We start from the raw sequence: 57,263 nt of genomic DNA, 5'->3' as shown, positions 1-57,263 counted from the left end.
GGGCTGTGTGGCAACGGGCTCGGCCGGTTGCTGCTTGCATCCGGCAAGCGTCAGCGCGGCCAGGAAAACAAACACAAAGTGCAGGGACGTGGACATGAAAGCTCCGCTCGACGGGACAGGGCCGGTTGTCACCGGCGGTGCGCCTAGTCTGCGCGATCAACGCGCGCGGGTGTAGCGTAGAAAAGCCCGGCACGTGCGGTGCCGGGCCAGGCTTGGATCAATCAACAAGACTCAACGGAAGCCGGCAATCGTGGCCTTGGTGTTAACCAGCACGCGTTGGTTGTCGGCGGTGCTGGCATTACCCATGGGCACACCGTTGTAGCTGATGTTGGGGTTGGACCAGTAGTTCAGACGCGGGCAGCCTCCGGAGCAGTCGTAGGCCATGATGGTGCGCCAACTGTTGCCGTAGCGGTAGCCGTGACCATAGGCATACGGCGATGTGCTTGGGTCGTTGGTGGCGTCGTGGCGTGCGCTCTGCAGATGCCCGATTTCATGCGCGAAGCTGTAGTAGCCGGTGGCGCAATCCCAGTACACCGATGCGAACGCGCTTGCGGCGTTAGAGCCGATTCCCGATGCCAGACCGCAGTAGCTGCTGTTGTCCAGGACAATCACACCCACATCGGCGGTGTAGGTGTTGCGACTGGTATGGATGCTGTCCATGTAGCCGTCGTTGGTCACGCGGAAGCGCTGCAGGTCGGTGGTGAAGTTGCCGGTTTCGGTGTAGCTGGTGGTCTCGTAGCGCGCCAGCTGCATAGTGATGCCGACATTGCTATTGATGTAGCCCTGGTTGGCTTCGGCCACCGCCAGCTGCACCAGCGATTGCATGTTGCCGCCGTAAGCGGTCACGGCCTTGTTGGTGGCCACCACCAGCACGCGAATGGTCGCCGGGCTGCCTGATGAGGCAGCTGCGGCAGTGACGCGTCCATCGCCGGGCATGTCGAACTTCGGCAGCAGGCTGTATTCGGCCGGATGCTCCTGCGGCATGCGTTGCTCATCCACTTGCACCAGCACGTGGCGACCATCGGCGAGCGGACGCAGGCGATACAGCTTGCCGGCGTAGCGAATGGTGCCGGTGACGGTCTCGCCGCTGCGCACCAGGATGGCCGAGTTCAGCGGATCGACGCCCGAGAGCGTGCGTGCGCGGCTGCCGGCACGCGGGCCCAGGTTGCCGTACCACACGCTGTCGCCGCCCTCCAGCGCATCGACCTTGGCCTGAGTGGCGGTGATGGTCTGGCCATCCAGCTGCAGTTCCAGCAATTTTTCCGAGGCGGTCACCGCGCCGGCATCAAGCTGGACCACCTGCGCGTTGGCAGTGGAGGGGGCGCTCAACAGGCGTTGCAGCGACGGTTCGGCTGCTACGGTGGCGGTGGCGCTGCGGCTCAGCGCAGGGCCGGTTTGATACAGCGGTTTACCAGCAGCGGCGGCGGAACCGGCCAGGCACATGGCGATCAGACCCACCGTGGCGCACATCGACTTCGACTTCATGGTCTTTCTCTCCTAAGACATGAAAGTTACGGATGTGAAACACCGGGCCCCTGCCCCCGGGACGCCATTAGGGCGCGTTGCATTGAACAGAATGCAAGTTGTTACAAAGGTAAATTACATTTATGTGATGTTTGCCGATACCTGGATGCGATTCCAGCAGCTATTACGCAGGAACCAGCGCACAGTCTGCGGAAGAGTGCGCTCCACTTTAGTGGCTTATCGAACAAGCGCTTGCCGCAGTCAGACGTAACAGGTGCGCGATCGCGTCGCAAAGAAGATCGATCTGCATACACATGCTTGCCTCGGCCACGCGATTGATTGCGTCAATCTTCATCTGCAGACACCGCGGCGCCATGTCATATCACTGCAGATGACATGTGTTGCCTCGTCATCAATGCGTAACGATGCGTGCATTGGTGTACGCCCAGTTGGCTGTAAACGTGCAAGAAAGCATCGCTGGACGTGCGTGGGCACGGAGGCAGCGCACGTATGCGTCATGCAGATTCAGGCCACCAGCCACGACTGGCTATCCACGACGCACAGACCTTAGCAACGCTCAGCCAGCCTGCTCCACCAGATCGGCCAACTCGTCTTCGTCGAAACCGGCAAGCATGCGCGCCTGCAGATTGAACGGCCCATGCAGATAGCCACCGGCGTATTCGCGTAGCAGGGCCTTGAAACGTGCACGCGGCTCGACGCCGGCCTGCTCGCAATACCAGCGGTACCAGCGCGAGCCGGCGGCCACGTGTGCCACTTCTTCGCGCAGGATGATCTCGAGTACCTCGGCAGTCGCCACATCGCCGAGTGAACGTAGTTTGACGATCATCGCTGGCGTCACATCCAGCCCACGTGCTTCGAGCACGCGCGGTACCAGGGCCATGCGTGCCAGCCCGTCGTGCGCGGTCTTCTCGCACATTTCCCACAGCCCGTTATGCGCGGCGAAGTCGCCGTAATCGTGGTCGTGCGCCTGCAAGCGCGCGCGCAATAGCATGAAATGGCGCGATTCGTCATCGGCCACCGCCACCCAATCGGCATAGAACGCCTGCGGCAAACCACGGAAGCGATACACCGCATCCCAGGCTAGATCAATCGCGTTGAGTTCGATATGCGCAATCGCGTGGATAAACGCAGCGCGCCCTTCTGGCGTGCCTAATCCACGACGCGGCAAATCGCGCGGATGTACCAGCAGCAGCGTGGGCGGACGGCCCGGCATGCGGATCGGCTCCGGCGCAGGCGCTGCCGGATCGATCGCAAGATCGCCTGCGCGAAAGGCCGCTGCGTAGTGTTGGGTCAACGCAACTTTCTGCAGCGGGTCGGCCTGAGCAAGGCACAAGCGCGCAGCGTCGAACAACTCGGTATTTTCAAACGAGCCGATGCTCATGCTGCCGACCACAACAGGTGAGGGCTCGCTGCAGAAACCCAGTGCGCACGCATGCGCTCCCAGGCATTTCGTCCTGCACAGCCTGCCGACAGCGCCAGCCCGGCAAACGCGGCCAATCGGCCGTGTCGCCGCGGTAACTCAGGCGCGGCGACGCTTCTTGGCATCGTCCGAGCGCAGCTGCTGGATGCGTTCGAAATACCCCGGTTCGATGCCGGTGATGTACTCGCCGTTGAAGCACGAAGAATCGAACTGCTTGATGTCCGGGTTACCTTCGCGCACCGCCACTTCCAGGTCTTCCAGATCCTGGTAGATCAGCCAGTCGCACCCCAGAAACTCCTGGATTTCCAGCTCGCTGCGGCCATGCGCGATGAGCTCTTCGGCGGCCGGCATGTCGATGCCGTAGATGTTGGGATAACGCACCGGCGGCGCGGCCGAGGCCAGATACACCTTGCGTGCGCCGGCGTCGCGCGCCATCTGCACGATCTGCCGGCTGGTGGTGCCGCGCACGATCGAATCGTCGACCAGCAACACCACACGGTTGCGGAATTCCAGGTGGATCGGATTGAGCTTGCGACGCACCGATTTCTGCCGTTCGCCCTGCCCCGGCATGATGAAGGTACGGCCCACGTAGCGGTTCTTGACGAAGCCCTCGCGGTACTTCACGCCCAGCACGTTGGACATTTCCAGCGCCACGTCGCGCGAGGTGTCCGGGATCGGAATGATGGTGTCGATGTCGTGATCCGGGCGCAGGCGCAGGATCTTTTCACCCAGCTTCAGGCCCATGCGCATGCGCGCCTTGTGCACCGAGATGTTGTCGATCATCGAATCGGGACGCGCGAAATACACGTACTCGAAAATGCACGGCACGTTGTTGGTCGGCGAAGCGCACACTTCCGAAAACAGCTCGCCGCGCGCAGTGATCACCAACGCTTCGCCCGGGCGCACGTCGCGCACGCGCTGATAGCCCAGGATGTCCAGTGCTGACGATTCGGAGGCCACAATGTATTCAGTGCCTTCGGCGTGATCGCGCTTGCCCAGCACCAGCGGGCGGATGCCATGCGGGTCGCGGAAGGCCACCAGGCCCAGGCCCAGCACCACGCTGACCACCGCATAGCCGCCCTTGCAGCGGCGGTGCACGCCAGCCACCGCGCGGATCGCCGCTTCGGGGGTAAGCATGCGCTGCGCGTCCAGCTCGTAGGCGAACACGTTCAACAGCACTTCGCTGTCCGAATCGGTATTGATGTTGCGGCGGTCGGCTTCAAACACCTGCTGGCGCAAGGCCTCGGTGTTGATCAGGTTGCCGTTGTGCGCCAGCGCGATGCCGTAAGGCGAATTGACGTAGAACGGCTGCGCCTCGTCCATGCCTTCCGACCCTGCGGTTGGGTAGCGGCAATGCGCGATGCCGACGCGGCCTTCCAGCACCGCCATCTTCTTTTCGTCGAAGACGTCGCGGACCAGGCCATTGGCCTTCTGCACCCGCAGGCGCGTGCCATCTGCAGTGGCGATGCCTGCGGCGTCCTGCCCACGATGCTGCAGGACGGTCAGGCCGTCATAAAGCTGCCCGGCGACGTTTTGGTTGCCGACAATACCGACGATGCCACACATGGTGCGCGTTCTCCGCTTCGGCTTGCGCCGTTACTGTGAAGGTGGCCGTGCCTGGCCTTGGGACTCGACCCGAGCCGGGTCGCTTTCTCCGCCGCGAACCTGCGCCGGATCGATGTTGGCCGGCATCGCCCGCGTCGGATCGCGCCCGTCGCCAGCCGTCTTGCCGGGTTTGCCAAGCGCACGCGTGATGGTGTCGCTCAGCCCGGAACCGCCAAGTGCCTTGCCCAGGTCCGTATTATCGCCTGCCGAAGGCAACTTCCCCAACTCCGTTGGCAAGTTGCCAAGTTCCATCGATGGCATGTCCATCGACGGCATTCGCCAGGCCGGCAGTTGCGCCCGCATCCAGCCTGCGCCCGGCTGCAGCATGGGCAGCAGCACCGACTGGCGCCACGCCGGCTCGCGCGGCAGTGGGGTGAAGCCCATCAGCAGCACCAGCACGCTGGCCAGAAACGCCCCGCGCACCACGCCCAGGCCGAAGCCGAGCATGCGATCGATGCCGCCGAGCTTGATCGCGTCCACACCCGCGCGGATCACCATGCCAATCACCGCTACGCAGATCAGCACCCCGACGAACACCATGGCGTAACCGCCGAAAGATTCGGTGGCAGAGGGATGCTTGCCATTGGCTAGCCAGTGCGCGGCCGCGCCGCCGAACATGAAGGTGGCCCAGCCGGCAAGCAACCAGGACAAGGTGCCGACCACGATGGCGACAAAACCACGCAACAAGCCCAACAACGCCGACACCAGAATGATGACGCCCAGCACCATGTCGATCATCGGCAAGCTCTCCGCGCGACGCGTGCGCCGTTGGTGCAATCTGGCTCGGTACTCATTGCCCTCCCCTCCATGGGTGCGAGGCGTTCGGAAATCCCGTGGCTGCGGGTTGCGCAGTGCAGGCAGTTAGCGACCACATAACGGTACGACAGCAGTTGCAGTGTACGAGCGGCCGCGTTTGCTTGCGGCCGGTACAGACGTTACGGATGTGGCCGCACCATGCCGGAAATACCGACCTTGGCTGCCACCTGGGCACGCAACTGTTCGGCATCACCACGATTGGCGACCGGGCCAACACGCACGCGGCTGAGCGCGCCCTTGTCGGTCCGCACCTGTTCGACGAAGGCGCTGAAGCCGGCAGCGCGCACGCGGTCGCGTAAGGCATCGGCATCTTCGGCGCGCGCGAACGCACCCAGCTGCACCGCGAAACCGACCGCACTGGCCGCAGGCGCTGCCGGCGCGGTGACCACCGGCTTGGCAGGCTCAGGCGTGGCGGCTGCAGGCGTGGCGGTGGCAGGCTTGGTGACTTCGGGCTTGGCCGGCACGGGCTTGGGCACGGCGGCCGGCTTGGGCGCGGCGGCCACCGGCTTGGCGGGCTCCGGCGGCAGGCTTTCGGTCTTGGTGGGTGCGGTGGTGCTGGCGGCGGCTACGCTGCTGCCAGGCTTCGCGGTGGTTGCGGGCACTGGCGTGCTGGCGACCGGCGCCGGCGCGGCGGCGTTGGCATCCAATGTCACTACCTGCGCGTTGACGTCGCTGCGCACCTTCACTGCCTGCAGGCGGGCCGATTCGGCCTGGGCCTGGTCGGCATACGGTCCAACGCGCACGCGCCAGGCCGGGCGGCCGTTGATCTGGGTCTTTTCGCTGAAGCCGGGCAACTGCGCCTGCTTGAGCCGCGCAATCACCGCATCGGCATCGGCGCTGGTGGCGTAGGCACCGAAATTGACCGCGTAATTGCCAGCGGCCACTTCCGGTGCGGAGGGCGTGCTGGACGGAGCGGCCAGATCGGCCGCATCGGGATTGTTCTGCACCGGCGCTGGCGCACCGGCCATGCCCAGCGCGCCACCGGCCGGCGCATTGCCCGGGGTGACCAGCGGCAATTCGCGGGTTTCGAACTCGCCATTGGCGGGTGCTGCAGGTGCCTCGAGCGGCACATCGGCCACACCGCTCGACGGCGCAGGGCCCTTGACCAGCATCGGCAGGAAGATCACGGCAAGCGCCACCAGAACGATGGCGCCAATCAGTCGCTGTTTCAGAGCAGTATCCACGGAAGAGACGAGAGGCGGCGTGGCGGGGTGCCGCGGCGATTATAAGGCCGGCGCCACCCCGACGACCTCAGCGGGCTGAATGAAGTGCGCTAAATGCGTCGGCCACGGTGTGAAACGAGCCGAACACCAGTACGCGGTCGCCGGGGCTGGCCGCGTCCAGGACCGCACGCACCGCACTGGCAACATCCCGATGACACGGCGCCTGCGCGGCGACACTGCCCTGCAGACGGGCCTGCAATGCCTGCGCCGATTGGCCGCGCGCACCTTCCAGCCCCGCCAGTGCCCACTGGTCGATCTGCCCAGCAACTGCCTCCACCACGCCCAGCACGTCCTTGTCGACCAATGCAGCGTAGATCGCGTAGGTGCTGCCGGCATGCGCCTGCGCACCGAGCGCGGCGGCCAGCGCGCGCGCGGCCTGTGGGTTGTGGCCGACATCCAACAGCACTTGCACGCCATCGACCTCGAGCCGCTGCAAACGCCCGGCCACTTGCGCGTTGCCGATGCCCTGCGCCCAGGCTGCATCGGGCACCTCCACCGGCAAGGTCTGCAATGCGGCGATCGCCGCGGCCGCGTTGGCTAGCTGTACCGGCGCGTGCAATGCAGGCATCGGTAATTCCAGCGTCACTGCCACATCGCGCCAACGCCATTGCGGCGCACCGGATTGCGGGGTCTCAACCTGCCCTGCGTCGATCGGCTCGAAGAAATAATCGCTGCCGGCACGGATCGCATTGGCACCCAACTGGTAGGCGCGCCGTAACACGCTGGACGGCGGGTCGATCTCACCCAGCACCACCGGCTTCCAGGCGCGGATGATGCCGGCCTTCTCGGTGCCGATGGCCTCGCGGTCTTCGCCCAGCCAATCGGTATGGTCGATATCCACCGTGGTGATCACCGCCACATCCGAATCGACGATGTTGACCGCATCCAGGCGCCCGCCGAGGCCGATTTCCAGCACCGCCAACTCCAACGCGGACTGCTGAAACAGCCATAGCGCCGCCAGCGTGCCGAACTCGAAATAGGTCAGCGCGGTGTCGCCGCGTGCCGCCTCGACTGCAGCAAACGCGTCCACCAGTTGCGCGTCGCTAGCCTCCTCGCCATCGATGCGCACGCGCTCGTTGTAGCGCAGCAGATGCGGCGAGGTGTAGGCACCGACCTTCCAACCGGCGGCACGCCCGATCGCCTCAATGAAGGCCACCGTGGAGCCCTTGCCATTGGTCCCACCCACGACGATGACGTGCGTTGCTGGCGCGGTGATCTGCAACCGCGCGGCGATCTCGCGAACACGCTCCAAGCCCATCGCAATGGCGCTGGGATGCTGCTGCTCGATGTAGGCGAGCCAGTCGGAGAGAGAGTTCGTTGCGTTCATGGGGAGCGCCGCGCAGAGAGGGGCACATTATCGCCATTTACGCTTGCGAAACGCATGCCACAGCGGTGCTCGATCCATTGCGATTTCTTGCTTTGTGAGGCCGAAGCAGCGCTTGTGCAGGGCGCAGGCATGGAACGCAGTCAAACGCGCTTCAAGGGTCTTCAGCACTCGCCGCAATCCGCATGCCCAGTACCGACAGTTGACCACGCAACCGCATCGGCACCTGCTGCTCCGGATGACGTCGATACAGGTGTTCGTCGATGCATAGATGGTTTGGAAACCGATGCTCCAGCGGCCCGCCACTCAAGCGGTATTTACAGGTCCGCGCAGTGCGCACGTATGCGGTCTGCATGACATGCACTTCTTCAAAATCGGTGCCTGCAGTGCGCGTGTAAACCCATGGCCCGCCTCTGGCCAACGCCAGCCGGCACAAAAATCCCAGTAACGGTGGCGCGAGACAGAGCGCCAGAACGGTATTGACCGGGTGCTTGCCGAAGACCGCCTTCCATCCATCGGCGCGATAACAAGCGCCGTCAGTCCGGCGCCCAGCAGCCACATCGGCAAGAGCCAGCGTTGCCCGGACAGAAAAGGCGCGGGAATAAAATCGGAGAACGCCCCTAGTACCAACAAGCCAACCACACTTGCCAAAGCGTGTATCCGACGACTTTGGGCCACTTAGAAACTGCGACGGCATGGCGCGTCAATTGCGTGATCCAGCGCCCCTGCTCTGCCTCGCCTTACAACGCCCGATGCTTTGCCTCACCAAAGAACGGTGTGTGGTGGGCGCAGTCGTTGAGGCGCACCACTTCCAGATGCTCCACGTCATCGCCTTCGAGCAGGTTCAGCGTGGTCGGGGCCTGGCGGAAGCTCCACAGCTTGGACAGCGGCAGGCCCAGGATCTTGCACAGGATCACGCGATTGACCGCATCGTGCGCGACCACCAGCAAGGTGTCGTCGGCGCCCAGTCCCTCGGCGACGCGCACCAGGCCACGCCAGCTGCGGTCCAGCACCTGACGCAACGATTCGCCGCCTGGCATCAGTACGGTGTCGGGCTCTTGGCGCCAGGCGCGCAGACGTGCGGGATCCTTGTCGTTGATCTCGCTGGCCAGCAGGCCCTCCCATTCGCCGTGCGCAATTTCCTGCAGGTCGGCATCGGTCTGCAGCAGTGCCTCGCGCGAAGCGCCCAAGGCGGCCTTGGCAGTGGCCTGCGCGCGCGACAACGGCGACGCCACCGCGCGGTCGATCTGCAGCGTGTGCAGCCGTTCGCCCAGCGCGCGCGCCTGGCCTTCGCCCACCGGCGACAGCGGAATATCGATCTGGCCCTGGTAACGGCCTTCGGCGTTCCACGGCGTCTCGCCGTGACGAGCAAGCAGGATGCGCATGCGCTGGGGGTTCCTAGGGGGGAGGGACCGGCTCGCCGCAGCGAAACCGGACCGCATCATAACCCCTGCCACCGCCCACCGGCCGCCCGCGTCAGCGCACGCCGAGTTCTTTCAAGAGGTGTGGCGCCGGGGCGACTTCGGTCATGATCCAGCGCAGATAGCGACTATCTACGGCGATCATGCGGGTCATTGCCGGGTCGAAGACCCAGCTGCTGCTCACCGACTCCCAATTGCCGTCGAACGCCAGCCCGACCAGCTTGCCTTTCGCGTCCATCACCGGCGAACCGGAGTTGCCGCCGGTGATGTCCAGATCCGACAGGAAGTTGACCGGCACCGTGCCCAGGCGCTTGTCTTCCAGGCCGGCATAGCGCTTGGCCTTGACCGCCTCCAGCAGGGCCTTGGGCGAATCGAACGGATCGGCGCCGGTGTCCTTGGCGGCCACTCCCTCCAAGGTGGTGAACGGTGTGTAGGCCACGCCATCCTTGGGGGTGTAGCCCTTGACGTTACCGAAGGTGATGCGCAGCGAGGAATTGGCGTCCGGATAGACGAACGCGCCCTGGCTCTTCTTGTAGTCCGCCAGCGCCTGCAAATAGCGCGGGCGCGCCAGCAATTCTTCGCCTTTGCGACGCTTTTCTTCGCGTTCGATCTGCAGCAGCGACGGCATCAGCGCCACCGCATAACGCAGCGCCGGATCCTCGCTAGCCTCGAACGCAGCACGGTCGGCATGCAGCCACTTCAAACGCTCGTCAGTGCTGCCCAGTTTGGTGCCGGCCAGTCGCGCGGAAGCGGCCTGCGCGTCGGCGCCGGCCAGCCACTGGTCCAGCGCCGGCAAGCGCTGCGCAGCGGGCAGCTTCAGGTACTGATCGAACCAGTAGCGTTGCAACTGCCCGTCCATCGCGGCGACGTAACGACGCTCCATCTGCTTCTGCGCGCCCTCGATCTCCGGCAGGTCGCGCTCTTGGTAGTCTGGTTCGCGCTCGGCATCAGGCTTGGCGCGCTCGATTGCCAGGCGGTACAGCGACAGCGCGCTGCCAAGCACGCCGGTGCGGCGCATCTGGCGCAGGATCAAGTCGCGGTCGCGGGTGGCCTTGGCCTGCTCATCCAGCGCCAGCAGTTGCGTATGTGCCTGCAGCGCTGCGCGGCCGTCGCGGCCCTGGCGCTTGAGCCAGGCCAGCACCGCGCGCTCCTCGGTCTGTTTCTGCGTGGCGGCGTCGATGCGCTTGAAACCCTGCAGTTGGCCTTCGTAGTTCTTGGCTGCGTTGTTCCAGCTGGCCATGGTCGCGGCGTACTTCACCTGGATGTCCGGGTCCTGCTTGCCGGCCTGCTCGACCAGCGCGATCAGGTCGCGGTACTGACGTCCGGCAGTGGGATACGCCCAGTTGGCGGTGTTGTCGAATTCGGCGGCCAGTGCGTAGCGATTGGTGCGCCCCGGGTAGCCGGCCACCATCACGAAATCGCCAGCGCCCAGCGGCTGGTCGGCAAATTTCAGGAAGTGCTTGGGCCGATACGGCACATTGTCCTTGGCATAGGCAGCGGGCTTGCCGTCCTTGCCGACATAGGCGCGGTAGAAGGAGAAATCGCCCGTGTGGCGCGGCCACATCCAATTGTCGACGTCGCCGCCGAATTTGCCGATCCCCGACGGCGGCGCGTAGGCCAGGCGCACGTCGCGGATCTCCAGGGTGCGGAACAGCCGATAGGTGTTGCCGCCGGAAAAACTGTACAGCTCGCAGCGGTAGCCGGCCTCGGATTCGCAGGCCGCAACCTGGGCCTTGTCGAACGTTTCCAGCGCCTGGGTGCGCTTGAGCGCATCGCTACCGGCGCCGGCGATCGCCACGTTCGCCTGCTCGGTGACGTCGGTGATGCGGTCCAGCACGTAGATGCGCGCGTTTGGCCCGGCACTCAGTTCCGCCCCGGCGCTGGCGGCGCTGAAGCCGTCGCGGATCAGATTCTTCTGCGCAGTGGAGTTGAGCTGGATCGCGCCGTACGCGCAATGGTGATTGGTCACGACCAGCCCTTGCGGCGACACGAAGCTGGCGGTGCAGCCGCCCAACGACACCACCGCGCCCATCGGATCGCCGGTCAGGTCGGCCAGTTGCTGCGGCGAAAGACGCAAGCCGGCTTGTTGCAGTGGTCCGGCAATCTCCGGCAGTTGTTGTGGAACCCACATCCCCTCGCCGGCTTGCGCAGATGAAGCCACTGCCAGCGTGGCCAGCATGGAAACAGCGAACAGGTTCGGACGCATCGACAGCCCCAGAGTCATTTTCGTTACAGTCTAACTCTCGTATCTGCGGCGCACTTCATGACTGATGGCAGGGTTTGCGCGCCCCTGTCGACCTGCAGGTATTCGGGCCGCGCAGTACGCGCCAGCTGACCGGCCTGCAGCGTACCGGGCGAGCGTCGGCTTAGACGCGGCCGAACGCGGGGTCGCTACGGCTGGGCCTGCCGGTTTCCAGATGCCCGGCCAGCCGGCGACGGAAAGCGCTACCCGGTTGCTCGACCACAAGGTCGTACCAGTGATCGCTGGCCGCGAGCGCCAGGCGAATGGTCGCGCGCTGACCTGCAGCCAGTTGCAACGTGCGCGAGGTTGGATCTGCATAGTCCAGCGCACGCAGCTGCAGGGTGCATGCGCGCTGCCCCGCATTGCCGATTTCCAGCACCAACGCGTCGCCATCCTGCCGCGCGTCCACCCACGGTGCTGCCGATGGCGTGGAGGTCGGTGAAACCTCGCCAGCGAATTCGCGCAGGAAACCATTTGGTCCATGCACGCGCAAGGCGTACGCACCGTTATAAGTTGCCCCGACCGGCACATCATCCAGCTGCGTGCCGGGTAGCACCGTGTAGTACCACGGGCCGCCGCTGGCAGCGCTGCTGTAAACGTTAAACGCCGCTGCAGCCGCGCCGCCATTGACGAACTGCAGCTGCACGCCTGTTGCGTCGTGCACGCGTGCGTGCACTTGCAATGCGTAGGGCAATGCACGCGCCGGTCGTTGTCCTGGCTCCTGTTTCGGCATCGTTGCGGCGGTCGGTGGAACAGGCAGCGGTTTATCGCGCACAGCTGCCGTGCGTGCGCGATAGTCGTCGACCGACGGCAACGCACTCAACGCCGAATCGTCCGGTTTGCGGAAGTCGAACACGCTGGTGAGATCGCCGCTGACCGCACGCCGCCATGGGCTGATGTTCGGCTCGGCCACGCCGAAGCGGCGTTCAAGCAGACGCAGCACCGAGGTGTGATCGAACACCTGCGAGTCGACCCAGCCACCACGCGTCCACGGCGAGATCACCAGCATCGGCACGCGAATGCCCAGGCCGATCGGCACGCCGTCGTAGACCTCGCCACGCGTGTCGACATTGCTGCGCCCCATGCGTGCGTCCACTGCCGGCAACGGCGCGGGCACGTGATCGAAGAAGCCGTCGTTCTCGTCGTAATTGATGATCAGCGCCGTCTTGGCCCACACCTCGGGATTGGCGGTGAGCGCATCGATCAGACGCGCCACCAGCGACTCGCCATAGGCAGGCGGCGCTTCGGGATGTTCGCAGTACGCGGTGGGCGGGATGACCCACGACACCTGCGGCAGGCGATTGGCCTGCACATCGGCAGCGATCGCGGCGACCAGATGCTCGGCCTGGGTGGTGGCGGCATTGTCCGCGGTGGACCCGGGCACGCATGCACGTGCACGCCGGTACCGTTCGTCGTCGGTGCGTAGATCGCGGTAGTGCGAGAAGTACGCCAGCGAGTTGCAGCCGAAGTTGTCGTATTCCTGATACACGCGCCAGTCCACGCCGGCAGCCTGCAAACGCTGCGCGTACGTGGTCCACTGCAGTGCTGCGTAGCCGAGCTTGTCGCGCGCCATGTCGGCGGTCCAGTTGCCATCGTCAGCATTGGTCACCGCCTGCGCGCCGACGTTGCCCACGCTTGGGCCGCTGGTACCGGTGAACAGATACATGCGGTTGGGATTGGTCGGCCCGTGCAGCGAGCAGTAATAGCCGTCGCAGATGGTGAACGCGTCGGCCAGCGCGTGGTAGTACGGGATGTCGTGACGCTGGAAGTATCCCATCGTCAATTCCCCCTTGTACGGCACCCACGCATCGTATTCGGCCCAGCGTGCCGGGTCCTGCCCGTGACCGGCCTTCCAGGAATGATCCAGGCTCTTGATCAACGGCGCGCAGGTATGTTGCGAATCGAACGCGAACGGCAGCAAGCGTCGTCCATCGGACGTGGGTTGACTCCATACCGGATGGCCATCGCGCAGTTGCAGCGCGCGCGGATCGCCAAAGCCACGCACGCCACGTAGCGCGCCGAAATAATGATCGAACGAGCGGTTTTCCTGCATCAGGATCACCACATGTTCGAGATCGCGCAACGTGCCGGTCCGCGCGTTGGCCGGCAGCGCGAGCGCACGACCGATCGAAGACGGCAAGGCGCCGGCAGCAGTGAGCGCAGCGACGCGCTTGAGAAAATCGCGACGCGAAGAGGAAGAGGTCATGGCGGCAGAACCTGCAAAAAGTGACGCTTTTTTCACCGCGCAGCGCGGCTGGACACGACACGTATAGCGGGCGAGCGCGACAGTTTTGCGACAGCGACCGTCATCAATGTTTCATGAGCCGTTGACACCCTGCGTCGCGAAACGCCGGCTTTGCACCGTGCGTCCGCCCTCAGCCGTGGCCGAACAGGACTCCCCCATGACTTCCGCTCGTCGCTTTCATGTCACACCGCTGGCGCTTGCCCTGGCAACGCTGCTTCCCGTCATTTCGCAGGCCGCGTCGCCGGCTGAGCCGGTTGCCGTTGCTCCGGCAGCGGAGGCAGCGACACCTGTGGCCGACGCCGCCAATGCAACGCAACTGGATGCAATCAATGTGGTGTCGCAAGGCAGCACGCGCCAGGTGCAACGCATCAGCCAGCAGGACATCGAGCAGCTGACGCCCGGCAGCAGCGCATTCAAGGCAGTGGAAAAACTGCCCGGCGTGCAGTTCCAGTCCGCCGATCCATTCGGCACCTACGAATGGTCCACGCAGGTGACCCTGCATGGCTTCGACCAAAGCCGCCTGGGTTACACGCTCGATGGCATTCCACTGGGCAACATGAGCTATGGCGTGACCAATGGCCTGCACATCACGCGCGCCATCATTTCGGAAAACCTCGGTTCGGTGGAAATTGCGCAGGGCGCCGGTGCACTAGGCACTGCGTCCAACACCAATCTCGGCGGCACCATGCAGTTCTACTCGGCCGACCCGCAGACCACGCCTGGCGCACGGTTGGTGCAGACGGTGGGCAGCGATGCAACGCGCCGCACCTTCGTGCGCGCCGACACCGGTGATCGCGATGGGTTGTCGGCGTATCTGTCGTATGCCAATGCCAGCACCGACAAATGGAAGGGCTATGGCGATCAGACATCCGAACAGGCCAATCTCAAGACGGTGTACCAGTGGGGCGACGGCAACCGCCTGAGCCTGTTCGTCGATACCTCGCGGCGCAAGGAATACGACTACATGGATCTGTCGTTGACCAGCCAGCGCGCGCTCGGCTGGGACTACGATTACCTGCAGCCGGATTGGGCCACCGCCGTGCAGATGGCACGCGCGTATCAGAACACCGGGGCCACCAGCGGCGTGGCCAACGGCTACCCGCAATCGCTGGCCGGCCTGCCCAGCGACTACAGCTGGCTCGATGCCAGCTATTACGCCGGCGGCGGCCTGCGTCGCGACAACCTGGCAGGCCTGTCGGGCACGTTCGTGTTCGGCGGTGCCACGCTCGATGCCAGCGGCTATTACCACGGCAATCGTGGCGAAGGCCAATGGGTGACACCGTATGTGCCCACCTCCGCGCAGATGCCGCTGTCGATGCGCACCACCGACTACGGCCTGGATCGCTTCGGCGGTACCAGCGCATTGAAATGGTCGTGGGGCAATCACGATCTGGAAGTGGGCGCATGGGCAGAAAACGCGCGTACCTCGCAGGGCCGCAATTACTTCGCGCTCGGCAACGAGGGCTACACCTCGCTGTACAACGTGTACGAAGCACAGACCCCGTTCCGCCGCGACTTCCTGCAGCGCTACACCACGCAGACACGCATGCTGTACCTGCAGGACACCGTGCACCTGCTCGACGACCGCCTGACGCTGAATTACGGTGCAAAGGCGCTCAGCACCACCACGCGCGCGCAATCGCTGGTACCGACCACCGCACTGGCACAAGGCCGCATCCGCGCCGAAGATAATTTCCTGCCGCAGGTGGGCGTGAATTACAAACTCGACGAGCGCCAGGACCTCTACGCGTCCTACAGCAAGAACATCGCCGCCTTCGGTTTCACCCCATTCGCCACCTCGCAGGCCGCCTTCGACCGCAGCCGCGCCACGCTGGAGCCGGAAGAATCGCAGACCGTGCAGGTGGGCTATCGCGTGCAGGACGCGCAGTTCCAGCTGTCGGCCGATGCCTACTTCACCAAGTTCTCCAACCGTCTGTTGACCACCTCGCCGTGCACCGCGGTGCAGACCTGCGCCTCGATCCTCAGCAACGTCGGCGCGGTGCATAGCGCCGGTGCGGATCTGGCACTGATGTGGCGGCCGACCGAAGGCGTGAGCTGGTTGAATTCGCTCTCGTGGAACCGCTCGCGTTACCAGGACGATTACCTCAACAACGGTGTGGTTGCGACGTCCGGCAAGGATGTGGTCGGCATCCCGGCGTTGATGTTCTCTTCCAGCGCCAGCTACCAGATCGGCAACCTGCTTCTGGATCTGGACGGCAAGTACGTGGACAAGCGCTACATCACCTTCCTCAACGACTCGCAGGTGCCGTCGTACTGGCTGTTCAATGCCGGCGCGCGTTACGACTTCGGCCGTGTTGGCGGTGTGGCGGATGTGGCGCTGGCGCTCAACGTCACCAACCTTACCGACAAACGCTACTTCGCCAGCACCGGCACCAACGGCTATGTCGCCTCCGATCCGGACGGCTACAACCAGACCATGGTGGTGGGCGCGCCGCGGCAGTATTTCTTGAGTCTGGATGTGAAGTTCTAAGCAGCGCCTGACTGCTCCGCAATTGCCCCTTCTCACGTGGGGGCGAAAAGGCACAGCAAGCGCGCCACTGGCGTGCTTGCCCAGAAGCGTCTGTGCCGCAACGCACCCCGGACCGGATAGGACCGCGGCACGAAGCTGAGGTCGATTGGGTGAGGCCGATGATTCACCTTGGCAATGCGTGGCGACGCGCTTGCCATCTTAGGCGGCAACATACCGCGTAGCGCCGACCTCTCCCGGCGCTACGCGGCACCGTGTCCGGAATGGAGAAGGAACTCCCCTAGCCCACCCTCCCGGCGGACCTCAGCCGCTCGATAAAGCTCCTTCCCGCACCGCCGCATGGCATACAGGCCCCGACGCCTATAATCGCCGCCTTACTTTCACTCAGCAGGTTCCGCCAGATGGCGCAGACGATGAAGGCGCTGGTCAAGCGCGAAGCGAACAAAGGCATCTGGCTGGAACAGGTGCCCGTGCCGACGCCCGGCCCCAACGATGTGCTGATCAAGCTGGAAAAGACCGCCATTTGCGGCACCGATCTGCACATCTACCTGTGGGATGAGTGGAGCCAGCGCACCATCAAGCCCGGTCTGACCATTGGCCATGAGTTCGTCGGTCGCGTGGCCGAGCTCGGTTCGGCGGTGACCGGTTACCAGGTTGGCCAGCGCGTGTCGGCCGAAGGCCATATCGTGTGCGGCCACTGCCGCAACTGCCGCGGCGGCCGCCCGCACCTGTGCCCCAACACGGTGGGCATCGGCGTCAACGTCAATGGTGCCTTCGCCGAATACATGCTGATGCCGGCCAGCAACCTGTGGCCGATCCCGGACCAGATTCCCTCCGAGCTGGCCGCGTTCTTCGACCCCTACGGCAATGCCGCGCACTGCGCGCTGGAATTTGACGTCATCGGCGAAGATGTGCTGATCACCGGTGCCGGCCCGATCGGGATCATTGCCGCCGGCATCTGCAAGCACATCGGTGCGCGCAATGTGGTGGTCACCGACGTCAACGATTTCCGTCTCAAGCTGGCGGCCGACATGGGCGCCACGCGCGTGGTCAATGTCTCCAAGACCTCGCTCAAGGACGTCATGGCCGACCTGCACATGGAAGGCTTCGACGTAGGCCTGGAAATGAGCGGCAACCCGCGCGCGTTCAACGACATGCTCGATTGCATGTACCACGGCGGCAAGATTGCGATGCTCGGCATCATACCGCGCGGTGCCGGTTGCGACTGGGACAAGATCATCTTCAAGGGCCTGACCGTGCAAGGTATCTACGGCCGCAAGATGTATGAGACCTGGTACAAGATGACGCAGCTGGTGCTGTCGGGTTTTCCGCTGCACAAGGTGCTAACCCATCAGCTGCCGATCGACGATTTCCAGAAAGGTTTCGACCTGATGGAACAGGGCAAGGCCGGCAAGGTCGTGCTCAGCTGGAACTGATCCAAGCGCAGATCGAAACGCAAACGCAAAAGGCGCCGCCAGGCGCCTTTTGCCGGTCCGCTCAGCGTGGTCGTGTCATGGCCACGTCACCGTGGCGGTGGCGACGGTCCGGCCTTCGGTATTGGGACGACCGAACCCGAATTCGGCAGGCTCGCTGGTGTCGTAGTAGCCGACGCTCAACGCAAGCGGGCCGAAACTCTTGCCGACGGTGATCGCATAATCGTTGTAATCGTGATCTACCTGCCTCAATGCCGAGGTGTAGATGGTGTGCCCGACGTGTGCTCCGACGCTGAACTTGTGCGGCAGCGGCCACACTGCGTCCAGCGCGTAGTAATAGCCGTCGGTCTTGCTGCCGTACAGATCGTTGGTGTACCCGACGGTCAGGCTGTAGGTTTTCAGGAATGTCGTCTTGGTGACCAGTTCGTTGTAGTTCGTCTCGCCCGCCCCCGGATAGTTGTAGCGGGTGAGGGCGACATCGAGGTCCCACTGCTTGCCCAGTTCGACGCCATAGCCAACCGTTCCATCCACTTCCCAGTCCGGATCTCCCGCGCCGGGATCAACGTTGGATGTCCAAGCAGCCACGTAGAAGCCAGAGGGGTGCTTATAGGTCAGCCCGGCCTGAAATGCGGGATCGCCATTGGTCTGGGAAATGCCGCGGAACACGTAGTCGCTGGTGACAGCGAAGGTACCGGACAACGGCGAGGCGGTGCTTGCTTCCTCTGCGTACGCGAGCGGGGCGACGCTGCTCAACAAAAGGGCACAGCACATAGGCGAAAACAGCTTCATAGGGCATCTCCAAAAACGAAGGGCGGTCGGATTGCGCGAAGCGAGGCCTGCCATGACTTCTTAATTCAGTCGTCCCTGCAGTGCAACATCGCTATTTCGCTCGCTTGACACAGCGCACATCCGCGCAGCTCTCCACGGATCCGCTTGGTGTGTCACTGGCCACGTAATCGACTCAGGCGGGCTCTTCTTGAGACAGGGCGCACACAAAGATGCCCGTTCCCCCACACGGTGTCGGGAGAAAACGAAGCAAACCCAAGGCTGAGCTCCACGTCATGCGGTCTGCAAACCGTACGATGCCTGGCCGCGCTGCTGGGCCCGGGCGGTGGTCGTCAGTTGGCGGGGAACACGCCGTAGTGGCGCGCAGCCAGGCGCAGCGGCTCGCCCGGCTGGTAGCCGCCTGCCGAAGCCGGCAGTTCGACCTCGACCTCGTTGCCGGCCGGCTGCAACGTGGCGCGCAAGCGCAATCGCCCACCGCTGCGCTGGGCCCACTCCACTGTCGCCGGCCACCCTGCCGGATCCGGCACCAGGTCCTCCGGCCGTACGTAGACATCGACCGGACCGGCAACCAGACCGCTGTCGTTGGCAGGCAGCGCGTGCCCGGCCACGTCGATCTGGCCCTGCGCCAGCACGCCGGGAATGCGGTTCACCGCGCCCACAAAAGAGTAAACGAAGGGCGACGCAGGGCGATCGTAGATCACCGCCGGCGTATCCAACTGTTCGATGCGGCCATGATTGAGGATGGCGACCCGATCGGCCAGCTCCAAGGCCTCCTCCTGATCATGCGTGACGAACACCGTGGTCAGCCCGGTGCGCTCGTGCAACGCGCGCAACCAGCGCCGCAGATCGCGCCGGACCTGGGCGTCGAGCGCACCGAACGGCTCGTCCAACAGCAGCACGCGCGGCTCGATTGCCAGCGCACGCGCCAACGCCACGCGCTGCCGTTGGCCGCCGGAGAGCTGAGTGGGATAACGCTGTTCCAGACCCTGCAGTTGCACCAGCGCCAGCAGTTCTTCCACGCGTGCGCGAATGCGCGCCTCGGCCCAACGCTCATTGCCACGGCGTACGCGCAAACCGAACGCGATGTTCTCGAAAACGTCCATATGCTTGAACAACGCGTAGTGCTGGAACACGAAGCCAACCCGGCGCGATTGCACACTCATGCGGGTGGCATCTTCATCGCCGAACAGCACCTGCCCGCCATCGGCATGCTCCAGCCCGGCCATGATCCGCAACAGCGTGGTCTTGCCCGAGCCGGAGGGCCCAAGCAGCGCCAGCAACTCGCCCTGCCGCACTTCCAGACTGATGTCGTCCAGTGCGGTGAAGCTTTCGAACTGCTTGCGCAGGTGGTGAATGCGGATGCCCATGGTCACCTCAGTGGCGGTGGTTGGCGGCCAGCGAATCGCCGTGCCGCCATTCCAGATACGTCTTCAGCGCCAACGTCAGCAGCGCAGTCAATGCCAGCAGCGAGGCGCAGGCAAACGCGGCGCTGTAGGCATATTCGTTGTAGAGAATTTCCACATGCAGCGGCAGCGTGTTGGTGCGTCCACGGATATGCCCGGACACCACCGACACCGCACCGAATTCACCCATCGCACGCGCGGCGCACAACAGCACGCCGTACAACAGGCCCCAGCGGATATTGGGCAGGGTCACCCGCCAGAACATCTGCCAGCCGCTCGCACCCAGGCTCAATGCCGCCAGTTCTTCGTCACTGCCCTGCTGCTCCATCAGCGGCATCAACTCGCGCGCGATGAAGGGGAAGGTCACGAACGTCGTCGCCAGCACGATGCCCGGCAACGCAAACACGATCCGCGGCAGCTGAATCACACATTCGCCCAGCGCCGGCAACTGCACATGCCAGCCTTCGTCGATCAACGGCCAGGCCCAGCCGCTGCGGCCGAAGATCAGCACGAAAATCAAGCCCGCCACCACCGGCGACACCGAGAACGGCAGGTCGATCAGGCTGACCAGCAGACGTTTGCCCCAGAACTGATGCTTGCTGATGGCCCACGCAGCAGCCACGCCGAATATCAGATTCAACGGCAGTACGATCGCCGTCACCAACAAGGTCAGTTTGACCGCCGACAACGCATCGGGGTCGACCACCGCGCGCAGGAAGGTCTCCCAACCGCCACGCAACGCCTCGGCGAACACCAGCACCAGCGGCAGCAGCAGAAACGCCAGCAAAAAGAGCAAAGCACCCAGGATCATCAGCCATTGCACCCAACGCGACTCATTGGTGGCCGAATCGGTGATGCGACGCGCCTGCTTGGTCATGGCATGGGTGGGCAACATGGAGGGCAGCGAGGAAACAGCATCGCTCATACGGGCCTCCGTTGATAGCGCAGCAGGCATGCCTGCAACGTATTGACCACCAGCAAAATCACGAACGACAGCAACAACATGGCCGCGGCAATGGCGGTGGCGCCGGCGTAGTCGAACTCCTCCAGCCGGATGGTGATCAGCAGCGGCGCGATCTCAGTGGAATTGGGCAGGTTGCCGGCGATAAAGATCACCGAGCCGTACTCACCCACGCCCCGCGCAAATGCCAGCGCAAATCCGGTCAGCACCGCCGGCCACACGCCGGGCAGCACCACTCGCCATACCGTCTGCCAGCGCGAGGCACCCAATGTGGCAGCGGCAGCCTCTATTTCACGATCGCTTTCGGCCAGCACCGGCTGCACCACGCGCACCACGAACGGCAAGCCGACGAACACCAGCGCCAGCACGATACCCAGCTGCGTGTAGGCGACTTTGATACCGATTGCCTCCAGCCAACGCCCCACCCAGCCATTGCCTCCATACAGCGCGGTCAGCGCAATGCCGGCCACCGCAGTCGGCAACGCGAACGGCAGATCGATCACCGCGTCGAAGAAGCGCTTGCCCGGAAACTGGTAGCGCACGAACACCCACGCCACCCAGGTGCCCATCACCGCATTAAAGGCGCCAGCCGCAAACGCGGTGCCGAAACTCACCCGCAGCGCAGACAGTACGCGCGGCTCGCTCCATACCCGCCACAGACCTTCCCAGCCCAGGCCACTGGTCTTGATGAAGATGCCCAACAGCGGGATAAGCACGATCAAACCAAGCCAGGTCAACGTGATCCCCAAACTCAGGCCCAGTCCCGGCATCACGCGGCGGCGCGATGAGGGCGCTGGGTGCGGTGCAACCGACATCGACATCGCCTACTTGTTGGCCTGGATTTGGTCGAACACGCCACCGTCGGCGAAGTGCTCCTGCTGCGCCTTGTCCCACGAGCCGAATGCCTGCTGGATAGTCACCAGCTTGATATCCGGAAAACGCGCCATGTCTGCCGGGTCGGCAAATTCCGGATGCCGCGGGCGATAGAAATGCTTGGCTGCCAGCTTCTGCCCTTCCGGCGCGTACAAATAGCTTAGGTAGGCTTCGGCCACATCGCGGGTGCCATGCTTGTCGACATTCTTGTCGACCAATGCCACCGACGGCTCGGCCAGGATCGACAACTTCGGCACCACGATCTCGAACTTGTCCTTGCCCAGTTCCTCGCGCGCCAGCAGCGCCTCGTTTTCCCAGGCCAGCAGCACATCGCCGATGCCACGCTGCACGAACGTGGTTGTGGCGCCGCGCGCGCCGGTATCCAGCACCGGAACGTTGCGGAACAATGCCTGCATATAGCGCACGATGCGCTCGCGGTCGCCCTTGAAGATATGGTCGGCGTACGCCCAGGCGGCCAGATAGTTCCAGCGCGCGCCACCGGAGGTCTTCGGGTTCGGTGTCACCACCGCCACGCCCGAGCGCAATAGGTCTGGCCAGTCGTGGATGTTCTTCGGGTTGCCCTTGCGCACCAGAAACACAATGGTCGAGGTGTACGGCGCACTGTTATCGGGGAGGCGCTTTTCCCAATCGGTATCGATCAGCTTGGACTTCTGCGCGATGGCATCCACGTCGTAGGCCAGCGCCAGCGTCACCACGTCGGCCTCGATGCCGTCGATCACAGCGCGCGCCTGCTTGCCCGAGCCACCATGCGAGGTTTCCACGGTGACGGTGTCCTGCGGATGCTGCTGTTTCCAGTGCGCGGCAAAGGCAGTGTTGTAGTCGCGATAGAACTCGCGGGTAGGGTCGTAGCTCACGTTGAGCAGCCCGATCTCGCGTGCGCCAGCCGGGCCGGCCAGGACCAGCAAGGCGCAAAGAAGGGAGGCAAAACGGAAACGGGGGTATGTCACGACGATCTCCTGGCCGGTTGAGCACAGCTGAACAGCAAGCATGCCATGCTGCGCAGCGGCACGCAGGCGGTGAAATGACATCAGCGCCGCTGCTTATGCCGATTTTGCATGACGTAGTGGTATGCCACGGTGATCGTTAACATTGCGCTTCTTTCTGCCACTGCGACCGCCATGACCACCGCTCCCGCCGCGCTGACCGCCCATTACGCCGCCGAACTGGACGCCATCCAGGCCCAGGGCCTGTTCAAGTCCGAGCGCATCATCACCGGCTCGCAGTCGGCCGAAATCACCCTGGCCGATGGCCGCCGCGTGCTGAACTTCTGCGCCAACAACTATCTCGGTCTGGCCGACCACCCGGGCATCATCCAGGCCGCCAAGGACGCGCTGGATAGCCACGGTTTCGGCATGGCCTCGGTGCGCTTCATCTGCGGCACCCAGGATCTGCATAAGCAGCTCGAACGCACCATCGCCGAGTTCTTCGGCACCGAAGACACCATCCTCTACGCCGCCTGCTTCGATGCCAATGGCGGTCTGTTCGAACCGCTGCTCGGCGAGCACGACGCGATCATTTCCGACGCGCTCAACCACGCCTCCATCATCGATGGCGTGCGCCTGTGCAAGGCCAAACGCTTCCGCTACGCCAACTGCGACATGGCCGACCTGGAAGCGCAGCTGCAGGCCGCCGACGCCGCCGGGTGCAAGACCAAGCTGATCACCAGCGACGGCGTGTTCTCGATGGACGGCTTCATCGCCCCGCTGGACGAAATCACCGCCCTGGCGCGCAAATACAACGCGCTGGTGCATATCGACGAATGCCACGCCACCGGCTTTCTTGGCGCCACCGGCCGCGGCTCGGCCGAGGTCAAGGGCGTGCTCGACCAGATCGATATCTTCACCGGCACGCTGGGCAAAGCCATGGGCGGCGCACTCGGCGGCTTCACCACCGCAAAGCGCGAAGTGATCGAACTGCTGCGCCAACGTTCGCGTCCGTACTTGTTCTCCAACTCGTTGCCGCCGCACGTGGTGGCTGCCGGCATCAAGGCTTTCGAGATGCTGGATGCCGCCGGCGAGCTGCGCACGCAGCTGGTCGAAAACACCCGATATTTCCGCGAGCGCATGACCGCCGCCGGTTTCGATGTCAAACCGGGCGTGCATCCGATCAGCCCGGTGATGTTGTACGACGCACCGCTGGCACAAAAATTCGCCGAGCGCTTGCTGGAAGAAGGCATCTACGCCATCGGCTTTTTCTTCCCGGTGGTGCCCAAGGGGCAAGCGCGTATCCGAACTCAGATCAGCGCGGCGCATACGCGCGACCACCTGGATCAAGCGATCGAGGCCTTCATCAAGATCGGGCGCGAACTCAAGGTCATCGACGCCTGAGCATGCGCACGGTCCTGCGCCAACGGCTGCTGCTGGCGGCGCAGACCGATGCGCAGGCGCAACTGCTCGACGGTCATTGGGATACGCGCTGCCTGCATTGCCGTCGGCATCTGCAGATACGCGCCGATGGCGAGCCGCTTGGCCACACCACGCTGGAACACGTGGTGCCGCAAGCCTGGTTCGGGCGGCACGCGGCGGCGGCGCTGTGTGCATTGGTCGGCGACGATGCCAACGATGCGCGCAATCTCGCCCTGGCCTGTGCCGGCTGTAATCACGCCAAAGGCCGCCGTCACGATGCCAACGGTGCCGGCGATGCGCGCGCTTACGAAGTGGTGAGCGCCCTGCTCAGCGCGCGTCTGGCGCGCTGGCGGGCGCCGGCAGCAGCGCCCTGAATTCTTCGGCGCTGAGCATTCGCCACGCACCTTTGCCTAGTTCACCCATCGCCAGCGGGCCGATCGCCACGCGTATCAGCCGCAGCACACCGATGTCCACCGCAGCCAACAACCGGCGGATCTGCCGATTACGCCCTTCGTCCAACACGATTTCCAGCCAGGCATTGCGTTCGCCTTCGCGCAGCACGCTGACCCGCTTGGCGCACAACAGCATGCCCTCGCCCTCAAGATCCGGATCGACCACACCGGCCTGCAACTGCGCCAGTTGCGCGGCACTGGGCCGGCAATCGATCTGCACGTGGTAGGTCTTGTCCGGCCCGGTCGTCGGGTCGGTCACCGTCGCCGCCCACTTCGGGTCGTTGCTGAAAAGCAGCAGGCCTTCGCTCGCCTTGTCCAAGCGACCGACCGGGGCGATCCACGGCAGCCCGGCACCATCGAAGCAGCGATACACCGTGTCCCTGCCCTGCTCGTCGCGCACGGTGGTGACCACGCCGCGCGGCTTGTTGAGCATCAGATAGCAGCGCGCTGGCCCCGCCAGTGGCGAGCCGTCGACAGTGATGGAGGAGTGCTGATCGGCGCGGATCGGAAATTCGGGGTCGCGCACCACGCGTGCCGACACGCTCATGCGGCCATCGGCAATCCGACGCGCGGCTTCGGTGCGCGAACAAACCCCAAGCTTGGACAACACGCGCGCCAGCCCATGGCGTGGCGCGGCATTGCCGGGTGCCGCATCGGGCGCACGCGTTGCGCCTGCCGCACCCAGACCACGCTGACGTTGCCGGGACGTTGCCGGCGCAGGCCGCCGGGGCATGCCGTCCCGACCGCGCGGCTTACTTGTTCTCGACCGGCTTAGCGTCGGCCGCAGGTGCGGCGGGCGCTGCCGGTGCCGCGCCAGCGGCCGGACGTGCCTTGACCACGCGCACACCGCGCGACTTCATCCAGGCATCGAATTCTTCTGCCGTCATGCGCTTGCCGTTCTGGCTCATGTCGAAGCGCCACGGGGTGTTATCGAACGCCGTCTTGGCCTTGTAGGCCGCCGGATCATTCGGGTTGACGGCGCCGCCGGGCGGAATGACCTTGGCCAAGTCCTGGCAGCCTTCCACGCGCAAACGCAGCAGCACGCGGTCCACCGACTGATCGCTGCTATAGGGCTGTGCCAGCACGCCAGTGGGCATACCCAGCTGCACGCTGCGCGTGTAGAACTCGGCAGCCGCCGGTGCGACGACGGTAGCGGGCAACGGCAGCGGCTGGGACACCGTGCTGCCAGCGCAGTTCGGAGCGGCGTAGGCGGCGGGAATCAGAGCGAGACAGAGCAGTCCTGCCGTAGCGGTACGCAGCATCGGGGTTTTTCCAAGTATGAGTATGGTGTTGACGCGGCGAGTGTAGGCAGCGATGAACGCTGTTTCAACAGGAACCGTGCCTGGGTGACAACACAGACAGCATCAGCGGCGCTCGAGCGCGCTTTTCCAGGGCCTGCACAGACAAAACCCGGCGCAAGGCCGGGTTTTGTCTGCAGCAAAGCTAGCGGTCCAATTAGTTCTGGACGTTCAGCTCGGTACGACGGTTCTTCGCACGACCTTCCGGATTGTCAGAACCATCCGGGTTGGTGTTCGGAGCAATCGGACGGCTCTCGCCGTAGCCGATCGGGCCGACCAGACGCGACGCATCGACGCCGTTCTTGGTCAGGTAGTCGTACACGGTGGTCGCACGACGCTCGGACAGCTTCTGGTTGTACGCGTCGGTACCCTTCGAGTCGGTGTGACCGGCAACCTCGACCTTCAGGTCGGGGTAACGCTTCAGGATTTCGGTCGCTTCGCTCAAGATCGAGATCGCATCCGGACGCAGGGTCGACTTGTTGAAGTCGAAGTTCACGCCCTTCAGGTCGATCGAGACAGGAACCGGGCAACCGTCCGGACCAATGGTCTGGCCAGGCTGCGAGTTCGGGCACTTGTCGTCGCAATTGTTGACGCCGTCACCGTCGTCATCCAGATCGGCGCAGCTCGGAGCAACCGGAGCCGGAGCCGGCGGCGGAGCGGTCGACGGAGCAGGTCCCAACGGGATCACGACGCCGACCGAAGCCAGCACGTCGCCGAACCAGTCTTCGCGCGGGGCAGCAACGCTCTGGTCGTTGAAGTCAGCGCGGTAGGCCAACTCGGCACGCACGGCGACGCGCTTGTCGAAGGTGGTCTGCAGACCGACACCAGCCTTGGCGGCAAAGTTGCCGTCCTTCTGCTGGCCCGGGGACACCGGGTTCGGGGTCGCGTCGAATTCTTCTTCCGAACGCTGATAGCCCAGACCGAACAGCAGGTAGGGGTTCCAGCCGCGGCCTTCCTGGATGAAGTGGCGACGCAGATCGAACGAGATGCCGTACTGGCTCCAGTTCAGATCCTGGTTGGCATCGAAGTTCGGGTTCTGATAGTTCAGTTCGCCATCGATCGACCAGTTCGGGCTGACGAACTTGCCCAGACCCAGGGTGACGAACGGGGCATCATTGGTCAGGCGATCGCTGTCCTGGAAGTTGAAGCCAGCGCTACCGGTCAGGTACCAACGGTCATCGAACTCCTGCGCGGAAGCAGCCTGGGCAACTGCCAGACCGCCGAGCAACGCGGCAGTGAGAATTTTCTTGTTCATTTATACAGCTCCTTCTTTGGGAGATAAAACCGATAGAGGCGTTGTGCTTGTTAAAGATGCTCGTCACATCCAGAGCCATCGGGGCGCAGATTAAGCCGGCCTCGGTGAAGATCGCGTTAACGGTCATATAACATGTGAAAGCAATCACCACGTCCCGCAATCCCACGCAATACTACGTATACAGCTTCATGAAGGAAAGGAACGGGTGCTCAATTCGAGTAGCGCACCTGCATGAACCGCAGCCCACTTAAGTCACTTGAATACGGTTCCTAACTAACTGGTTTTCAGCGTTTCAAGCTCAACCCAAAAGTACGTTAGTGAACGCCAAGCCTCGTCCGAGCTGAATTGTGGGGTTGGTAGTTGCAGTGGACTTACTCCACAACGCACCCTGAACTTCCCACCAGGAGCGTCCCGATGAAAGCTGTCGCCCTCACTCGCCACCTTCCGATCGACGACCCGGAGTCGTTGCTTGACATGGAACTTCCGATGCCCGAAGCGCCATCGGGGTATGACTTATTGGTGCGAGTGGAAGCGATCTCGGTGAATCCGGTCGATACAAAGGTGCGCGCGCCCAAGCCGCAGCCGCTGCAGGCCCCGAAGATCCTGGGCTACGACGCTGCCGGGGTGATCGAGGCGGTCGGCCCGGAGGTCACGGCCTTTGCCGTGGGCGACGAGGTCTACTACGCCGGCGATATCGGGCGGCAAGGCAGTAACGCGCAGTACCAACTGGTGGATGCACGCATCGCCGGATGCAAGCCGACCTCGCTGAGCTTCGCGCAGGCAGCCGCGCTACCGCTGACCACCCTGACCGCGTGGGAGCTGCTGTTCCAGCGCATGCCATTTGCCTTCGACGGTGCGCGCAATCGCGGCAGGCATCTGTTGATCATCGGCGGCGCCGGTGGTGTGGGCTCCATCGCGATCCAGTTGGCGCGGCATGCCGGCTTCACGGTGATTGCCACCGCCTCGCGCCCGGAGAGCATCGAGTGGGTACGCCAGATGGGCGCGCACCACTTCGTTGATCATCACCAACCGCTGCAACCGCAACTGCAGGCGCTGGGGATGGACACAGTGGATGCAGCGCTCAATCTGGCCGACACCGACCGCTACTGGCAGCAACTGGGCGAGGTGCTGGCGCCGCAGGGGCACGTGGGCTTGATCGTGGAGCCGCGCGGGCCGCTGATGATAGGCGAGCCGTACAAATCCAAGTGCATCGGCGTCCATTGGGAACTGATGTTCACCCGCGCGCGCTACGCGACCGACGATATGGTCGAGCAGCACCGCATTCTCAACCGGGCGGCCAGCCTGATTGATGCCGGCGAGCTGCGCACCACGCACACCGAAACGCTGTCGCCGATCAATGCACAGCAGCTGCGCGAAGCGCACCGTCGGCTGGAAAGCGGCAGCATGATCGGCAAGTTGGTGCTGGCCGGCTGGTAATAAGCCGGCCGGGTTGGTTCGCAGACGCGATGCGTCGGGGTGCGCAGAGCACAGCACCTGCGCATCGGGGCGCGGTGCGTGCAGGCGGTAGCGAAGGCGTATTTCTGATCAAACCCGCGGCACCCTGCGGCAGCGCTGATGCCGGAGGACTTGCCACCAAGCCCGTTTGCCGGCATCGTGCGCACTCCGTACGCCAGCGTATCCAAATCATGTCGCCCGCCACCGGCCCGTCCGCCTCGCCCTTCCCCCACCTGTTCACCCCGCTCGATCTGGGCTTCACGCAATTGCGCAACCGCGTCCTGATGGGCTCGATGCACATGGGTCTTGAAGACCGTGCGCGCGATTTCCCCAAGCTGGCGGCGTATTTCGCCGAGCGCGCAGCCGGGGGCGTGGGCCTAATCGTGACCGGCGGGTTTTCGCCGAACGTGGTGGGCTGGCTGAAGCCATTTGGCGGCAAGTTGTCGTGGCCGTGGGAAGTGCGCCCGCATCGCCAGGTGACCCGCGCGGTCCACGCACACGGCGCGAAGATCTGCCTGCAGTTGCTGCATGCCGGGCGCTATGCCTACCACCCGCTGTCGGTGGCGCCATCCAAACTCAAGGCACCGATCAACCCGTTCACTCCGCGCGCGTTGTCGGCTGGTGCAGTCGACCGGCAGATCGGCGCGTATGCGCGCGCCGCGCGGCTGGCACGCGAGGCGGGCTACGACGGCGTCGAGGTGATGGGCTCGGAAGGCTATCTGATCAACGAATTCACCGCCGCGCGCACCAATCAGCGCAGCGACGCCTGGGGCGGCGATGCCACCAAGCGCATGCGCTTTGCAGTGGAGATCGTGCGGCGCATCCGCGAAGCCTGTGGGCCGGACTTCATCATCATCTACCGGCTGTCGCTGGTGGATCTGGTCGAAGACGGCAACCAATGGCAAGAAATTCTGGCGCAGGCGCAGGCGATTGAAGGGGCTGGCGCCACCATCATCAATTCCGGCATCGGCTGGCACGAAGCGCGCATTCCCACCATTGCTACCTCAGTGCCGCGCGCCGCGTTTGCCGGCGTCACTGCCAAGCTCAAGCCGCATCTGCGCATTCCGGTGGTAGCGACCAACCGAATCAACATGCCCGAAGTGGCCGAACGCATCCTGGCCGACGGCGCGGCAGACATGGTGTCGCTGGCACGGCCGCTGCTGGCCGATCCGCAGTGGACCAATAAGGCGCGCGCCGGGCAGTCGCACACCATCAACACCTGCATCGCCTGCAACCAGGCGTGCCTGGATCACGTGTTCGACAACAAGCTGGCCACCTGTCTGGTCAACCCACGCGCCGCACACGAGACCGAACTCAACTACACGCCAACCACCACGCCCAAGCGCATTGCCGTGGTTGGTGCAGGCCCGGCCGGCCTGGCCTGCGCGACGGTGGCAGCAGAACGTGGCCACCAGGTGACCTTGTTCGATGCAAGCGATGCGATTGGCGGGCAGTTCAATGTCGCCAAACGCATCCCGGGCAAGGAGGAATTCAACGAGACCTTGCGCTATTTCGGCCATCGCATCGAAGCGACCGGCGTGCAGCTGCGCTTGAACACCCGCGTGCAGGCGGCCGATCTGAAAGACTTCGACGAGATCGTGCTGGCGACGGGCATCGAGCCGCGCAAGGTGGATTTCCCCGGCGCCGATCATCCGATGGTGGTGAGCTATCTCGACGTTGTGCTGGGCCGCCACGTGGCCGCCGACAGGGTGGCGATCATCGGTGCGGGTGGCATTGGTTTTGATGTGGGCGAGTTTCTGGTGCACACGGGCGAATCGCCGTCGCTGCACCCGCAACGCTGGATGGCCGAATGGGGCGTGGACCCGAGCTTCGAAACACGCGGTGCGTTGACCAGACCGCAGCCCGAGCGCCCTGCCCGTCAGGTCTGGCTGTTGCAGCGCAGCCCCGGCAAGCCCGGTGCCCGCCTGGGCAAGACCACCGGCTGGATCCACCGCGCCACGCTCAAGGCCAAGGGCGTCAAAATGCTTGGCGGCGTGGAATATCTAGGCGTGGACGATGCTGGCCTGCGCGTTCGCGTAGAAGGTAGCGAGCAGTTGCTCGACGTCGGCACCGTGGTGGTGTGTGCCGGGCAGGAGCCACGTCGCGAGTTGCTAGCCGCGCTGCAAGCCAATGGCCAGCAGCCGCATCTGATCGGTGGCGCCGACGTCGCCGCTGAACTAGATGCCAAACGCGCGATCAACCAGGCGAGTCGGCTGGCGGCGGCGTTGTAAGGGATTCGCCAGCACGACGTCACTACGCTGACGCCGCTGCGCTCGAGGTTCGACTGCATTCCTGACCTGCATGCAGCGTGAGCAGCGCCGGCATGGTTGCACATGCCGTGGTCTGCACCGGCTGCGCTCTTTTTCCTGTCGTGCGGCTAGGCTATAACTGGTCGCATGTCATCGCCACCGCACGCATTACCCACTGCGCTCCCGCCGGCTGCACTGCTTGCCTACGCTGCAGCCCATTTCGGCAAGAGCCTGCTCTGGTTCACCGGCGAATTGCTACTGATTTTTGCGTTGACCGAACATGTTGGCCTGAGTGCGGTCGCAGCCGGGTTTTCGGTGGCGGGCGGATTGGTCGTCAGCGCAATGATGGGGCTGATTGCCGCACAGCGTTGGCGCGCTGACACTAACCTGGCACGGGTGGGACGGACACAGTGGCAAGGCATTGCGTTGGCCGCAGTTACGCTGTCGCTGGTGTTCGTAACTCCGCTGCTTCCACCCGCTGCCCGCCTTATCAGCGTGCTGCTGCTCAGCCTACCGTTTCGCGCTGCATATGCGGTGGGCGATGTCGCGCAAAATACGCTGTTGGGGCTTGCGCGCTGGCCCTGGCGCGGTGCACGTGGTGTCAGCGCAGTGCGCCTGATCGGAAGCGGCTTGGCAGCTTTACTGGTCAGCGCAGCGATCGGGCTGGTATTGAAGGCCGGTGATCACAATGCAGCGTCGACAGCATTACTGATCGTCGCACTGGTAAGCAGTATCGCGCTGCTTTCGGCGTGGTGGTTACGCCAAACGCTGCAACTGCACGTTCACCCGATTGCGGAAGTGTCGGCACTCATACCTGCAGCGCAGTGGCAGCGCGCGGAACTGCTACCGCTGGCAGTGTTGGCAACACTAACGCTGGCCTTGCCGACCTTTACCAAGCTGGCTCCGTACCTAGCCCAATCACAACTTGGCGCCGCAGGATGGAGCAGTGCGGTGTTGATCAGCTATGCAATGGGCACGATGCTGGTGCAACCACTGGCGGCACGCTGGCCCACCGCAACCCTGGGTCGTTTGGTCAGCTGTGGCGCTGCACTCTCGTTATCGGGGTTGGTGTTCGCCATCGCCACGACCCGCAGCACACTGTGGGATGCAGTGCTGGCGTGCGCCATGGGAATGGCGGCAGGTAGCATCAACCAATGGGTGTGGGCGCGCCACGCAGAACTCGTGACTACGCAAACAGCTGCGCAACAAGCACGAGGGTTCGCCGTACTCACGGCGAGCGCTCAACTCGCATTGGCAGCGGGCAGCGCGTTGATTGGTCTGTTGCTGAGTGCATGCAGCCACCGCGTCGGCGCACACCATCATCTGACTTGGGCAATGGCGCTGGGCCCAATCGTGTGCGGCACACTTTGCCTGTTGATCGCCTGCGCTGCGCATGGTGCTGCAGTGTTTTCCGGAAGAAGCACAACAGTGCCAACTCGCGATTTGCGCAACGTCATTGATTGAATTGCAAACCTGATGTGCGCAATTTTTCTTGTATGTGCAGTTACATACCAAGAGTGCGCTTTGCTTAATACCTGCTGCGTGCGTTGTTGATTTTCAATTTTCGCTACAGCATAGGTGTCGCCCCAAGATGCGATCGCACTGCGCTACTCGTCATTCGATGGAGATTTTGCAAGGTGGATGCGAGTTTCTGATGCCATTCCATGTTGCACTGGCTATCGCACCTGACATGCCGATGCCTCTTTTCTTTGGTACAGACGTGCCTCGAGGCTTCTTTCTCCTGCGCTTCCGTATTTCCGCGCCTTCGCACGCTTACGCTTATAAGCATGCAATCTTGGAAAACATAGTGCAGTCGAATACATCATCGACACATCGAATGATCGACAGGTTCTTTCAGCCTATCGCCAAGTAACCTTCGACCTCATCCAATGACGGCAACCGCGTTGTGATGGCAACTTAGCTTTCATGCAACAACTTGCGTCTCTGCTGCCTCTGCTGCTGCCATCGGAAACATGCGTCAAGACTGCGCATCTTCCCGCATCAACGGATGCTGCATAGATCATCAGTCGTGCAGCACCCACGACAACTGCATCTCATGCACTTCGCACTTCCGCTACTCCCCGCGCTTCCACAGCTCTTGTATGCGAGTACATCCACACGAAGCAACGTGCGAAACGGCAGTACGCAACTTCGAAAACACAACACCACGTGATGAGTGCGTGCACAAATCTCACACGCTATGAAATCCGCTTTCTTTGGTCCATTCCAACGACATTTCAAGCCAGCAAGTAATGGCATCAACGCGCGCGAAACGGCGATGCAGTAACGCAACACAACAGTCGCTGCAACGATGCGACGCAGATCCAATACTGCAGTGCACGGCGCGATGTTGCGCATCGCTAGACATCGCAAGCAATCGCAATCGTCAACCCGTCTCATTCAGCCACGATTATGTGATGGGCGCCTACCTTGCGCCAACTTTTTGACCCACCGCATTTGGTGGGCACCTTCGGCAGATGTTCTTTCGCCGGAAACTTTGGCGCCCCTTTGCAGGTCGCCTCCCCATGACGCCAAGCCCTCTGTACTGGTGCATCCACATTGGATGCTCTGCGGAACGGCCCATACGGAGCAAGGAGTTCTATGAAACTTGTTTGGATACTCTGGCTGTCGCATGTGTTGCCGCAGCCAGCCGCAGATTCACTGTGTTTGAGTACCACCGTTTATCTGGAGGCGCGCGACCAGACCTTGCGTGGCCAACAGGCCGTTGCGGAAGTTGCGTTGCGTCGCCTGGATAGCGGTTTGTGGGGCGATTCGATGTGTCAGGTGGTCACTGCACGCAAGCAGTTCGCACCGACAATTGTGGCGCCGGGTACGCAGCTGAAGAACGACGATGCCTGGAACAAGGCGTTGGACGTGGCACTGGCGGCGCAGCGCAACTGGGCACTACCGGTTGGCCAGCGCAAAGAGATCGTGCCGGGTGCCAGTCACTTTGCCGCAAGCGCAATTGCGAGCCCCAGCTGGCGTAATGCCTATCAGGTGGCGACCATCGGCGACCACACGTTCTATCGCGTGCAGACATTGCGCCCGCGCAACGCGTCCTGAGCGCGCAATGTCGCAGCGTGCCTTTTAGTTCTGTGTCACGAAGATGTCCTGCCGCTGCGATGCACTGCCGACGCGTTCGGCGCGTCTCTAGACACCGTCGTCGAGATGCTCATGTCGCTGCAGCGCGACGAATACAGCGCCGCATGACGATTGATCAGCACGGCATAAAGCCGTGTCACACGTCGATGCACTCCCTCACCTGGATAGGTTGCAAAATGGCCCTGATCACTCAGGAGCCGCAGCCGCCGACTGCCGCGCGCTGGCCACCTTGGCGCCCGCATTAGCATCGACACAACCGCAACCGGCGCGACCGCCGGGCCCAGTGGCGCGGCCCCTGCTGCAGCTTTCAATCACCAACTGCACGCTCCACACGGCGTCGCCCGCCCGCTAAGCTTAGGACCTCATTCCCGTGTGGATCGTCCATGAAGCTGTACACCAAGCCCGGCGCCTGTTCGCTGGCAGATCACATCGTGTTGCGTTGGTCGGGGTTGCCGTTCGACCTGAGCGTGGTCGAAGCGGCGACGATGAAATCTCCCGAGTATCTGCGCCTGAACCCAGCCGGCGCCGTACCGCTGCTGTTGATCGACGATTGGGCACTGACCCAGAATGCCGCCATCCTCAATTACATCGCCGACATCGCACCGCTGAGCGGCCTGTCCGGCGATGGCACCGCGCGCAGCCGTGCCGAAATCAATCGCTGGATCGCCTTCGTCAATGCCGACGTGCATCCCGCGTTCAAGCCGATCTTCGGCAGCACGGCGTATCTGCAAGACCCCGCGCTGATTGCGCGCAGTCAAGACGATGCACGCAGCAAGTTGCGCACGCTGTACGAGCGCGTCGATGCGCATCTGCAAGGTCGCACCTGGCTTGCCAGCGACAACCACACCGGTGCCGATGCGTATCTGTTCGTGACCTTGCTGTGGGCGCAGAAAGTCGCCGTGAATCTGGATGGCTTGGATGCGCTACAGGCGTTTGTGCAACGCATGTTGGCCGATGCCGATGTGCAGGCCGCACTGAAGGCGGAAGGCCTGACCTGACAGCGCAGACATGCGCCCCGCGACACGCAATAAAAAACGCCGGGCAATGCCCGGCGCTTTCATCACAGCAGTGACCGAAAAACTCAGCCCAGCAGGTGCGACACGCCGCTGCGTTCTTCTTCCAGCTCGGCCAGGGTCTTGTCGATGTACTTCTGGCTGAAGTCGTCGATGGGCAGATCCTTGACTAGGGTGTACTGGCCGTTCTCGGTGGTGACCGGGAAGCCGAAGATCACACCTTCCGGAATGCCGTAAGAGCCGTCCGACGGCACGCCCATGGTGACCCACTTGCCGTTGCTGCCCAGCACCCAATCACGCACGTGATCGATGGCGGCATTGGCAGCCGACGCTGCCGATGACAGACCACGCGCTTCGATGATCGCCGCACCGCGCTTGCCCACGGTCGGAATGAAAGTGGACGCATTCCATTCCTGGTCGTTGATCGCATCGCCGATGGACGCGCCATCGGAGGTGGCGAAACGGTAGTCCGGGTACATGGTCGGGCTGTGGTTGCCCCACACCACCAGCTTCTCGATGCCGCCGACCGGCTTACCGAGCTTGAGTGAGAGCTGGCTCAGCGCGCGGTTGTGGTCCAGACGCAGCATGGCGGTGAAGTTCTTCGGGTTCAGATCCGGCGCCGACTTCATCGCGATGTAGGCGTTGGTGTTGGCCGGGTTGCCGACCACCAGCACCTTGACGTCACGCTTGGCGACCTTGTTCAACGCCGCGCCCTGCGCGGTGAAGATCTTGGCGTTTTCCAGCAGCAGGTCCTTGCGCTCCATGCCAGGGCCGCGCGGACGCGCGCCGACCAGCAGGGCCACGTCGATGTCCTTGAACGCCACCTCGGCGTCGTCGGTGCCGACCATGCCGGCCAGCAGCGGGAACGCGCAGTCTTCCAGTTCCATCATCACGCCCTTGAGCGCGGCCTGGGCCTTCTCGTTGGACAGTTCCAGCAATTGCAGGATCACCGGCTGATCCTTGCCCAGCATTTCGCCGGAGGCGATGCGGAACAGCAGGGCATAGCCGATCTGGCCGGCAGCGCCGGTCACAGCAACACGAACAGGTGCTTTCATGGGGTGTTTCCTCTGCTAAAAAGCGTTGGTGGGTAGCGCGCTGGCGGAGCGCAAGGCCTGGCGGCGCGCTTTGACAAGCAAACGGCCGCACAAGGCGGCCGTTCGACGGGAGGCGATCAGGCGGCGAGGATCTTATTCCACTCCGCAACGCGGTCGGCCTTGGCGGCCAGCACGGCGTCGGTGTCGCCTTCGATTGTAAGCGTATTGATGGTGTCGCCCTGGGCAACGCTATCGACCACGTCCAGGCCCTGAGTGACCTTGCCGAACACGGTGTGCTTGCCGTCCAGCCACGGGGTGGCGGTGTGCGTGATGAAGAACTGGCTGCCGTTGGTGTTCGGGCCGGCGTTGGCCATGGACAGCACGCCGCGCTCGTGACCGACGCCATTGTTGGCCTCGTCTTCGAAACGGTAGCCCGGGCCGCCGCGGCCGGAACCTTCCGGGCAACCGCCCTGGATCATGAAGTCGGCGATGACACGGTGGAAGCTCAGGCCGTTGTAGAAGCCGCGCTTGGCCAGGTTGACGAAGTTGGCAACCGTCAGCGGGGCCTTCTCCGGGTACAGCTCGACAACGATCGGGCCGCGGGAGGTGTCAAAGGTGGCGATCAGGGACATGGAAATCCTTGCAGGTTCTGGAGTGATCAACAGCCCATTAGGATACACCCGGGCGTGCGACCGGCCGCGTGGTTACGACCATGGTCCAACGACTCACCTCGCCCCGGCCGTGGGCCTCGTCACGCTGGCTGAATGGGCGATCTGAACCGACTTTTGCCCATCCGCAACGGCAACGCAACGAAACCGCTATAATGTCGGGCTTACCTCATCTCAAGACTGGCGCCAGACAGGGGCCCTTTCCGCATGTCTATCGAAAAACTCCGCAATATCGCCATCGTCGCGCACGTTGACCATGGCAAGACCACCCTCGTCGACTGCCTTCTGAAGCAGTCCGGCACCCTGTCCGAACGCACTGTGTTGGCTGAGCGCGTGATGGACAGCAACGATCAGGAAAAGGAGCGTGGCATCACGATCCTGGCCAAGAACACGGCCATCACCTGGAACGGCAACCGCATCAACATCGTCGACACCCCGGGACACGCCGACTTCGGTGGCGAAGTCGAGCGCGTGCTGTCGATGGTGGACTCGGTGCTGATCCTGGTCGACGCGATGGACGGCCCGATGCCGCAGACCCGCTTCGTGACCCAGAAGGCCTTCGCGATGGGCTTCAAGCCAATCGTGGTGGTCAACAAGATCGACCGTCCCGGCGCACGCCCGGACTGGGTGATCGACCAGGTGTTCGACCTGTTCGACAAGCTCGGCGCAACCGACGAGCAGCTGGACTTCCCGATCGTCTACACCTCCGCACTGAACGGCTACGCCAGCCTGGATTCGGACGTGCGCGACGGCGACATGACCCCGCTGTACGAAGCGATCATGCAGCATGTGTCGCCCCCGGACGTTGACCCGGACGGCCCGTTCCAGATGCGCATCAGCCAGCTGGACTACAACAACTTCGTCGGCGTGATCGGCATCGGCCGCATCCAGCGCGGCGTGCTGAAGAAGAACATGCCGGTCAGCGTGATCGACCGCGAAGGCAAGAAGCGTCAGGGCAAGGTGCTGCAGGTGCTGGGCTTCCTGGGCCTGGAGCGCATCGAGCAGGACACCGCTGAGGCCGGCGACATCGTCGCCATCTCCGGCGTGGCCGAGCTCACCATTTCCGACACCGTGTGCGCGCTCGATCACCCCGAGTCGCTGCCGGCGCTGACCGTGGACGAGCCCACCATCTCGATGACCTTCCAGGTCAACAACTCGCCGTTTGCCGGCAACAAGGACCTGTCCGGTGGCAAGTTCCTGACCAGCCGTCAGCTGCGCGACCGTCTGGATCGCGAGAAGGTGCACAACGTGGCACTGAAGGTCGAGGAAGGTTCCGACGCCGACAAGTTCCTGGTCTCCGGCCGTGGCGAATTGCATCTGTCGGTGCTGATCGAAAATATGCGTCGTGAAGGCTACGAGCTGGCCGTGTCGCGTCCGGAAGTGATCATCAAGGAAATCGACGGCAAGTTGATGGAGCCGATCGAACAGCTGGTGGTGGACATCGAAGAACAGCACCAGGGCGGCGTGATGGAAAAGCTGGGCACCCGTAAGGGCCAGCTGAAGAACATGGAGCCGGACAGCAAGGGCCGCGTGCGTCTGGATTACATGATCCCGGCGCGTGGCCTGATCGGCTTCCAGAACGAATTCCGCACTCTGACCCAGGGCTCGGGCCTGCTGTTCCACGTGTTCGACCATTACGGTCCGAAGGAACAGGGCGCGATCGCCAAGCGCCAGAACGGCGTGATGATTGCCAATGCACCGGGCGCAACGCCGGCCTATGCACTGGGGCCGTTGGAAGAGCGTGGTCGCCTGTTCGCCGCCGAAGGCGACAATGTGTACGAAGGTCAGCTGATCGGTATCCACTCCAAGGACAACGACCTGACCGTCAACGCGATCAAGACCAAGCCGCTGACCAACATGCGCGCTTCTGGCAAGGACGATGCGATCAAGCTGACCCCGGCGATCAAGTACACGCTGGAACAGGCCCTGGACTTCATCGAGGACGACGAGCTGGTGGAAGTCACCCCGAAGGAAATTCGCCTGCGCAAGAAGTTCCTGACCGAAAGCGACCGTAAGCGCGCTGGTCGTTCGGGCTAAGGTGTCAGGCCGACACGCGTGAGCACCAAGCCCTATAGCCCGGATCCGCGCGCGCATCCGGGACTGCATGTGATCGCCTTGCTTGAGGCGGTCAAGGGAACACTTGCGCTGTTGGCGGCGACGGGCCTGGAACTTCTGGGCCCGCTCCCCCTGCAAAATGCGGTCAGCACACTGATCCGTCGTTTCAATCTGGACCCGGACCACGGCGCATTGCCGTCGTTGCTCAAGACCATCAGCCCCGATGCGGTGCATCTAGCCGCTGCCGCCATGCTGGCCTACGGCCTGCTGCACGTAGTGGAAGCCTGGGGTCTGTGGCGTGCCAAGGCCTGGGCCTCGGTGCTGGGCTGCCTGTCGGCGGCCATCTATCTGCCCTTCGATATCTATGCCATCGTGCGTCACCCTGGCTGGACCGCCTGGGCCGTGCTGGCAATCAACCTGATTGTAGTCGGGGTGCTGGCACGCGATCTGGTGCGACGCCGCCGTCGCTGAGCTTGCCTTCCCGTTTTCGGGCACGTCATCCGTTGTCACCCCGACGCAGCGCCGTTAGCCTGCGACTTCTCCCCGGGGAAGACCATCCATGCGGTCCACCACTTTGTCTTTCGCGCTGCTTGCTGCGCTCTGCGGCTGTGCGCATGCCGATGATTCGTCGCGCGCGGCGACCGGTACCCCCACCGATTCCACCGCTAAAACCATCGATCTGGCCGAGGCCGACGTGGCCGGCCTGCAAGCCCGCATGGCCAGCGGTCAGAGCAGCAGCCTGCAACTCACGCGCGCGTATCTGCAGCGCATTGCCAGCATCGATCGCGCCGGCCCCACGCTCAACGCGGTGATCGGACTCAATCCGCGGGCCGAAGCCGATGCACGCGCCCTGGACGCCGAACGCAGCGCCGGCCGCGTGCGCGGGCCGCTACACGGCATCCCGGTACTGCTCAAGGACAACATCGACGCGCTGCCCATGGTCAACAGCGCCGGCTCGCTGGCGCTGGCCGAATTCCGCCCCAGCCGCGATGCCTTCCTGGTGCAGCGCCTGCGCGCCGCCGGCGCAGTGATCCTGGGCAAGGCCAACCTCAGCGAGTGGGCCAATTTCCGCTCCACCCAGTCCAGTTCCGGCTGGAGCGGACGCGGCGGGCTGACCCGCAACCCGTATGCACTGGATCGCAATCCCTGCGGCTCGAGCGCCGGCACCGGTGCGGCCATCGCGGCCAGCCTGGCCGCCGTCGGCATCGGCACCGAAACCGATGGCAGCATTACCTGCCCGGCATCGGTCAACGGCCTGGTCGGGCTCAAGCCGACCGTTGGCTTGGTCAGTCGCGATGGCATCATCCCGATTTCCAGCAGCCAGGACACCGCCGGCCCGATGACGCGCAGCGTCGCCGATGCGGCTGCAGTGCTGCAGGCCATCGCCGCCCCCGACCCGCAGGACCCGGCCACCGCCAAGGCACCGGCGGCCAGCGCCGATTATCTCGCCCACCTGAAGCCCGACAGCCTGCGTGGCGCGCGCCTGGGCCTGTTGCGCAACCCGCTACGCGAAGACCCGGCGATCGCCGCGGCGCTCGACCGCGCCGTGCAGACGCTGCGTGCCGCAGGCGCCACTGTGGTTGAAACCGCCCTAGTCACCGATGGCAAGTGGGATGCTGCTGAGCAGATGGTCTTATTGGTCGAATTCAAGGCCGGCTTGAATGCATACCTGCAAAACCACCACGCGCCCGTTGCGACCCTGCAGCAGTTGATTGCGTTCAATCGCAACCATGCGCAGCGCGAGATGCCGCACTTCGGGCAGGAGCTGTTCGAACAGGCGCAGGCAGCACCCGGTCTCGACGATGCGGGGTACCTGAGCGCGCGCGCGAACGCCAAGCGGTTGGCCGGGCCGGAAGGCATCGACGCAGCCTTGAAGGCAGATCGCCTGGATGCCTTGATCGTGCCCACGACGGGCGCGGCGTGGATCACCACGCTCGGCAAGGGCGACACTTTCCCCGGCGCCGGCTATGGTGCCGCTGCAGTGGCCGGCTATCCAAGCCTGAGCGTGCCGATGGGACAGATCCAGGGCTTGCCACTGGGTCTGTTGTTCATGGGCACGGCCTGGAGCGAGCCGCGCCTGATCGAGCTGGCGTATGCGTACGAACAACGCAGCCATGCGCGCTTTACGCCTGGCTATGCGCCCAGTGCGCCGGCTGCGCATGATCCAGCCACATCAGCGGTCGCGCCCGTCGTGCCGGCACCGATGTGGGTCAAAAACGATTGATTGGGCCACGCAGGGCCACGCGTAGCAGCTGGCGCCCGACGCCACACTGACGCGTGCAAGCGCAGCTAGGGTCGGGCGAAAAGCCTGCTGGGCGATAGCGGCTATAGCGGAGATCCCTTCGCCAAGGGCGTCCAGGACATCCTTGGCAAGCGCGTCACCGTACAGATTGCCAAACGCAGCGAGTTGCATACTTTCAAGGTTTTGCCGAAGCACTGGATTGTTGAACGCAGCTTTGCCTGGCTGGAGAAGAACCGAAGGTTATGGAAGAACAGCGAGCGAAGGCTCAATACCAGCTTGCAGTTCATCCACCTTGCGTTCCTGACATTGCTGCTCGGGAGATCGTGAACAGATTCTTAGATGCCGGTAGCCACCGCTACACGACGCACTAAGAACGACCAACAGCTCGTAGCGAGCAGTCGCCTGGTAGGTGCGTGGCGCGGACGGTGCAGAGGAACCGGAGTACATGCCGATTCCGAGCACCGACCGCGCCCGCCCGGCGGCGGCACAGTCTTTTTCTGAGCTGCGCTAGATGCTGGTCGCAGGCTCGCCGTCTTCGGCGCCCGGCGAGCGTACGCTCTCCTGTGCAATCGGCTCGGCCGCACGCGATGGCGCTTTTTCCTGCGCAGCGATTTCGGCGCGAATTCTCGGCAATGCATACGCATGCTCGCGGGTCAGGAAATCGATCATGCGTTCGCGCACCAGACAGCGCAGATCGAAGGCATCGCCAGAATTGCGCGCGCTTACCAGCAGCCTCACCTGGATGGTGTTGTCGCTGGTGTCGGTAATCTGGGTCACGCACACACGGCCATCCCATAGCGGCTCGCTCTGGCAGATACGCTCCAGCTCCGCGCGTACTGCTGCAATCGGCGTACGGTAATCCAGCCACAAAAACGCGGTGCCGAGCAGGTCGGCACTGCTGCGCGTCCAGTTCTGAAACGGGTTTTCAATCCACCACGTCAGCGGCACCACCATGCGGCGCTCGTCCCAGATCCGCACCACCACGTACGAGCTACCGATCTCTTCGATACGGCCCCACTCGCCCTCCACGATCACCACATCGTCCAGGCGAATCGGCTGGGTCAGTGCAATCTGCAAACCGGCGATCAAATTGCCGAACACCGGCTTGGCCGCGATACCGGCCACCAGCCCGATGATGCCGGCCGACGCCAGCAAGGTCTTGCCGATCTGGCGCACCTGCGGAAAGGTCAGCAGGACTACCGAAATGCCGAGCAAGATCACCGTGCCCATCAGCACCCGGCTCAGCACACGCGTCTGAGTCTGGATGCGGCGTGCGGTGAGGTTGTCGGAGACTTCGATCGGGTTGCTGCGCAGAATCGCCGCTTCGCCAGCAGCCACCGCACGTACCAGTAACCAAGTGACGCAGCCGACGATGCCCAGGTGCAGCAGATGCTGCACTGCTACCAGCGCCCTGCCGGCCAATGGGGTCGCTTCGGTGGCGATGCCCAAAAACAACAGCGGCAAAATAAAGGCCGCCGGCAGCGTGATCACGCGAATGATGCGCGCACGGCGATAGTCGCGGCCCTGCATGCGGCGAAACAGCCACAGCATCAATGACCAGGTCACGATGCCCGCCAGCAGCGAGGCACCGAGCGGAATTGCGTATTCGCGGATGACGTTCCAATCGGCAGTCAAACCGTTCCTCCTGTGGGGGGAGAGAGGGATGGCTGCCAGAGCATGCCGCACGCGGCATGAGCATCACGTCATGCGCACACCCCGCTCATGCGCCCAGTGGCTGCGAGGCCACCTGTTGCTGCTTGCGCACGATCGCCATCGCAATTTCCAGCGATTGTTCGTAGTTAAGGCGCGGATCCACGCTGGAGCGATACGCCCGCTCCAGATCGCGCTCGGTCAGCTCGCGTGCGCCGCCGGTGCACTCGGTGACATCTTCGCCGGTGAGTTCCAGATGCACGCCACCCAGCCGCGTGCCGGCCGCCGCATGCAGGTCGAAGGAGATCTCCACTTCATTGCGGATATTGTCGAAACGCCGCGTTTTATAGCCATTTCCCGTGCTTTCGGTATTGCCGTGCATCGCATCGCAGACCCACAGCACCCGCCGCCCGTCGCGCTTGACGGCATCCAGCAGCGGCGGCAACTTCTCGGCGATCTGCGCCGCGCCCATGCGATGGATGAAGCTCAAACGCCCGGGTTCGTCTTCGGGATTGAGCACATCGATCAGGCGCAGTAACTGATCTGGCTGCACCGACGGCCCGACCTTGATCGCGATGGGATTACGCACGCCGCGCAGGTATTCCACATGCGCACCATCCAGCGCAGCGGTGCGCATGCCGATCCACGGGTAGTGGGTGCTGAGATTGAACCAGCCCCACTGCCGCGGCACCTGCCGGGTCAGGCCTTCTTCGTACGGCAGCAGCAAGGCTTCGTGCGAGGTGTAGAAGTCGATGCGATTGAGGTTGTACACCTCCGCACCGGACAGGGTTTCCATGAAGCGCACGGCATCGCCGATCGAAGCGACCATCTTCTGGTAGTCCGCCGCCAGCGGCGAATAGCCCACCCAATCCAGATTCCAGTATTCGGGGTGATGCAGGTCGGCAAAGCCGCCGTCGATCAACGCGCGCACGAAGTTCATCGTCATCGCCGAACGCGAATGCGCGGTGATCATGCGGCGAGGGTCGGGCACGCGCGCCGCTTCGGTAAAGGCCGGCGCATTGATTACATCGCCGCGGTAGCTCGGCAAGGTCACCCCATCGCGGGTCTCAGTATCGGCCGAACGCGGCTTGGCATATTGCCCGGCAAAACGGCCCACCCGCACCACCGGCAAATGCAGCCCGTGCACCAGCACCAGGCTCATTTGCAGCAGTACCTTCAGGCGATTGGAGATGGTGCCCGATTCGCAATCGCTGAAATTTTCCGCGCAATCACCGCCCTGCAGCAGGAAGCGCTTGCCTTCCTGCGCTTCCGCCAATTGGCGCTTGAGCGCAAAGATTTCCCACGAGGTCACCAGCGGCGGGAGCTGCCCCAACTCGCGCATGGCGGTCTGCAGCGCGGCTTCATCCGGATACACCGGCAGCTGCAATGCAGGTTTGCCGCGCCAGCTATCCGGCGCCCACACTGCGACGGCGGGATCGGAAACGGGAGTGGGGGCGGAAAGATTCATGAAAGGACTCCTAGGCAGTCTGCGATGTTGGCAGAGCCGGAGGGCTACGCAAAGCGCCTGCATGCCAGGCGCGTCGGATTGCCACCGCAGCGCCCGCAGCGGCACTGGCGCGCAAGCGCCTGCGACCTGAACACCAAGCAACATCCCCCCTGCGCGCCATGACTTTCGACCTACGCTAGCGCTCGCCAAACAGTCCAATGTTACGAAATAACAACACTTCCTCCCTCACCCGCCTCGCGAAACTGCCATGACTCCTCGTCTTCTGTCTGCCGCTATCACCGTTGCCCTGCTGGCCGCACCCGTCGGTGCGGCGCTCGCCGCCGATGCCGACTCCGAGCGCACGACCGATCTGGATACGGTCAATGTGATCGCCAAGCTCGAGGCGGCGCGCAACGCGCTGTCACCGGATATCGGCAGCAGCCAATTCGCCATCACCGCTGAAGATATTGATCGCCTGCCGCTTGGCGCGGCGACCCCGCTCAACCAGGTTCTGCTGCAGGCACCGGGCGTGGTGCAGGATTCCTATGGCGGCATCCACGTGCGCGGCGACCATGCCAACCTGCAGTACCGCATCAACGGCGTGATGATTCCCGAATCCATCTCCGGCTTCGGCCAGAGCCTGGAGCCGCGCATCATCAAGAACCTCAAGCTGCTCGATGGCGCATTGCCGGCGCAGTTCGGCGACCGCACCGCCGCGGTGGTCGACATCACCACCAAGAGCGGTGCCGAACTCGGCAATGGCGGCAGCGCCGGCATCACCGCCGGCTCATTCGGCACCATCAACCCCAATGCGTCGCTTTGGGGCAGCAGCGGGCGTTGGAGCTGGTTCGTCAGCGGCGATTACGACCAGAACAAGAACGGCCTGGAAAACCCGGTCGACAGCCTCAATCCGATCCATGACAAAAGCCATCAGGGCAAGGGCTTCGCCGATCTGACCTACTTGGTCAATGAGAACACCCGTCTCAGCGTATTGGTTGGCTACGCCAACAATCGCTTCCAGATTCCCAACAATCCCGGGCAGACACCAGCGTTCGATTACCTGGGAACCACCGATCTCGATTCGTTGCAGCTGGATGAAAACCAGCGCGAAAACACCCGTTTCGGCACCTTGGCCCTGCAAGGCACCATCGGCGACACCAACTATCAGATCTCCGCCGGCCAGCGCTACAGCAGCGTGGCCTTCTCGCCCGACGTCGCCGGCGATCTGATCTTCAACGGCATCGCCTCGCAAGTGGACCGCAGCAACCGCGCCAATACTGTACAGGCAGACTTCGCAACGCCGTGGGGTGGCTCGCATACGCTGCGCTACGGCCTGTACGGCAACTTCGAGCACGCCATCGCCAGCAACAACTCTTACGTCTTCCCGGCCAACGACGACGGCAGCCAGAGCAGCAACATGCCGTTGTTCATCCCCGACGGCAGCCGTTTCCATGCCAGCACCTACGCCCTCTACCTGCAGGACGAATGGAAGATCGGTGATGACTGGACCGTCAATTACGGGCTGCGCGGCGACAAATACAAGGCCTTCGGCACTACCGAAGGTCAGCTCAGCCCGCGCCTGGGCGTGATCTGGCGCGCCAGCGAGAGCACTACTGTGCATGCCGGTTACGCGCGCTACTTCACCCCACCAGCCAGCGAGCTGATCTCCACCAGCGACATCGCGCTGTACGACGGCACCACCAATCAGCAGTCGGCCGGCAACGGCCAGACCACACCGTTGAGCGAACGCAGCGACTACTACGACCTGGGCATCTCGCAAGTGGTCACCGACCATCTGACGCTAGGTCTGGACACCTATTACCGCAAGGCCGACCGGCTCCAGGACGAGGGCCAGTTCGGTGCGGCCTACGTCTATTCCACCTTCAACTACCGATACGGCCGCATCCGCGGGGCCGAGTTTAGCGCCGACTACACCAACGGGCCGGTCACCGCCTACTTCAACGTCGCATACAGCAAGGCCATGGGCAAGCGGGTCATGACCAGTCTGTATAACTTCGACCCGGATGCGCTGGCTTACGCCTACGACAACTGGATCCACCTGGACCACGATCAGAAGCTGACCTCTTCCGGCGGCATCAACTACGCCTTCAGCGAAGGCAGCAAGGTCGGCCTCAACTATCTGTTCGGCAGCGGCTTGCGCACCGATACCGACACCGTGCCCAACGGCGCTTCGCTTCCGTCGTACTTCCAGTTGAATGCCAGTGTCGGCCACGACTTCGACGTCAATACGCATCCGCTGCATGTGCAACTGGCTGCGGTCAATGTCCTCAATCGCAGCTACCAGTTGCGCGATGGCGGCGGCATCGGCGTGTTCGCACCGCAATGGGCACCGCGCCGCGGCGTTTATGTGAGCCTGCAGCAGGACTTCTGATTGCGGTGCAAGGTAGCGGATGGACTGGGTGCAGTCCGGTCCATCCGCCGGCGTTACCGCGATGAAGACGAATCAAAATGGGACAGGTTGGATGCTTACCGGCTGTATGGCTGGTGCGCATCGTCTGAATGGCGCGTTCGCACCGACTTGTCGGTCTAGCGATGCTACGAGCCGAGCCACGATCCACCAGAGCTGGCCGGCAGGAAGACCCATGCCTTAGGCCACACCGTGGCTGTCTGTCACTCATTGCAATACGCCGCAGCCGCGTGCAAGCGGCGGCAGATGCCCAGTGCTGGGTGCAATCAAACAACCCCATCAAGCGCATCAAAAGCACAGAGTGCATGTAGCGTAGATCGGTTGCGTACCGATGACTCAAAGCGCATGACCGGCAGCAGATCAGAGCCCCTCCTTTCGCCCGCCTGTCACCCGGCGAACCACGTAGCGTCGCCGCCCACGCGACGCAGAGCCAATGCTTGCCTATCGCGATGACACCCGCCTGCCTCCAGGGCTGCAGGCGTGGCAACGCACGGCACCGCTCAGTGATATACCAAACTACGCCGTGCCTTGAAGCCCGCGTACAGCGCCCACAATGCCAGCCCCACGAACCACACCATGCTCCACATCGGCATGCTCAGGCCCAGGAAGCGCCAATCGATATTGCCGCAGTCACCGGTGCCGGTCAGCACGGTGCGGAACACTTCGAACGGACCCATCGTCTCGCTCAGAAAGCTCAACGGTGGCCCGCAGGAGGACATCATGTCCTTTGGCCGGATCTGCACCCACACGTGGCGCCCCGCGATGCCCATGCCCACGCCTGCGGCGATGAAGCTCAACATGCCATACACCTTCCGCGCGCCCGCAGCTCGTGGCCCATGCAGTGCGCCGATCAGGAAGAACACCGCCAGCGCCGCAAACGCGATCCGCTGGAAGATGCACAGCGGGCAAGGCTCCAGACCCAGGTGCAACTGCACATAGATCGCGTAGGCCAGCAGTCCTGCGCACGCAAGGAAGCCCAGCAAAAACTGCGCCCGGAAACTCCAACGAAATGGATTCATCGTCACTGCTTGCCTAGGGTCAAGTTGCCGATTATCAGCCATCGCTACGGCCGTGACCACGCATGTCTGAGCAAGCAGCCGCACCGCGCCAAGCGCCTGGTGCTTATCTGCATCGCAGCCGTGGCGACACGCGGTGACACGCATGCGATGTCCAGACGTTCAGGGTCCACGGCATGCCTCCCGCAAGCGACAATCCAAAATCCGCGAGCCGTCCTCGACTCAGCGGAAGGAAGCTGCAACAGGCCGAGCAAGTGATAGGAAGTCGCACCGAAACATGAGCTCTAGCAATGTCGTCTTGCCTGCTGCGTGGGCGCACCGATCGATGTACATGGGCATGTGTGCAGCAGGTATGTGCAGCCAGCAGCCTTCGGCAAACGTACATTTTCGACCAGCCAATAAAAAAGCCCGGCATGCGCCGGGCTTTTTCAAGAATCTTTACAGAAGCGATCCGCTTACTCGGCCACTTCTTCGGCAACGACCGGACGGTCGACCAGTTCGACATACGCCATCGGCGCATTGTCACCGGCACGGAAGCCGGCCTTCAGAATGCGCAGGTAGCCGCCGGGACGGGTCGCGTAACGCGGGCCCAGTTCGACAAACAGCTTGCCCACTGCTTCCTTGTCGCGCAGGCGAGCAAACGCCAGACGACGATTGGCAACGCCATCGACCTTGCCGATGGTGATCAGCGGCTCGGCGACGCGACGCAGTTCCTTGGCCTTCGGCAAGGTGGTCTTGATCAGCTCGTGCTTGAACAGCGAGGCGGCCATATTGCGGAACATGGCTTCGCGGTGCGCGCTGGTACGGTTGAATTTACGGCCGGATTTCTGGTGACGCATGAGTGTGATTTCCTAAGGAATATTGAGACTACTGAGTGACGTTGTCGCCATCCTGGCGCTGTTGAATGGACTGCGGTTGGTCCGAGCCGGCCGTCCTTTGACCGGATGTCATCGCAGGCTCTGGCCCGTCGATGCAGAAAAGACAGCATGGGCGCCCGAAGACGCCCATGCCTTGATGCATTAACCAAGCATGCCGTGCTGGGCGACACCGGCCGGCGGCCAGTTCTCCAGCTTCATGCCCAGTGCAAGGCCGCGCTGTGCCAGCACTTCCTTGATTTCGGTTAGCGACTTCTTGCCCAGATTCGGGGTCTTGAGCAGCTCGACTTCGGTCTTCTGAATCAGATCGCCGATGTAATAGATGCTCTCGGCCTTGAGGCAATTGGCCGAACGCACGGTCAGCTCGAGGTCGTCGATCGGGCGTAGCAGCACCGGATCCACGCCGCTGGCAGCCGGCTTGGCCGCACCGCGATCGCGGTGGGTGAAATCGCCGAATACCGACAGCTGATCGCTAAGGATGTCGGCGGCGGTGCGCACGGCTTCCTCGGCATCGATCGTGCCGTTGGTTTCGATATCGATCACCAGCTTGTCGAGGTCGGTGCGCTGTTCAACACGCGCAGCTTCCACGGCATAGGCAACGCGACGCACGGGCGAGAACGACGCATCCAGCATCAAACGACCGATGGTGCGGGTTTCTTCGTCCGGACGACGACGCGCCGCAGCCGGCTGATAGCCGAAACCACGCTCGATCTTCAGACGCATGTTCAATGCGGTGTCTTTGGTCAGGTGGCAGATCACGTGGTCGCCGTTGATGATCTCAACGTTGTGATCGGTCCTGATGTCTGCCGCAGTGACCGTACCCGGACCCTGCTTGGACAACGACAGCGTGGCGCTGTCGCCACTGTGCATACGAATTGCCACGTCTTTTAGGTTCAGCAGGACGTCAAGCACGTCTTCCTGCAAACCTTCGACCGTGGTGTACTCGTGCAGCACGCCGTCGATCTCGACCTCGGTGATCGCAAAACCGGGGATCGACGACAACAACACACGACGCAGGGCATTGCCCAGCGTGTGCCCGTAACCGCGCTCCAAGGGTTCGATCACGACCTTGGCACGGTTGTCGGTAAGACGTTCGATCTGCGGACCACGGGGGCGCAGAACCTGGTTGGCGGTAACCGTCATGTTGCGGGGTCTCCTGCGAACCTCCGGCAGTACCGGAGGTTCTCCAATGTGAATTACTTCGAATACAACTCGACGATCAGCGCTTCGTTGATATCCGAAGGCAGGTCAGCGCGATCCGGAACGGCCTTGAACACGCCGCTGAACTTCTTCGAATCGACTTCAACCCACGACGGCGTCATGTCGTGCTGCTCAGCCACGGTCAGCGCTTCCTGCACGCGAAGCTGCTTCTGTGCCTTTTCCGACAACGTGATCGCATCGCCAGCCTTGATCTGGTACGAAGCCAGATTCACCGACTTGCCATTGACCAGCACGCCACGGTGCGACACCAGCTGGCGCGCGGCCGGACGGGTGACAGCAAAGCCCATGCGGTAGCAGACGTTGTCCAGACGGGTCTCCAACAACTGCAGCAGGATCTCGCCGGTGTTGCCCTTCTTGGTCGAGGCCTTCTTGTAGTAGTTGCGGAATTGGCGTTCCAGCAGACCGTAGATACGCTTGACCTTCTGCTTTTCACGCAGCTGGGTAGCGTAGTCGGAGAGCTTGCCCTTGCGAGCCGCTCCGTGCTGGCCGGGCTTCTGCTCAAGCTTGCACTTGGAGTCCAGCGCACGCGCCGGGCTCTTGAGAGAAAGGTCGGCGCCTTCGCGGCGCGCGAGCTTACAGGTAGGACCGATATAACGAGCCATTTCTTATCGCTCCCTTTAGACGCGACGCTTCTTCGGCGGACGGCACCCGTTATGCGGGATTGGCGTCACGTCGATGATGTTGGTGATCTTGTAGCCCACGTTGTTCAACGAACGCACGGCCGACTCACGGCCCGGACCCGGACCCTTGATACGCACTTCCAACGACTTCACGCCGTAATCGAGCGCAGCGCGGCCAGCCTTTTCGGCGGCAACCTGAGCAGCGAACGGGGTCGACTTACGCGAACCACGGAAACCGGCGCCGCCGGACGTCGCCCACGACAGCGCATTGCCCTGGCGATCGGTGATTGTGACGATGGTGTTGTTGAACGAAGCGTGGACGTGAGCGACGCCATCAGTGATGACGCGCTTGATCTTCTTCTTCGTTTTCTTTTCTGCTGGCTTTGCCATGATCTATCCCTTACTTCCTGATCGCCTTGCGCGGACCCTTACGGGTGCGGGCGTTGGTACGGGTGCGCTGACCACGCAGCGGGAGACCACGGCGATGACGCAGACCGCGATAGCAGCCCAGGTCCATCAGTCGCTTGATCGCGATACCGATCTCGCGGCGCAGGTCGCCTTCGACGACATACTTGCCGACTTCGGCGCGCAGGCGCTCGATCTCGGGTTCGGACAGATCACGAATCTTCGTGGTCGAGGTAACGCCTGCGGATTCGCAGAGCTTCTTCGAACGGGTACGGCCGATGCCGTAGATGCTTTGCAACCCGACCCAGACGTGCTTCTGGGCTGGCAGGTTGACGCCTGCAATACGCGCCATGACGCGATTCTCCAACTGAGTGATGGCCCGACAGCGCCCAGGCGCCATCCGGCAGGATGGATCAAAAGTTAACTCGGAATTATAGCAAGGCCTCGGATTGCTTTGAAGCCCGTGGAACCAGAGGTTCCATGAACCCGGCGTGGGGAGTGTGCCCTCGCTCCGGCGCCGGACGGTGTTGATCCAGAAAATTGCTCCGAATCGCCTGTGCTACTCCCGCACAGGACCACCCCGTCACACCCGCGCGCGAGACGTCGCGCGAGCCGCCCTTCTGATCGGAAGACCGTGGCCCGGGAACTAGGCCGTCTTCACGCAATGAAGATCTAGTGTACCACTTAACCGCGCGCAAGACCGCCGCGCGAGCCGCCCTTGAGGTTGGCCTTCTTCAGCAAGCTCTCATACTGATGCGACATCAGGTGCGCCTGGATCTGCGCAATGAAGTCCATCACCACCACCACCGCGATCAACAGCGAGGTGCCGCCGAAATGGAACGAGGTGCCGAGCTGCGTCCGCATGATTTCCGGCAACAGGCAGACGATCACTAGGTACAGCGAACCGGCAGCGGTCAGACGGGTCAGCACGCCATCGACGTAATCTGCGGTGGCCTTGCCTGGACGAATACCCGGAATCAGCGCGCCCGACTTCTTGAGGTTGTCGGCGGTTTCCTGCGAGTTGAACACCAGGGCGGTGTAGAAAAACGCGAAACCAATGATCAGCGCCGCAAACACCAACATGTGCACCGGCTCACCGGGCCCAAGCGCGTTCGCGATCTTCTGCAGCCACGAACCGATACCACCCGATGCCGCCTGACCCGACCACATCGACAGCGTCGCCGGGAATGCCAGGATGCTGGAGGCGAAGATCGGCGGAATCACGCCAGCCATGTTTAGCTTCAACGGCAGGAACGAGGTCTGATTCATGTACGCATTGCGACCGCCCTGGCGGCGCGCGTAGTTCACCGTAATCCGACGCTGCCCTCGTTCGACGAACACGACGAATAGCGTGAACGCCAGGATCGTGATAACGATCAACAGCAGCGAAATGAAGCTCAGATTGCCTTCACGGAACGCTTCGACAGTCTGGATGGCCGCCGACGGCAGGCCTGCCACGATACCAGCGAAGATAATCAGCGAGACGCCGTTGCCGATGCCGCGCTCAGTGACCTGCTCGCCAACCCACATCAGGAAGATGGTGCCGGCAGTCAACGCGATGACCGCAGTGAGCACGAAACCCATACCCGGCGCATATACCACCGGAGCGCCACCAGGCGCGGTCTGATTCTGTAGTGCCAGCGCGATACTGCCGCCCTGCACCACTGCCAGCAACACCGCACCGATACGCGAATATTGGGTGATCTTGCGTCGACCGGATTCGCCTTCCTTCTGCATCGCCTTGAGGGCGGGAAAGATGTGCGTGGCCAACTGGATCACGATCGATGCCGAGATGTACGGCATTACATTCAACGCAAAAATACTGAAACGGTGCAGGGCGCCGCCCGAGAACATGTTGAACATGTCCACGATGCCGCCGCCCTGCGCCTGCATCAACGAAAGCATGGCATCGGGATTCACGCCAGGCACCGGCACATAGCAGCCGATGCGATAAACGATCAATGCCCCGAGGACGAACAGCAACCGCTGGCGAAGTTCTGTGAACTTGCCGAGCCCGCCACCGAGGTTACCAATGCCAGCCTGCGCCATCTGCCGATTACTCCTCTACGCTGCCGCCGGCAGCTTCGATTGCTGCCTTGGCGCCTGCGGTTGCCGCAACGCCCTTCAGCACGAACTTCTTGCTCAGCTCGCCCTTCAGCACGATCTTCGCCTTCTTGGCGCGGCTCGGGACCAGATTGGCCGCACGCAGCGCTGCAAAGTCGACATCACCGGCATCCAGCTTATCCAGCTGGTAGGACAACACTTCTGCGGTATCGCGCGCCATCTTGGAGCGGAAACCGATCTTCGGCAGACGGCGCTGCATCGGGGTCTGGCCGCCTTCAAAGCCGGCCTTGATCTTGCCGCCACCCTTACGAGCGAACGAACCCTTGTGACCGCGACCAGCGGTCTTGCCGAGGCCCGAACCGATACCACGACCGACGCGGGTGCGCTCGGTGCGGGCGCCGTCGGCCGGCTTGAGGTCATTAAGACGCAGAGTCATGGGATTACTCCTCAACCTTGACGAGGTAGTGAACCGTATTGATCAGACCACGCACCTGCGGGCTGTCTTTCAGTTCACGCACATCGTTGAGCTTATTCAGGCCCAACGCACGCACCGACAGGCGGTGACGCGACTGGGTTCCACGCAGACCGCGCACCAGGCGCACCTTCACGGTCTTGTTGGTGTCCTTAGCCATGGTTGAGCTCCTCCACCTTCTTGCCGCGCTTGGCCGCAACACGCGCCGGCGACTGCACTTCCGACAGACCCTTCAGGGTTGCACGGACCAGGTTGATCGGGTTACGCGAACCAACTGCCTTGGCCAGCACGTTCTTGACGCCAACCGCTTCCAGCACAGCGCGCATGGCGCCGCCAGCGATGACGCCCGTACCTTCCGAAGCCGGCTGCATGTAAACGCGTGCTGCACCATGCCCTGACTTGACGGCATGCCACAAGGTGCCGTTGTTCAGATCGACAGTGGCCAGGTTCTTGCGCGCCTGTTCCATCGACTTCTGGATGGCGACCGGCACTTCGCGCGCCTTGCCATAACCGAAACCAACCTTGCCCAGACCATCGCCGACCACGGTCAGCGCGGTGAAGGTGAACTGGCGACCGCCCTTGACCGTCTTGCTGACGCGATTGACCGCGACCAGCTTTTCGATCATGCCATCGTCGACTTTCTCTTCGCGGTTACGGTCGCGATCACGACCCCGCGGTGCACGTTCTTCTGCCATCTTGATTCCTTGATTGATTGAGTATGTACGGCTCGAAGCCGCTTATGGTTGTGGAGTCACGCTGTGTTCCCGGCTCCGTTGCAAAAGAACGGGACGGTCCGGCATCTCCCTGCCGGCGGTATTGCAGATGTGGTCGATGACCACATCTGCAGCAGTGCTTAGAACTGCAGGCCGCCTTCGCGCGCTGCATCGGCGAGCGCCTTGATGCGGCCGTGGTAGCGGTAGCCCGAGCGGTCGAATGCGACCTTCTCGATGCCCGCAGCCTTGGCGCGCTCGGCGATCAGCTTGCCGACCTTGACGGCCGCATCGCTGTTCTTGCCGTTCTTTAGGCCGTCCTTGACGTCGGCCTGCAGGGTGTTCGCCGCAGCGATCACCTTGGAGCCGTCGGCAGTGAAGACCTGCGCGTACAGATGCTGACCGGTGCGCAGCACCGACAGACGGGCGACGCCCAGCTCACGGATGTGCGAGCGGGTGGACTTGGCGCGACGCAGACGGGCGATGTTCTTGTTGATGCTCATGATATGTGTCCTACGGAAGCTGAAGGAAAACAGGCTTTGCATTGAAAGTCCGGCCATGGATCGCCGAGCTCTTCGCAGAGGGACCTGCCTTAGGCCTTCTTGGCTTCCTTGCGAATGATGACTTCACCGGCGTACTTCACACCCTTGCCCTTGTAGGGCTCCGGCGGACGGAAACCGCGAATCTTGGCGGCAACTTCGCCGACGCGCTGCTTGTCGGCGCCCTGGACCAGAATTTCGGTCTGGGTAGGGGTCGACAGCGTGATGCCTTCCGGCGCCACGAACACCAGCGGGTGCGAGAAACCGAGCGCCAGGCTCAGATCCTTGCCCTGCATGGCAGCGCGGTAACCGACGCCGACCAGCTCGAGCTTGCGCTCGAAGCCTTCTGAGACACCCCTGACCATATTGGCCAGGATGGCGCGCACGGTACCGGTGATGGCGATCTGCGACGGGTTATTGGCCGACAAGGTGGCAACGTCGCCATCAATGGCGATTTCGACGCCAGTCGGCTTCGGCAGGGTCAACGTGCCCTTCGGGCCCTTGACGCTGACCAGTTCAGGCTGGACGTTGAGTTCAACGCCCTTCGGAAGGGAGACAGGCTTCTTGGCTACACGGGACATGTTCGATTCCTTTCCCTTAGGCCACGAAGCACAGAACTTCACCACCAACGCCGGCTTCGCGAGCCTGCGCATCGGTCATGATGCCCTTCGACGTGGAGATGATGGCAATACCCAGGCCACCGAGGACCTTGGGCAGCTCGGTCTTGCCGCGGTACTGACGCAGACCCGAGCGCGAGAAACGCTTCAGGGTCTCAATGACCGGACGGCCTTCGAAATACTTCAGCACGATTTCCAGCTCCGACTTGTTGTTTTCGGTGGCCGTAACGCGCAGGTCGGTGATGTAACCCTCGTCCTTCAGAACTTGGGCGATCGCAACCTTAATCTTGGACGACGGCAATTTCACCGTCTGCTTACCAACCGCGGCCGCATTCTTGATGCGAACCAGCAGGTCGGCGATGGGATCAGTCATGCTCATGTGAGTACCTTTGAGTGCACCGATATCCGCTTTCGCGAAAATCTTGTGTTTTCCTGGGGACGGGCCAGGACCCTTGACGCCATGCCAGGCCCATACGGGCAAGACAGAAGCGGAAGTATACGACAAAAGAGCCCGACTTGCGTCGGACTCCCTTGTTGAACAGAACAATCCTGCTCAATCCGGCCGCGGACGGCCGGGATGCTGTTACCAGCTTGCCTTACGCAGGCCCGGAACGTCGCCGTTCATCGTGGCCTTGCGTAGCATGTTGCGGCCCAGACCGAACTTGCGGTAGACACCGCGCGGACGACCGGATAGCTCGCAACGGTTGCGGTGGCGGCTCGGCGACGAATCGCGCGGCAGCTTCTGCAACTTGGTCGAAGCATCGATCTTCTCTTCGTAGGACGCATCCTGACTGGAGAGGATCTTCTTCAGCGCATCACGCTTGCCGGCAAATTTCTTCGCCAGCTTTGAACGCTTGATGTCGCGGTGAATCATGGAGGTCTTTGCCATTTCGGATTTCCTCGACGGTCAGTTACGGAACGGGAACTTGAACGCTGCCAGCAGCGCCTTCGCTTCCGCATCCGTCTTGGCGGTGGTGGTGATGGCGATATCCATACCGCGAATCGCGTCGACGGCGTCGAAGTCGATTTCCGGGAAGATGATCTGTTCCTTCACACCCATATTGAAATTGCCACGACCGTCGAAGGAGCGACCGGACACACCACGGAAGTCGCGCACGCGCGGCAACGAGATGTTGATCAGGCGATCCAGGAATTCGTACATCTTGGCGCGACGCAAGGTGGTCTTGCAGCCGATCGGCCAACCGTCGCGAATCTTGAAGGATGCGACCGAAACGCGCGACTTGGTGACCACCGGCTTTTGACCGGAGATCTTGGACATGTCGGCGACCGCATTTTCCAGAATCTTCTTGTTGGTAGCGGCTTCGCCCACGCCCATGTTGAGCGTGACCTTGACCAGCTTCGGCACTTCCATCGGATTGGTGTAGCCGAATTCCTTCATCAGGGCCGGCACCACGTTTTCCTTGTAAAACTTTTCGAGACGAGTGTTCATGATCTCATTCCTCAGGCGTCGAGCGCCTCACCGCTGGAGCGGAACACACGCAATTTGCGTCCATCCTCCAGCACCTTGAAGCCAACGCGCTCGCCCTTGCCCGTTGCCGGGTTGACGATATTGACGTTGGAGATATGGATCGACGCTTCACGCTCGACCACGCCGCCGGCAACGCCTGCCTGCGGATTCGGCTTGGTGTGGCGCTTGATGATGTTGGCGTTGGAGACGATCACGCGATCGCCGTCAACACGCACAACTTCACCCTGCTTACCCTTGTCCTTGCCGGTATTGATGACGACCTGGTCGCCCTTCTTGATACGGTTAGCCATGTGTATGTCCTCCGCTCACAGCACTTCGGGAGCGAGCGAGACGATCTTCATGAATTTCTCGGAACGCAGCTCGCGCGTCACCGGCCCGAAGATGCGGGTCCCGATCGGCTCCTGCTTATTGTTCAACAGCACAGCGGCGTTGCCATCGAAGCGGATCAGCGAACCGTCGGGACGGCGCACACCCTTGCGGGTACGCACCACGACGGCGTCGTAGACTTCGCCTTTCTTGACCTTGCCACGCGGAATGGCGTCCTTGACGGTCACCTTGATGATGTCACCAATGCGTGCGTAACGGCGCTTCGAGCCGCCCAGCACCTTGATGCACATCACTTCCTTGGCACCCGAATTATCGGCGACATCGAGGTAGCTCTGCATCTGGATCATGATTCAGATCTCCCTTATTCGGCCGAACGGGTGACGATTTCGACCACCCGCCAGTTCTTGGTCTTGGACATCGGAGCAATCTCGGTCACACGCACGACGTCGCCTTCGTTGCAGGCATTATC

General features: G+C 63.0%; 54 protein-coding genes and 1 pseudogene (2 of these 55 only partly in view). 14 read left to right on the top strand and 41 right to left on the bottom strand.

Annotated features, from left to right (window positions below; genetic code table 11):
- The 11 genes from NX05_RS21035 to NX05_RS20990 all read right to left on the bottom strand — a co-directional run.
- On the bottom strand, positions 1-96 hold the 5' end (the start) of the coding sequence (locus NX05_RS21035) for a hypothetical protein (protein WP_010368563.1). 324 nt of this gene lie to the left of the window's left edge; 96 of the gene's 420 nt are visible here — the first part of the coding sequence; the start codon lies at positions 94-96; its stop codon lies beyond the left edge, outside the window.
- 135 nt (positions 97-231) lie between these two features.
- Complete coding sequence (locus NX05_RS21030; RefSeq protein ID WP_010368565.1) at positions 232-1,485, bottom strand: zinc-dependent metalloprotease; 1,254 nt, start codon at positions 1,483-1,485, stop codon at positions 232-234.
- A 556-nt stretch (positions 1,486-2,041) separates the two neighbouring features.
- Positions 2,042-2,866, bottom strand: a complete 825-nt coding sequence (locus tag NX05_RS21025) for a ferritin-like domain-containing protein (RefSeq protein WP_039436107.1) — start codon at positions 2,864-2,866, stop codon at positions 2,042-2,044.
- A gap of 138 nt (positions 2,867-3,004) precedes the next feature.
- Positions 3,005-4,471, bottom strand: coding sequence for an amidophosphoribosyltransferase (purF, locus tag NX05_RS21020; protein ID WP_010368572.1), 1,467 nt, complete (start codon positions 4,469-4,471; stop codon positions 3,005-3,007).
- Between the two features lie 30 nt (positions 4,472-4,501).
- Entirely contained in the window at positions 4,502-5,248 is a 747-nt protein-coding gene (locus tag NX05_RS21015) for a CvpA family protein (protein WP_039436109.1), read from the bottom strand.
- Between the two features lie 197 nt (positions 5,249-5,445).
- The gene (locus tag NX05_RS21010; RefSeq protein WP_039436111.1) at positions 5,446-6,510 is read right to left on the bottom strand and encodes an SPOR domain-containing protein; all 1,065 of its coding nucleotides are present in this window, start codon (positions 6,508-6,510) and stop codon (positions 5,446-5,448) included.
- Between the two features lie 67 nt (positions 6,511-6,577).
- Positions 6,578-7,876 carry a bifunctional tetrahydrofolate synthase/dihydrofolate synthase gene (gene folC, locus NX05_RS21005; protein WP_039436113.1) on the bottom strand — a complete coding sequence of 433 codons (1,299 nt, stop codon included), beginning with the start codon at positions 7,874-7,876 and terminating at the stop codon, positions 6,578-6,580.
- Between the two features lie 151 nt (positions 7,877-8,027).
- Positions 8,028-8,570, bottom strand: a complete 543-nt coding sequence (locus NX05_RS23380; RefSeq protein ID WP_230597884.1) for a hypothetical protein — start codon at positions 8,568-8,570, stop codon at positions 8,028-8,030.
- A gap of 43 nt (positions 8,571-8,613) precedes the next feature.
- Positions 8,614-9,258: a histidine phosphatase family protein gene (locus NX05_RS21000; protein ID WP_039436116.1), complete on the bottom strand. Its 645-nt coding sequence runs from the start codon at positions 9,256-9,258 to the stop codon at positions 8,614-8,616.
- Between the two features lie 91 nt (positions 9,259-9,349).
- Positions 9,350-11,425, bottom strand: a complete 2,076-nt coding sequence (locus NX05_RS20995; RefSeq protein WP_172645751.1) for a S46 family peptidase — start codon at positions 11,423-11,425, stop codon at positions 9,350-9,352.
- Between the two features lie 235 nt (positions 11,426-11,660).
- Positions 11,661-13,742, bottom strand: coding sequence for a phosphocholine-specific phospholipase C (locus NX05_RS20990; RefSeq protein WP_039436120.1), 2,082 nt, complete (start codon positions 13,740-13,742; stop codon positions 11,661-11,663).
- Positions 13,743-13,848: 106 nt separating this feature from the next.
- Between NX05_RS20990 and NX05_RS20985 the strand changes: the two genes are divergently transcribed.
- Together NX05_RS20985 and tdh are read left to right on the top strand one after the other, a co-directional pair.
- Positions 13,849-16,272 (top strand): TonB-dependent receptor, encoded by a 2,424-nt coding sequence (locus tag NX05_RS20985; RefSeq protein ID WP_104607655.1) that lies wholly within the window; start codon positions 13,849-13,851, stop codon positions 16,270-16,272.
- A gap of 398 nt (positions 16,273-16,670) precedes the next feature.
- Positions 16,671-17,705, top strand: a complete 1,035-nt coding sequence (gene tdh / locus NX05_RS20980; protein WP_017112224.1) for an L-threonine 3-dehydrogenase — start codon at positions 16,671-16,673, stop codon at positions 17,703-17,705.
- Positions 17,706-17,780: 75 nt separating this feature from the next.
- On the opposite strand, the gene NX05_RS20975 is transcribed toward tdh, so the two are convergent.
- The 5 genes from NX05_RS20975 to NX05_RS20955 all read right to left on the bottom strand — a co-directional run bounded on the left by NX05_RS20975 (position 17,781) and on the right by NX05_RS20955 (position 22,774).
- Entirely contained in the window at positions 17,781-18,491 is a 711-nt protein-coding gene (locus tag NX05_RS20975; RefSeq protein ID WP_010368589.1) for a TorF family putative porin, read from the bottom strand.
- Positions 18,492-18,820: 329 nt separating this feature from the next.
- Positions 18,821-19,855 carry a sulfate/molybdate ABC transporter ATP-binding protein gene (locus NX05_RS20970; RefSeq protein ID WP_039436444.1) on the bottom strand — a complete coding sequence of 345 codons (1,035 nt, stop codon included), beginning with the start codon at positions 19,853-19,855 and terminating at the stop codon, positions 18,821-18,823.
- 7 nt (positions 19,856-19,862) lie between these two features.
- The gene (cysW, locus tag NX05_RS20965; protein WP_010368593.1) at positions 19,863-20,816 is read right to left on the bottom strand and encodes a sulfate ABC transporter permease subunit CysW; all 954 of its coding nucleotides are present in this window, start codon (positions 20,814-20,816) and stop codon (positions 19,863-19,865) included.
- Entirely contained in the window at positions 20,813-21,673 is an 861-nt protein-coding gene (gene cysT, locus NX05_RS20960; protein ID WP_010368595.1) for a sulfate ABC transporter permease subunit CysT, read from the bottom strand. The genes cysW and cysT overlap by 4 nt, the downstream gene beginning before the upstream one ends.
- Positions 21,674-21,676: 3 nt before the next feature.
- A complete protein-coding gene (locus tag NX05_RS20955) occupies positions 21,677-22,774 on the bottom strand; it encodes a sulfate ABC transporter substrate-binding protein (protein ID WP_010368597.1) in 1,098 nt (365 codons plus the stop codon).
- Between the two features lie 90 nt (positions 22,775-22,864).
- On the opposite strand from NX05_RS20955, the gene kbl reads away from it, so the two are divergent.
- Both kbl and NX05_RS20945 read left to right on the top strand, forming a co-directional pair.
- Complete coding sequence (gene kbl, locus NX05_RS20950) at positions 22,865-24,073, top strand: glycine C-acetyltransferase (protein ID WP_039436124.1); 1,209 nt, start codon at positions 22,865-22,867, stop codon at positions 24,071-24,073.
- A 2-nt stretch (positions 24,074-24,075) separates the two neighbouring features.
- On the top strand, positions 24,076-24,465 hold the full coding sequence (locus NX05_RS20945; protein WP_017117749.1) for an HNH endonuclease: 390 nt from the start codon (positions 24,076-24,078) through the stop codon (positions 24,463-24,465).
- Here NX05_RS20945 and NX05_RS20940 read toward each other — a convergent pair.
- From NX05_RS20940 to NX05_RS20930, 3 genes are all read right to left on the bottom strand, one after another.
- Positions 24,419-25,276, bottom strand: coding sequence for a pseudouridine synthase (locus NX05_RS20940; protein WP_039436126.1), 858 nt, complete (start codon positions 25,274-25,276; stop codon positions 24,419-24,421). The two genes, NX05_RS20945 and NX05_RS20940, sit on opposite strands and share 47 nt — an antisense overlap.
- Positions 25,277-25,295: 19 nt before the next feature.
- Positions 25,296-25,805, bottom strand: coding sequence for a hypothetical protein (locus NX05_RS20935; RefSeq protein ID WP_010378428.1), 510 nt, complete (start codon positions 25,803-25,805; stop codon positions 25,296-25,298).
- 193 nt (positions 25,806-25,998) lie between these two features.
- The gene (locus NX05_RS20930; RefSeq protein WP_010368610.1) at positions 25,999-27,096 is read right to left on the bottom strand and encodes an OmpA family protein; all 1,098 of its coding nucleotides are present in this window, start codon (positions 27,094-27,096) and stop codon (positions 25,999-26,001) included.
- A 414-nt stretch (positions 27,097-27,510) separates the two neighbouring features.
- Here NX05_RS20930 and NX05_RS20925 point away from each other — a divergent pair, with 414 nt between their 5' ends.
- From NX05_RS20925 to NX05_RS20900, 5 genes are all read left to right on the top strand, one after another.
- The gene (locus NX05_RS20925) at positions 27,511-28,533 is read left to right on the top strand and encodes a zinc-binding alcohol dehydrogenase family protein (protein ID WP_039436140.1); all 1,023 of its coding nucleotides are present in this window, start codon (positions 27,511-27,513) and stop codon (positions 28,531-28,533) included.
- A gap of 209 nt (positions 28,534-28,742) precedes the next feature.
- Positions 28,743-30,782, top strand: coding sequence for an NADPH-dependent 2,4-dienoyl-CoA reductase (locus tag NX05_RS20920; protein WP_039436143.1), 2,040 nt, complete (start codon positions 28,743-28,745; stop codon positions 30,780-30,782).
- Positions 30,783-30,947: 165 nt separating this feature from the next.
- Positions 30,948-32,264, top strand: a complete 1,317-nt coding sequence (locus NX05_RS20915; protein ID WP_010368616.1) for an MFS transporter — start codon at positions 30,948-30,950, stop codon at positions 32,262-32,264.
- 1,137 nt (positions 32,265-33,401) lie between these two features.
- A complete protein-coding gene (locus NX05_RS20905) occupies positions 33,402-33,863 on the top strand; it encodes a cell wall hydrolase (RefSeq protein ID WP_010368619.1) in 462 nt (153 codons plus the stop codon).
- A 422-nt stretch (positions 33,864-34,285) separates the two neighbouring features.
- Positions 34,286-34,900, top strand: coding sequence for a glutathione binding-like protein (locus NX05_RS20900; protein ID WP_010368625.1), 615 nt, complete (start codon positions 34,286-34,288; stop codon positions 34,898-34,900).
- An 83-nt stretch (positions 34,901-34,983) separates the two neighbouring features.
- On the opposite strand, the gene NX05_RS20895 is transcribed toward NX05_RS20900, so the two are convergent.
- On the bottom strand, positions 34,984-35,970 hold the full coding sequence (locus NX05_RS20895) for a malate dehydrogenase (RefSeq protein ID WP_017122816.1): 987 nt from the start codon (positions 35,968-35,970) through the stop codon (positions 34,984-34,986).
- Positions 35,971-36,086: 116 nt separating this feature from the next.
- Entirely contained in the window at positions 36,087-36,581 is a 495-nt protein-coding gene (locus NX05_RS20890; RefSeq protein ID WP_010368631.1) for a peptidylprolyl isomerase, read from the bottom strand.
- 243 nt (positions 36,582-36,824) lie between these two features.
- Between NX05_RS20890 and typA the strand changes: the two genes are divergently transcribed.
- The 4 genes and pseudogenes from typA to NX05_RS23375 all read left to right on the top strand — a co-directional run.
- Complete coding sequence (gene typA / locus NX05_RS20885; protein ID WP_039436150.1) at positions 36,825-38,654, top strand: translational GTPase TypA; 1,830 nt, start codon at positions 36,825-36,827, stop codon at positions 38,652-38,654.
- Between the two features lie 69 nt (positions 38,655-38,723).
- Positions 38,724-39,143, top strand: a complete 420-nt coding sequence (locus NX05_RS20880) for a DUF2127 domain-containing protein (RefSeq protein WP_026112159.1) — start codon at positions 38,724-38,726, stop codon at positions 39,141-39,143.
- A gap of 103 nt (positions 39,144-39,246) precedes the next feature.
- Entirely contained in the window at positions 39,247-40,896 is a 1,650-nt protein-coding gene (locus NX05_RS20875; RefSeq protein ID WP_172645752.1) for an amidase, read from the top strand.
- A 72-nt stretch (positions 40,897-40,968) separates the two neighbouring features.
- Positions 40,969-41,241: pseudogene (locus NX05_RS23375) on the top strand (transposase); the annotation flags it as partial.
- Between the two features lie 180 nt (positions 41,242-41,421).
- Here NX05_RS23375 and NX05_RS20870 read toward each other — a convergent pair.
- Positions 41,422-42,549, bottom strand: coding sequence for a mechanosensitive ion channel family protein (locus tag NX05_RS20870; RefSeq protein WP_010371145.1), 1,128 nt, complete (start codon positions 42,547-42,549; stop codon positions 41,422-41,424).
- 85 nt (positions 42,550-42,634) lie between these two features.
- Positions 42,635-44,032, bottom strand: coding sequence for a class II 3-deoxy-7-phosphoheptulonate synthase (locus tag NX05_RS20865; RefSeq protein ID WP_010379354.1), 1,398 nt, complete (start codon positions 44,030-44,032; stop codon positions 42,635-42,637).
- Between the two features lie 247 nt (positions 44,033-44,279).
- Between NX05_RS20865 and NX05_RS20860 the strand changes: the two genes are divergently transcribed.
- Entirely contained in the window at positions 44,280-46,403 is a 2,124-nt protein-coding gene (locus NX05_RS20860; RefSeq protein ID WP_039435962.1) for a TonB-dependent receptor, read from the top strand.
- A 536-nt stretch (positions 46,404-46,939) separates the two neighbouring features.
- On the opposite strand, the gene NX05_RS20855 is transcribed toward NX05_RS20860, so the two are convergent.
- From NX05_RS20855 to rpsQ, 18 genes are all read right to left on the bottom strand, one after another.
- Positions 46,940-47,458 carry a disulfide bond formation protein B gene (locus NX05_RS20855; protein ID WP_039435961.1) on the bottom strand — a complete coding sequence of 173 codons (519 nt, stop codon included), beginning with the start codon at positions 47,456-47,458 and terminating at the stop codon, positions 46,940-46,942.
- Positions 47,459-47,910: 452 nt separating this feature from the next.
- On the bottom strand, positions 47,911-48,294 hold the full coding sequence (gene rplQ, locus NX05_RS20850) for a 50S ribosomal protein L17 (protein WP_003486665.1): 384 nt from the start codon (positions 48,292-48,294) through the stop codon (positions 47,911-47,913).
- A gap of 180 nt (positions 48,295-48,474) precedes the next feature.
- Positions 48,475-49,473, bottom strand: coding sequence for a DNA-directed RNA polymerase subunit alpha (locus tag NX05_RS20845; protein ID WP_002811635.1), 999 nt, complete (start codon positions 49,471-49,473; stop codon positions 48,475-48,477).
- Between the two features lie 53 nt (positions 49,474-49,526).
- Positions 49,527-50,153: a 30S ribosomal protein S4 gene (rpsD, locus tag NX05_RS20840; protein ID WP_010371121.1), complete on the bottom strand. Its 627-nt coding sequence runs from the start codon at positions 50,151-50,153 to the stop codon at positions 49,527-49,529.
- A gap of 15 nt (positions 50,154-50,168) precedes the next feature.
- On the bottom strand, positions 50,169-50,561 hold the full coding sequence (rpsK, locus tag NX05_RS20835) for a 30S ribosomal protein S11 (RefSeq protein ID WP_003486671.1): 393 nt from the start codon (positions 50,559-50,561) through the stop codon (positions 50,169-50,171).
- Positions 50,562-50,571: 10 nt separating this feature from the next.
- Complete coding sequence (gene rpsM, locus NX05_RS20830; protein WP_003486672.1) at positions 50,572-50,928, bottom strand: 30S ribosomal protein S13; 357 nt, start codon at positions 50,926-50,928, stop codon at positions 50,572-50,574.
- A gap of 332 nt (positions 50,929-51,260) precedes the next feature.
- Positions 51,261-52,625 (bottom strand): preprotein translocase subunit SecY, encoded by a 1,365-nt coding sequence (gene secY, locus NX05_RS20825; RefSeq protein ID WP_003486674.1) that lies wholly within the window; start codon positions 52,623-52,625, stop codon positions 51,261-51,263.
- A 7-nt stretch (positions 52,626-52,632) separates the two neighbouring features.
- Positions 52,633-53,076, bottom strand: coding sequence for a 50S ribosomal protein L15 (gene rplO, locus NX05_RS20820; RefSeq protein WP_003486676.1), 444 nt, complete (start codon positions 53,074-53,076; stop codon positions 52,633-52,635).
- 4 nt (positions 53,077-53,080) lie between these two features.
- On the bottom strand, positions 53,081-53,272 hold the full coding sequence (gene rpmD, locus NX05_RS20815; protein WP_003486678.1) for a 50S ribosomal protein L30: 192 nt from the start codon (positions 53,270-53,272) through the stop codon (positions 53,081-53,083).
- Complete coding sequence (gene rpsE / locus NX05_RS20810) at positions 53,265-53,807, bottom strand: 30S ribosomal protein S5 (protein ID WP_003486682.1); 543 nt, start codon at positions 53,805-53,807, stop codon at positions 53,265-53,267. The genes rpmD and rpsE overlap by 8 nt, the downstream gene beginning before the upstream one ends.
- Positions 53,808-53,965: 158 nt before the next feature.
- Positions 53,966-54,325 (bottom strand): 50S ribosomal protein L18, encoded by a 360-nt coding sequence (gene rplR, locus NX05_RS20805; RefSeq protein ID WP_010371104.1) that lies wholly within the window; start codon positions 54,323-54,325, stop codon positions 53,966-53,968.
- A gap of 89 nt (positions 54,326-54,414) precedes the next feature.
- A complete protein-coding gene (rplF, locus tag NX05_RS20800) occupies positions 54,415-54,942 on the bottom strand; it encodes a 50S ribosomal protein L6 (RefSeq protein WP_039435959.1) in 528 nt (175 codons plus the stop codon).
- A 16-nt stretch (positions 54,943-54,958) separates the two neighbouring features.
- Positions 54,959-55,357: a 30S ribosomal protein S8 gene (gene rpsH / locus NX05_RS20795; protein ID WP_010371096.1), complete on the bottom strand. Its 399-nt coding sequence runs from the start codon at positions 55,355-55,357 to the stop codon at positions 54,959-54,961.
- Positions 55,358-55,561: 204 nt separating this feature from the next.
- Positions 55,562-55,867 (bottom strand): 30S ribosomal protein S14, encoded by a 306-nt coding sequence (rpsN, locus tag NX05_RS20790; protein ID WP_010379341.1) that lies wholly within the window; start codon positions 55,865-55,867, stop codon positions 55,562-55,564.
- A gap of 18 nt (positions 55,868-55,885) precedes the next feature.
- Complete coding sequence (gene rplE, locus NX05_RS20785) at positions 55,886-56,428, bottom strand: 50S ribosomal protein L5 (RefSeq protein ID WP_010371090.1); 543 nt, start codon at positions 56,426-56,428, stop codon at positions 55,886-55,888.
- An 11-nt stretch (positions 56,429-56,439) separates the two neighbouring features.
- On the bottom strand, positions 56,440-56,757 hold the full coding sequence (gene rplX / locus NX05_RS20780; protein WP_006450639.1) for a 50S ribosomal protein L24: 318 nt from the start codon (positions 56,755-56,757) through the stop codon (positions 56,440-56,442).
- A gap of 15 nt (positions 56,758-56,772) precedes the next feature.
- Positions 56,773-57,141, bottom strand: coding sequence for a 50S ribosomal protein L14 (rplN, locus tag NX05_RS20775; protein WP_002811674.1), 369 nt, complete (start codon positions 57,139-57,141; stop codon positions 56,773-56,775).
- Positions 57,142-57,155: 14 nt separating this feature from the next.
- A protein-coding gene (gene rpsQ / locus NX05_RS20770; protein WP_010371082.1) for a 30S ribosomal protein S17 crosses the window boundary here: on the bottom strand, positions 57,156-57,263 show its 3' portion. Its footprint extends 162 nt past the window's final position; 108 of the gene's 270 nt are visible here — the last part of the coding sequence; its start codon lies off the right edge, out of view; it ends in the stop codon at positions 57,156-57,158.

Source organism: Xanthomonas vasicola, from assembly GCF_000772705.2.
In the GTDB taxonomy this organism is placed as follows: domain Bacteria; phylum Pseudomonadota; class Gammaproteobacteria; order Xanthomonadales; family Xanthomonadaceae; genus Xanthomonas; species Xanthomonas vasicola.
The sequence above is the reverse complement of the archived record's forward strand: the minus strand, read 5'-3'. Positions and strand labels throughout refer to the sequence as shown.

Excerpts from the sequence above, each read along its gene's own strand:
- NX05_RS20925 (WP_039436140.1), top strand. The coding sequence starts at position 27,511 with ATGAAAGCTGTCGCCCTCACTCGCCACCTTCCGATCGACGACCCGGAG.
- NX05_RS21000 (WP_039436116.1), bottom strand. The coding sequence starts at position 9,258 with ATGCGCATCCTGCTTGCTCGTCACGGCGAGACGCCGTGGAACGCCGAA.
- NX05_RS20945 (WP_017117749.1), top strand. The coding sequence starts at position 24,076 with ATGCGCACGGTCCTGCGCCAACGGCTGCTGCTGGCGGCGCAGACCGAT.
- secY (WP_003486674.1), bottom strand. The coding sequence starts at position 52,625 with ATGGCGCAGGCTGGCATTGGTAACCTCGGTGGCGGGCTCGGCAAGTTC.
- rplQ (WP_003486665.1), bottom strand. The coding sequence starts at position 48,294 with ATGCGTCACCAGAAATCCGGCCGTAAATTCAACCGTACCAGCGCGCAC.
- rplO (WP_003486676.1), bottom strand. The coding sequence starts at position 53,076 with ATGACTCTGCGTCTTAATGACCTCAAGCCGGCCGACGGCGCCCGCACC.
- NX05_RS20890 (WP_010368631.1), bottom strand. The coding sequence starts at position 36,581 with ATGTCCCTGATCGCCACCTTTGACACCTCCCGCGGCCCGATCGTTGTC.
- rplX (WP_006450639.1), bottom strand. The coding sequence starts at position 56,757 with ATGGCTAACCGTATCAAGAAGGGCGACCAGGTCGTCATCAATACCGGC.
- NX05_RS20860 (WP_039435962.1), top strand. The coding sequence starts at position 44,280 with ATGACTCCTCGTCTTCTGTCTGCCGCTATCACCGTTGCCCTGCTGGCC.
- NX05_RS20865 (WP_010379354.1), bottom strand. The coding sequence starts at position 44,032 with ATGAATCTTTCCGCCCCCACTCCCGTTTCCGATCCCGCCGTCGCAGTG.
- NX05_RS20995 (WP_172645751.1), bottom strand. The coding sequence starts at position 11,425 with ATGTGGGTTCCACAACAACTGCCGGAGATTGCCGGACCACTGCAACAA.
- NX05_RS20935 (WP_010378428.1), bottom strand. The coding sequence starts at position 25,805 with ATGCTGCGTACCGCTACGGCAGGACTGCTCTGTCTCGCTCTGATTCCC.
- NX05_RS20955 (WP_010368597.1), bottom strand. The coding sequence starts at position 22,774 with ATGTCATTTCACCGCCTGCGTGCCGCTGCGCAGCATGGCATGCTTGCT.
- NX05_RS20915 (WP_010368616.1), top strand. The coding sequence starts at position 30,948 with ATGTCATCGCCACCGCACGCATTACCCACTGCGCTCCCGCCGGCTGCA.
- NX05_RS20895 (WP_017122816.1), bottom strand. The coding sequence starts at position 35,970 with ATGAAAGCACCTGTTCGTGTTGCTGTGACCGGCGCTGCCGGCCAGATC.
- NX05_RS20930 (WP_010368610.1), bottom strand. The coding sequence starts at position 27,096 with ATGAACAAGAAAATTCTCACTGCCGCGTTGCTCGGCGGTCTGGCAGTT.
- rpsM (WP_003486672.1), bottom strand. The coding sequence starts at position 50,928 with ATGGCGCGTATTGCAGGCGTCAACCTGCCAGCCCAGAAGCACGTCTGG.
- NX05_RS20970 (WP_039436444.1), bottom strand. The coding sequence starts at position 19,855 with ATGGGCATCCGCATTCACCACCTGCGCAAGCAGTTCGAAAGCTTCACC.
- NX05_RS20920 (WP_039436143.1), top strand. The coding sequence starts at position 28,743 with ATGTCGCCCGCCACCGGCCCGTCCGCCTCGCCCTTCCCCCACCTGTTC.
- NX05_RS21015 (WP_039436109.1), bottom strand. The coding sequence starts at position 5,248 with ATGATCGACATGGTGCTGGGCGTCATCATTCTGGTGTCGGCGTTGTTG.
- kbl (WP_039436124.1), top strand. The coding sequence starts at position 22,865 with ATGACCACCGCTCCCGCCGCGCTGACCGCCCATTACGCCGCCGAACTG.
- NX05_RS20900 (WP_010368625.1), top strand. The coding sequence starts at position 34,286 with ATGAAGCTGTACACCAAGCCCGGCGCCTGTTCGCTGGCAGATCACATC.
- rplE (WP_010371090.1), bottom strand. The coding sequence starts at position 56,428 with ATGAACACTCGTCTCGAAAAGTTTTACAAGGAAAACGTGGTGCCGGCC.
- purF (WP_010368572.1), bottom strand. The coding sequence starts at position 4,471 with ATGTGTGGCATCGTCGGTATTGTCGGCAACCAAAACGTCGCCGGGCAG.
- tdh (WP_017112224.1), top strand. The coding sequence starts at position 16,671 with ATGGCGCAGACGATGAAGGCGCTGGTCAAGCGCGAAGCGAACAAAGGC.
- cysW (WP_010368593.1), bottom strand. The coding sequence starts at position 20,816 with ATGAGCGATGCTGTTTCCTCGCTGCCCTCCATGTTGCCCACCCATGCC.
- NX05_RS20940 (WP_039436126.1), bottom strand. The coding sequence starts at position 25,276 with ATGCCCCGGCGGCCTGCGCCGGCAACGTCCCGGCAACGTCAGCGTGGT.
- rpsN (WP_010379341.1), bottom strand. The coding sequence starts at position 55,867 with ATGGCAAAGACCTCCATGATTCACCGCGACATCAAGCGTTCAAAGCTG.
- NX05_RS20975 (WP_010368589.1), bottom strand. The coding sequence starts at position 18,491 with ATGAAGCTGTTTTCGCCTATGTGCTGTGCCCTTTTGTTGAGCAGCGTC.
- rpsH (WP_010371096.1), bottom strand. The coding sequence starts at position 55,357 with ATGAGCATGACTGATCCCATCGCCGACCTGCTGGTTCGCATCAAGAAT.
- NX05_RS20985 (WP_104607655.1), top strand. The coding sequence starts at position 13,849 with ATGTTTCATGAGCCGTTGACACCCTGCGTCGCGAAACGCCGGCTTTGC.
- rplF (WP_039435959.1), bottom strand. The coding sequence starts at position 54,942 with ATGTCCCGTGTAGCCAAGAAGCCTGTCTCCCTTCCGAAGGGCGTTGAA.
- rplN (WP_002811674.1), bottom strand. The coding sequence starts at position 57,141 with ATGATCCAGATGCAGAGCTACCTCGATGTCGCCGATAATTCGGGTGCC.
- rplR (WP_010371104.1), bottom strand. The coding sequence starts at position 54,325 with ATGAGCATCAACAAGAACATCGCCCGTCTGCGTCGCGCCAAGTCCACC.
- NX05_RS21025 (WP_039436107.1), bottom strand. The coding sequence starts at position 2,866 with ATGAGCATCGGCTCGTTTGAAAATACCGAGTTGTTCGACGCTGCGCGC.
- NX05_RS20905 (WP_010368619.1), top strand. The coding sequence starts at position 33,402 with ATGAAACTTGTTTGGATACTCTGGCTGTCGCATGTGTTGCCGCAGCCA.
- NX05_RS20855 (WP_039435961.1), bottom strand. The coding sequence starts at position 47,458 with ATGAATCCATTTCGTTGGAGTTTCCGGGCGCAGTTTTTGCTGGGCTTC.
- typA (WP_039436150.1), top strand. The coding sequence starts at position 36,825 with ATGTCTATCGAAAAACTCCGCAATATCGCCATCGTCGCGCACGTTGAC.
- rpsE (WP_003486682.1), bottom strand. The coding sequence starts at position 53,807 with ATGGCAGAAGAACGTGCACCGCGGGGTCGTGATCGCGACCGTAACCGC.
- NX05_RS20990 (WP_039436120.1), bottom strand. The coding sequence starts at position 13,742 with ATGACCTCTTCCTCTTCGCGTCGCGATTTTCTCAAGCGCGTCGCTGCG.
- NX05_RS20845 (WP_002811635.1), bottom strand. The coding sequence starts at position 49,473 with ATGACGGTTACCGCCAACCAGGTTCTGCGCCCCCGTGGTCCGCAGATC.
- NX05_RS23380 (WP_230597884.1), bottom strand. The coding sequence starts at position 8,570 with ATGCCGTCGCAGTTTCTAAGTGGCCCAAAGTCGTCGGATACACGCTTT.
- folC (WP_039436113.1), bottom strand. The coding sequence starts at position 7,876 with ATGAACGCAACGAACTCTCTCTCCGACTGGCTCGCCTACATCGAGCAG.
- cysT (WP_010368595.1), bottom strand. The coding sequence starts at position 21,673 with ATGTCGATGTCGGTTGCACCGCACCCAGCGCCCTCATCGCGCCGCCGC.
- rpsK (WP_003486671.1), bottom strand. The coding sequence starts at position 50,561 with ATGGCAAAGCCAGCAGAAAAGAAAACGAAGAAGAAGATCAAGCGCGTC.
- NX05_RS21030 (WP_010368565.1), bottom strand. The coding sequence starts at position 1,485 with ATGAAGTCGAAGTCGATGTGCGCCACGGTGGGTCTGATCGCCATGTGC.
- rpsD (WP_010371121.1), bottom strand. The coding sequence starts at position 50,153 with ATGGCTCGTTATATCGGTCCTACCTGTAAGCTCGCGCGCCGCGAAGGC.
- rpmD (WP_003486678.1), bottom strand. The coding sequence starts at position 53,272 with ATGGCTAAGGACACCAACAAGACCGTGAAGGTGCGCCTGGTGCGCGGT.